The organism is Bacillus sp. ES1-5, from assembly GCF_022487605.1.
GTDB lineage: Bacteria > Bacillota > Bacilli > Bacillales > Bacillaceae_G > Bacillus_A > Bacillus_A wiedmannii.
On record NZ_JAKVPU010000013.1, the window covers coordinates 57,672 to 115,342 of the forward strand.

The 57,671-nt window shown below is 36.4% G+C and carries 58 protein-coding genes, 10 tRNA genes and 2 riboswitches (2 of these 70 cut by a window edge); of the genes, 12 read left to right on the top strand and 56 right to left on the bottom strand.

Annotation, left to right across the window (positions count from 1 at the left end):
• Positions 1–627, top strand: partial view of a peptide ABC transporter substrate-binding protein gene (locus tag MKO96_RS27130; protein ID WP_240589222.1) — the end only. 1,014 nt of this gene lie to the left of the window's left edge; only the last 627 of its 1,641 coding nucleotides appear in the window; its start codon lies beyond the left edge, outside the window; the stop codon is at positions 625–627.
• 40 nt (positions 628–667) lie between these two features.
• On the opposite strand, the gene MKO96_RS27135 is transcribed toward MKO96_RS27130, so the two are convergent.
• From MKO96_RS27135 to MKO96_RS27145, 3 genes are read right to left on the bottom strand one after another with little or no spacing between them, the layout of a single operon-like run.
• Complete coding sequence (locus MKO96_RS27135; RefSeq protein WP_240589223.1) at positions 668–1,015, bottom strand: ABC-2 transporter permease; 348 nt, start codon at positions 1,013–1,015, stop codon at positions 668–670.
• Positions 1,012–1,203, bottom strand: coding sequence for a hypothetical protein (locus tag MKO96_RS27140; RefSeq protein WP_240589224.1), 192 nt, complete (start codon positions 1,201–1,203; stop codon positions 1,012–1,014). Before MKO96_RS27140 ends, MKO96_RS27135 begins: the two co-directional genes overlap by 4 nt.
• Before the next feature lie 18 nt (positions 1,204–1,221).
• The gene (locus tag MKO96_RS27145) at positions 1,222–2,121 is read right to left on the bottom strand and encodes a helix-turn-helix transcriptional regulator (RefSeq protein ID WP_240589225.1); all 900 of its coding nucleotides are present in this window, start codon (positions 2,119–2,121) and stop codon (positions 1,222–1,224) included.
• A 172-nt stretch (positions 2,122–2,293) separates the two neighbouring features.
• Between MKO96_RS27145 and MKO96_RS27150 the strand changes: the two genes are divergently transcribed.
• Positions 2,294–2,761, top strand: coding sequence for a YusW family protein (locus tag MKO96_RS27150; RefSeq protein WP_240589226.1), 468 nt, complete (start codon positions 2,294–2,296; stop codon positions 2,759–2,761).
• Positions 2,762–2,777: 16 nt separating this feature from the next.
• Here the strand turns inward: MKO96_RS27150 and MKO96_RS27155 are convergent, their stop codons facing one another.
• From MKO96_RS27155 to MKO96_RS27175, 5 genes are read right to left on the bottom strand one after another with little or no spacing between them, the layout of a single operon-like run.
• Positions 2,778–4,388, bottom strand: a complete 1,611-nt coding sequence (locus MKO96_RS27155) for a peptide ABC transporter substrate-binding protein (protein ID WP_240589227.1) — start codon at positions 4,386–4,388, stop codon at positions 2,778–2,780.
• 13 nt (positions 4,389–4,401) lie between these two features.
• On the bottom strand, positions 4,402–5,175 hold the full coding sequence (locus MKO96_RS27160; RefSeq protein WP_240589228.1) for an ABC transporter ATP-binding protein: 774 nt from the start codon (positions 5,173–5,175) through the stop codon (positions 4,402–4,404).
• On the bottom strand, positions 5,172–6,182 hold the full coding sequence (locus MKO96_RS27165; RefSeq protein WP_240589229.1) for an ABC transporter ATP-binding protein: 1,011 nt from the start codon (positions 6,180–6,182) through the stop codon (positions 5,172–5,174). The genes MKO96_RS27160 and MKO96_RS27165 overlap by 4 nt, the downstream gene beginning before the upstream one ends.
• On the bottom strand, positions 6,139–7,143 hold the full coding sequence (locus MKO96_RS27170; protein ID WP_240589230.1) for an ABC transporter permease: 1,005 nt from the start codon (positions 7,141–7,143) through the stop codon (positions 6,139–6,141). The genes MKO96_RS27165 and MKO96_RS27170 overlap by 44 nt, the downstream gene beginning before the upstream one ends.
• Positions 7,144–7,160: 17 nt before the next feature.
• On the bottom strand, positions 7,161–8,078 hold the full coding sequence (locus tag MKO96_RS27175) for an ABC transporter permease (RefSeq protein WP_240589231.1): 918 nt from the start codon (positions 8,076–8,078) through the stop codon (positions 7,161–7,163).
• Positions 8,079–8,214: 136 nt separating this feature from the next.
• Positions 8,215–8,320, bottom strand: a riboswitch (SAM riboswitch).
• 173 nt (positions 8,321–8,493) lie between these two features.
• Between MKO96_RS27175 and MKO96_RS27180 the strand changes: the two genes are divergently transcribed.
• A complete protein-coding gene (locus MKO96_RS27180; protein WP_240589232.1) occupies positions 8,494–8,709 on the top strand; it encodes a DUF3951 domain-containing protein in 216 nt (71 codons plus the stop codon).
• Between the two features lie 18 nt (positions 8,710–8,727).
• Here the strand turns inward: MKO96_RS27180 and MKO96_RS27185 are convergent, their stop codons facing one another.
• The 6 genes from MKO96_RS27185 to MKO96_RS27210 form a co-directional block, all read right to left on the bottom strand.
• Positions 8,728–9,231: a hypothetical protein gene (locus MKO96_RS27185; RefSeq protein ID WP_240589233.1), complete on the bottom strand. Its 504-nt coding sequence runs from the start codon at positions 9,229–9,231 to the stop codon at positions 8,728–8,730.
• A gap of 249 nt (positions 9,232–9,480) precedes the next feature.
• On the bottom strand, positions 9,481–10,731 hold the full coding sequence (locus tag MKO96_RS27190; RefSeq protein WP_098123247.1) for a multidrug effflux MFS transporter: 1,251 nt from the start codon (positions 10,729–10,731) through the stop codon (positions 9,481–9,483).
• Positions 10,732–10,858: 127 nt separating this feature from the next.
• A complete protein-coding gene (locus MKO96_RS27195; RefSeq protein ID WP_240589247.1) occupies positions 10,859–12,577 on the bottom strand; it encodes a DUF3981 domain-containing protein in 1,719 nt (572 codons plus the stop codon).
• Positions 12,578–12,655: 78 nt separating this feature from the next.
• Entirely contained in the window at positions 12,656–13,189 is a 534-nt protein-coding gene (locus MKO96_RS27200) for an MFS transporter (protein ID WP_240589234.1), read from the bottom strand.
• Complete coding sequence (locus MKO96_RS27205) at positions 13,186–14,622, bottom strand: FAD-binding protein (RefSeq protein ID WP_240589235.1); 1,437 nt, start codon at positions 14,620–14,622, stop codon at positions 13,186–13,188. The genes MKO96_RS27200 and MKO96_RS27205 overlap by 4 nt, the downstream gene beginning before the upstream one ends.
• Before the next feature lie 115 nt (positions 14,623–14,737).
• The gene (locus MKO96_RS27210) at positions 14,738–15,502 is read right to left on the bottom strand and encodes a hypothetical protein (RefSeq protein WP_088048214.1); all 765 of its coding nucleotides are present in this window, start codon (positions 15,500–15,502) and stop codon (positions 14,738–14,740) included.
• A gap of 145 nt (positions 15,503–15,647) precedes the next feature.
• Between MKO96_RS27210 and MKO96_RS27215 the strand changes: the two genes are divergently transcribed.
• From MKO96_RS27215 to MKO96_RS27230, 4 genes are all read left to right on the top strand, one after another.
• On the top strand, positions 15,648–16,556 hold the full coding sequence (locus MKO96_RS27215) for an NAD(P)-dependent alcohol dehydrogenase (RefSeq protein ID WP_240589236.1): 909 nt from the start codon (positions 15,648–15,650) through the stop codon (positions 16,554–16,556).
• 80 nt (positions 16,557–16,636) lie between these two features.
• Positions 16,637–16,751: riboswitch (SAM riboswitch) on the top strand.
• An 85-nt stretch (positions 16,752–16,836) separates the two neighbouring features.
• The gene (locus MKO96_RS27220; RefSeq protein ID WP_240589237.1) at positions 16,837–17,649 is read left to right on the top strand and encodes a MetQ/NlpA family ABC transporter substrate-binding protein; all 813 of its coding nucleotides are present in this window, start codon (positions 16,837–16,839) and stop codon (positions 17,647–17,649) included.
• A gap of 12 nt (positions 17,650–17,661) precedes the next feature.
• Positions 17,662–18,702 carry a methionine ABC transporter ATP-binding protein gene (locus MKO96_RS27225; RefSeq protein ID WP_240589238.1) on the top strand — a complete coding sequence of 347 codons (1,041 nt, stop codon included), beginning with the start codon at positions 17,662–17,664 and terminating at the stop codon, positions 18,700–18,702.
• A complete protein-coding gene (locus MKO96_RS27230) occupies positions 18,677–19,345 on the top strand; it encodes a methionine ABC transporter permease (RefSeq protein WP_000527137.1) in 669 nt (222 codons plus the stop codon). Before MKO96_RS27225 ends, MKO96_RS27230 begins: the two co-directional genes overlap by 26 nt.
• Before the next feature lie 37 nt (positions 19,346–19,382).
• On the opposite strand, the gene MKO96_RS27235 is transcribed toward MKO96_RS27230, so the two are convergent.
• Complete coding sequence (locus MKO96_RS27235; RefSeq protein ID WP_240589239.1) at positions 19,383–20,159, bottom strand: SDR family oxidoreductase; 777 nt, start codon at positions 20,157–20,159, stop codon at positions 19,383–19,385.
• Between the two features lie 461 nt (positions 20,160–20,620).
• On the opposite strand from MKO96_RS27235, the gene MKO96_RS27240 reads away from it, so the two are divergent.
• A complete protein-coding gene (locus MKO96_RS27240; protein ID WP_240589240.1) occupies positions 20,621–21,907 on the top strand; it encodes a DUF5068 domain-containing protein in 1,287 nt (428 codons plus the stop codon).
• A gap of 159 nt (positions 21,908–22,066) precedes the next feature.
• On the top strand, positions 22,067–22,573 hold the full coding sequence (locus tag MKO96_RS27245; protein ID WP_240589241.1) for a DoxX family membrane protein: 507 nt from the start codon (positions 22,067–22,069) through the stop codon (positions 22,571–22,573).
• Between the two features lie 73 nt (positions 22,574–22,646).
• On the opposite strand, the gene MKO96_RS27250 is transcribed toward MKO96_RS27245, so the two are convergent.
• The 20 genes from MKO96_RS27250 to MKO96_RS27345 all read right to left on the bottom strand — a co-directional run bounded on the left by MKO96_RS27250 (position 22,647) and on the right by MKO96_RS27345 (position 35,648).
• Complete coding sequence (locus MKO96_RS27250) at positions 22,647–23,213, bottom strand: DUF4256 domain-containing protein (protein WP_240589242.1); 567 nt, start codon at positions 23,211–23,213, stop codon at positions 22,647–22,649.
• Positions 23,214–23,363: 150 nt separating this feature from the next.
• Positions 23,364–25,328, bottom strand: coding sequence for a S9 family peptidase (locus MKO96_RS27255; protein ID WP_240589243.1), 1,965 nt, complete (start codon positions 25,326–25,328; stop codon positions 23,364–23,366).
• Between the two features lie 286 nt (positions 25,329–25,614).
• Entirely contained in the window at positions 25,615–27,417 is a 1,803-nt protein-coding gene (gene glmS / locus MKO96_RS27260; RefSeq protein ID WP_087979134.1) for a glutamine--fructose-6-phosphate transaminase (isomerizing), read from the bottom strand.
• A 12-nt stretch (positions 27,418–27,429) separates the two neighbouring features.
• Positions 27,430–27,615 (bottom strand): hypothetical protein, encoded by a 186-nt coding sequence (locus MKO96_RS27265; RefSeq protein WP_240589248.1) that lies wholly within the window; start codon positions 27,613–27,615, stop codon positions 27,430–27,432.
• 286 nt (positions 27,616–27,901) lie between these two features.
• A complete protein-coding gene (glmM, locus tag MKO96_RS27270) occupies positions 27,902–29,248 on the bottom strand; it encodes a phosphoglucosamine mutase (protein ID WP_000521484.1) in 1,347 nt (448 codons plus the stop codon).
• Positions 29,241–30,728: a CdaR family protein gene (locus MKO96_RS27275; protein ID WP_240589244.1), complete on the bottom strand. Its 1,488-nt coding sequence runs from the start codon at positions 30,726–30,728 to the stop codon at positions 29,241–29,243. The genes glmM and MKO96_RS27275 overlap by 8 nt, the downstream gene beginning before the upstream one ends.
• Complete coding sequence (gene cdaA / locus MKO96_RS27280; RefSeq protein ID WP_240589245.1) at positions 30,721–31,542, bottom strand: diadenylate cyclase CdaA; 822 nt, start codon at positions 31,540–31,542, stop codon at positions 30,721–30,723. The genes MKO96_RS27275 and cdaA overlap by 8 nt, the downstream gene beginning before the upstream one ends.
• Positions 31,543–31,791: 249 nt before the next feature.
• The gene (gene rocF, locus MKO96_RS27285) at positions 31,792–32,685 is read right to left on the bottom strand and encodes an arginase (RefSeq protein WP_087979131.1); all 894 of its coding nucleotides are present in this window, start codon (positions 32,683–32,685) and stop codon (positions 31,792–31,794) included.
• A gap of 210 nt (positions 32,686–32,895) precedes the next feature.
• The gene (locus MKO96_RS27290; RefSeq protein WP_140386634.1) at positions 32,896–34,041 is read right to left on the bottom strand and encodes a glycerate kinase; all 1,146 of its coding nucleotides are present in this window, start codon (positions 34,039–34,041) and stop codon (positions 32,896–32,898) included.
• 114 nt (positions 34,042–34,155) lie between these two features.
• Positions 34,156–34,228: transfer RNA gene (locus tag MKO96_RS27295), tRNA-Ala, on the bottom strand.
• A gap of 10 nt (positions 34,229–34,238) precedes the next feature.
• Positions 34,239–34,310, bottom strand: a tRNA-Gly gene (locus MKO96_RS27300).
• A gap of 5 nt (positions 34,311–34,315) precedes the next feature.
• Positions 34,316–34,390: transfer RNA gene (locus tag MKO96_RS27305), tRNA-Lys, on the bottom strand.
• Between the two features lie 5 nt (positions 34,391–34,395).
• Positions 34,396–34,470: transfer RNA gene (locus MKO96_RS27310), tRNA-Gln, on the bottom strand.
• Positions 34,471–34,557: 87 nt separating this feature from the next.
• Positions 34,558–34,633 (bottom strand) — tRNA-Asp (locus MKO96_RS27315).
• A 3-nt stretch (positions 34,634–34,636) separates the two neighbouring features.
• Positions 34,637–34,713, bottom strand: a tRNA-Met gene (locus MKO96_RS27320).
• A 24-nt stretch (positions 34,714–34,737) separates the two neighbouring features.
• Positions 34,738–34,813, bottom strand: a tRNA-Val gene (locus tag MKO96_RS27325).
• 4 nt (positions 34,814–34,817) lie between these two features.
• Positions 34,818–34,892, bottom strand: a tRNA-Glu gene (locus MKO96_RS27330).
• An 8-nt stretch (positions 34,893–34,900) separates the two neighbouring features.
• A tRNA-Ser gene (locus MKO96_RS27335) sits at positions 34,901–34,991 on the bottom strand.
• A 3-nt stretch (positions 34,992–34,994) separates the two neighbouring features.
• A tRNA-Asn gene (locus MKO96_RS27340) sits at positions 34,995–35,069 on the bottom strand.
• 114 nt (positions 35,070–35,183) lie between these two features.
• Positions 35,184–35,648: a SprT family protein gene (locus tag MKO96_RS27345; RefSeq protein WP_240589200.1), complete on the bottom strand. Its 465-nt coding sequence runs from the start codon at positions 35,646–35,648 to the stop codon at positions 35,184–35,186.
• Positions 35,649–35,837: 189 nt separating this feature from the next.
• On the opposite strand from MKO96_RS27345, the gene cmpA reads away from it, so the two are divergent.
• The gene (gene cmpA, locus MKO96_RS27350; RefSeq protein WP_001143642.1) at positions 35,838–35,954 is read left to right on the top strand and encodes a cortex morphogenetic protein CmpA; all 117 of its coding nucleotides are present in this window, start codon (positions 35,838–35,840) and stop codon (positions 35,952–35,954) included.
• A gap of 59 nt (positions 35,955–36,013) precedes the next feature.
• Here cmpA and MKO96_RS27355 read toward each other — a convergent pair whose 3' ends face one another.
• The 6 genes from MKO96_RS27355 to acpS all read right to left on the bottom strand — a co-directional run bounded on the left by MKO96_RS27355 (position 36,014) and on the right by acpS (position 41,957).
• Positions 36,014–38,182 (bottom strand): Tex family protein, encoded by a 2,169-nt coding sequence (locus MKO96_RS27355; protein WP_240589201.1) that lies wholly within the window; start codon positions 38,180–38,182, stop codon positions 36,014–36,016.
• 68 nt (positions 38,183–38,250) lie between these two features.
• Positions 38,251–38,601: a type II toxin-antitoxin system endoribonuclease NdoA gene (gene ndoA / locus MKO96_RS27360; RefSeq protein WP_000635963.1), complete on the bottom strand. Its 351-nt coding sequence runs from the start codon at positions 38,599–38,601 to the stop codon at positions 38,251–38,253.
• Between the two features lie 4 nt (positions 38,602–38,605).
• Entirely contained in the window at positions 38,606–38,893 is a 288-nt protein-coding gene (locus MKO96_RS27365) for an antitoxin EndoAI (protein WP_000004570.1), read from the bottom strand.
• Positions 38,894–39,202: 309 nt separating this feature from the next.
• A complete protein-coding gene (gene alr / locus MKO96_RS27370) occupies positions 39,203–40,372 on the bottom strand; it encodes an alanine racemase (protein WP_000390587.1) in 1,170 nt (389 codons plus the stop codon).
• A gap of 118 nt (positions 40,373–40,490) precedes the next feature.
• Positions 40,491–41,441, bottom strand: a complete 951-nt coding sequence (locus MKO96_RS27375; protein ID WP_140386643.1) for a LolA family protein — start codon at positions 41,439–41,441, stop codon at positions 40,491–40,493.
• Between the two features lie 156 nt (positions 41,442–41,597).
• Positions 41,598–41,957, bottom strand: coding sequence for a holo-ACP synthase (acpS, locus tag MKO96_RS27380; protein ID WP_000635044.1), 360 nt, complete (start codon positions 41,955–41,957; stop codon positions 41,598–41,600).
• 92 nt (positions 41,958–42,049) lie between these two features.
• On the opposite strand from acpS, the gene MKO96_RS27385 reads away from it, so the two are divergent.
• The gene (locus MKO96_RS27385) at positions 42,050–42,622 is read left to right on the top strand and encodes a rhomboid family intramembrane serine protease (protein ID WP_087979187.1); all 573 of its coding nucleotides are present in this window, start codon (positions 42,050–42,052) and stop codon (positions 42,620–42,622) included.
• Here MKO96_RS27385 and uvsE read toward each other — a convergent pair.
• From uvsE to MKO96_RS27455, 14 genes are all read right to left on the bottom strand, one after another.
• Complete coding sequence (gene uvsE / locus MKO96_RS27390; RefSeq protein WP_087979186.1) at positions 42,615–43,577, bottom strand: UV DNA damage repair endonuclease UvsE; 963 nt, start codon at positions 43,575–43,577, stop codon at positions 42,615–42,617. The two genes, MKO96_RS27385 and uvsE, sit on opposite strands and share 8 nt — an antisense overlap.
• Positions 43,578–43,670: 93 nt before the next feature.
• Positions 43,671–45,257, bottom strand: a complete 1,587-nt coding sequence (gene cshA / locus MKO96_RS27395) for a degradosome RNA helicase CshA (protein ID WP_000206596.1) — start codon at positions 45,255–45,257, stop codon at positions 43,671–43,673.
• Positions 45,258–45,562: 305 nt separating this feature from the next.
• Positions 45,563–46,939, bottom strand: a complete 1,377-nt coding sequence (murF, locus tag MKO96_RS27400) for a UDP-N-acetylmuramoyl-tripeptide--D-alanyl-D-alanine ligase (protein ID WP_087979185.1) — start codon at positions 46,937–46,939, stop codon at positions 45,563–45,565.
• Between the two features lie 60 nt (positions 46,940–46,999).
• Positions 47,000–48,085 (bottom strand): D-alanine--D-alanine ligase, encoded by a 1,086-nt coding sequence (locus tag MKO96_RS27405; protein ID WP_087979184.1) that lies wholly within the window; start codon positions 48,083–48,085, stop codon positions 47,000–47,002.
• 369 nt (positions 48,086–48,454) lie between these two features.
• Positions 48,455–49,726: an MDR family MFS transporter gene (locus MKO96_RS27410; protein ID WP_046956658.1), complete on the bottom strand. Its 1,272-nt coding sequence runs from the start codon at positions 49,724–49,726 to the stop codon at positions 48,455–48,457.
• A gap of 109 nt (positions 49,727–49,835) precedes the next feature.
• Positions 49,836–51,251 (bottom strand): branched-chain amino acid transporter BcaP, encoded by a 1,416-nt coding sequence (bcaP, locus tag MKO96_RS27415; RefSeq protein ID WP_000809356.1) that lies wholly within the window; start codon positions 51,249–51,251, stop codon positions 49,836–49,838.
• 231 nt (positions 51,252–51,482) lie between these two features.
• A complete protein-coding gene (locus MKO96_RS27420; RefSeq protein ID WP_240589202.1) occupies positions 51,483–52,655 on the bottom strand; it encodes a homogentisate 1,2-dioxygenase in 1,173 nt (390 codons plus the stop codon).
• Complete coding sequence (locus MKO96_RS27425; RefSeq protein ID WP_000674024.1) at positions 52,621–53,577, bottom strand: fumarylacetoacetate hydrolase family protein; 957 nt, start codon at positions 53,575–53,577, stop codon at positions 52,621–52,623. The genes MKO96_RS27420 and MKO96_RS27425 overlap by 35 nt, the downstream gene beginning before the upstream one ends.
• A gap of 66 nt (positions 53,578–53,643) precedes the next feature.
• Positions 53,644–54,762 (bottom strand): 4-hydroxyphenylpyruvate dioxygenase, encoded by a 1,119-nt coding sequence (gene hppD, locus MKO96_RS27430; protein WP_000810916.1) that lies wholly within the window; start codon positions 54,760–54,762, stop codon positions 53,644–53,646.
• A gap of 310 nt (positions 54,763–55,072) precedes the next feature.
• Positions 55,073–55,183, bottom strand: a complete 111-nt coding sequence (locus MKO96_RS27435) for a DUF3948 family protein (protein ID WP_001083700.1) — start codon at positions 55,181–55,183, stop codon at positions 55,073–55,075.
• A 42-nt stretch (positions 55,184–55,225) separates the two neighbouring features.
• The gene (locus MKO96_RS27440; protein ID WP_000664237.1) at positions 55,226–55,333 is read right to left on the bottom strand and encodes a DUF3948 family protein; all 108 of its coding nucleotides are present in this window, start codon (positions 55,331–55,333) and stop codon (positions 55,226–55,228) included.
• Positions 55,334–55,377: 44 nt separating this feature from the next.
• The gene (locus tag MKO96_RS27445; protein ID WP_000654250.1) at positions 55,378–55,494 is read right to left on the bottom strand and encodes a DUF3948 family protein; all 117 of its coding nucleotides are present in this window, start codon (positions 55,492–55,494) and stop codon (positions 55,378–55,380) included.
• 35 nt (positions 55,495–55,529) lie between these two features.
• Positions 55,530–55,646, bottom strand: coding sequence for a DUF3948 family protein (locus MKO96_RS27450; protein ID WP_000654250.1), 117 nt, complete (start codon positions 55,644–55,646; stop codon positions 55,530–55,532).
• A gap of 35 nt (positions 55,647–55,681) precedes the next feature.
• Positions 55,682–55,789 (bottom strand): DUF3948 family protein, encoded by a 108-nt coding sequence (locus MKO96_RS27455; RefSeq protein WP_000664237.1) that lies wholly within the window; start codon positions 55,787–55,789, stop codon positions 55,682–55,684.
• A gap of 450 nt (positions 55,790–56,239) precedes the next feature.
• Here MKO96_RS27455 and MKO96_RS27460 point away from each other — a divergent pair, with 450 nt between their 5' ends.
• A complete protein-coding gene (locus MKO96_RS27460) occupies positions 56,240–57,112 on the top strand; it encodes a Cof-type HAD-IIB family hydrolase (RefSeq protein WP_240589203.1) in 873 nt (290 codons plus the stop codon).
• Positions 57,113–57,149: 37 nt separating this feature from the next.
• Here the strand turns inward: MKO96_RS27460 and MKO96_RS27465 are convergent, their stop codons facing one another.
• Positions 57,150–57,671: the 3' portion of an ABC transporter ATP-binding protein gene (locus MKO96_RS27465; RefSeq protein ID WP_001294493.1), read on the bottom strand. It continues 444 nt past the right edge of the window; the window shows 522 of its 966 coding nt (coding positions 445–966); its start codon lies beyond the right edge, outside the window; it ends in the stop codon at positions 57,150–57,152.

The following is a 57,671-nucleotide window of genomic DNA, read 5'->3' on the forward strand; positions in this document are numbered from 1 at the left end:
GAAGGAATGGTTCCTGCAAAATTCGCGAAAAGCCCAGAAGGCACTGACTTCCGTAAAGAAAATGGAAACCTAGTCAAAGATGATGTGAAAACAGCAAAAGAAAACTGGAAAAAGGCGAAACAAGAACTTGGTACTGATAAAGTAACAATCGAACTATTAACAAGTGATAATGCTTTAGCTAAAAAGACTGGTGAATATTTAAAAGGTGAACTAGAAAAAAATCTAGATGGATTAACAGTGACGTTAAAACCACAACCACGTAAACAACAGTTAAAACTACTATTAAGTGGTGACTATGAAATCGGTATTGATGGCTGGGGCCCTGACTTCGCTGATCCAATTACATTCTTAGATTTATTTACAACAGATAGTGCTTATAACTTCGATAAATACTCTAACAAAGAGTACGATGAACTAATCCATAAAGTGAAAACAGATTTAGCTGGCGATGAAAAGGCGCGCTTTGAAGCAATGAAGCAAGCTGAAAAAATCTTATTACAAGACGGTGCTGTCGCTCCTTTATACCAACAAGGTCGCTCTTACTTACAACGCTCTTTCATTAAAGGACTTGTAACAACTGACTTCGGTGGGGAATTTAACTACAAGTGGACAGAAGTTGCGAAATAATAAAGTAAAAATGTATCCCAAGAAGGATACATTTTTTACTTTATACTTCTTTAACGACAGGATTTCTTTCCTTTACCATTCCTTTTATAACTACAGTGACCCCTGCTACTAATTGTGTAACTAGTATAATAAGCAATAATGAAATAATATTATTCTCTAAATTAGTTCCACCAAATATTATTGTATAATAGCCATTCGCTGCATATGTTGCGGGAAATAATTTGCCGATTGTTTGATATGTTTTAGAAAGCATCTCATGTGGTACGATTACACCCGAACTCACAAGTTGTAGCGATAGTGAAATGATATTAAAAATCATACCTGCATTTCCGAAAACAGTTATGAACATTTGTGTTAATGAAAGAAAGGCGAAGAAGACTATTGTCAATAATCCTCTTCCCCTTCTTGTTGCATTGAACTAAAACTCATTATAAATGTAATCATAAACATCAAATATGTTCTCCACGTCAAAGAAGGTATATGCCCCGACCAAAGATAGCTAATTAAATAGTTAATTCCCATAATACAAGACGATATTACTAAACTAATACTTATTAGTTTTACATATTTGAGCATGTCTTTTCTCCTTATTTTTTACTTTTCTATCTCTTCAAATTGCAGATTTACCGGCTCTTCTAGAAGTGTTTCATAAAAATTTTCAGCCAAATCTGTTGAAGGAATTTTTTCATCCACTTCATCAAATCGAATACTATCTAGCCAGACACAACCTTCTCCCGATAATAAAACACCAAATGCAATACCAAGCGCTTCTTCTTTTATATCTAATACAACCGAGTACGATTGCCAGTTATTCGTATTTTTAATGGGGCGATTTTGCATGTTATCCATAGCGAGCGGTTCTGTATCTTTTCCGTCTACTCGCATCCACAATCCTGCCCAATCTCTTACGTTTTCACTCTTAATGAATGCTGTTAAACGTAATCTTTTACCTACATATTTATCTGCTCGGAACATTTGCATTAATGTCGCAAACCCTCCGTGCGTAACATTCTCTTTTGCTTTTATATATGCAGCTACTTTTCCTTGATGGGCAACTTCATAATCTAAACCCATCTCATATTCAGCAGGATGACTTCCACTTAAGATCCATCCTTTCGGTATACCTTTTTGCATTGAAACACCCTCTCTTTCTATATAAAATGACTGGAAGTACTTTCGATATTTCTTTGGTGGTAATTGAAACATTCTTTTAAAAGCTCTAGTAAATGCCTCTTGTGAGGAAAAACCGTATTGCACTGCAATATCAATAACAGTTCTCTCAGTTGACACTAAAACTTGCGCAGCATAAGTTAACCTTCTCTTTCGAATATAATCCGTTACACTCATCCCAACATAACTTTGAAAAATACGATGAAAATGGTACATCGATACGGCACTGTGAGATGCCACTTTTTCTGTTGTAAGCTCCTCATCTAAATGATCCTCTATATATTTAATCGCTTTTTTTATCATCTCTTTATATTCTTCATGCATTTTAGTACCTCCTCACAACTTCAATTTACCATATACATACAAATTGTTTTTGATTTAAATTGCGGATTAGCCCATGTGGCTACAGGATAATAATTTATTTTCAGCACATACATAATTACATGATTTTGGGAAAAACTTGTATAGAACGAATTTACATAAGGAGGAATTTATAATGAGAATTTTACTATCAGTTTTATTAGCTCTTATGCTAGTACCTGCATTAACAGGATGTAAAGCTCCTGCAAAAGAAGACACAACTTCTAATAAAAAGACTACAGAAGAGGCAAAAAATGAAGCTCCTGCTGATTTAAAATTAAACTTCAATGAATTTGATTTAAAAGCAGACTACCAAGATACAAAGAAAGACTACGAAGCAGACTATAAAAATGTAGTAGCTGATAAGAAAATGGAAGCAAAAATTGAAGATCATAAAGCAGATGTAAAATTAACAGGAGACGAGGCTATCACAAAATTAAGCCCTCTTCTACAAGAATTAAAATTTGATAAAGATACTCCTGATCAAGAAGTAATCGATCAAGTAGTGAACGTGTTCAAACTTGATAAAGACTACCAAAAATTTGATTTAGAAGTTGTCTTCTCTGATGGAACGAAAAAAGAATATAAAAGAGAAATAAAATAAAGAAGTAGGCGGTTGCCTACTTCTTTATTTTTGCATATCTTAAATCTGGTTTAGATCCAACATAATATTGAAGTCCAGATACTGATTCTTTTTGTAAATAAGAATCAGAAGGGAATATAACCGGAATTAATGGTGAATCTGTAAACATAATATCTTCTGCTTTATGCAATAAGTCAAAGCGCTTATCTTCATCTTGTTCAACTTCCGCTTCTTTTACTAAAGCATCAAATTCTTTATTATGCCATTTTGCATAGTTATTCGGACCATCACCTGCATATAAATCTAGTTTAGTAATTGGATCTAATAAAGAGCCGCCCCATCCCATATAAGCTAATTGGAAATCACTTTGCTTGTATGTGTCGATGTAACTCTTCCACTCTTTATTTTCTAATTTAATATCTACACCAAGATTTTTCTTAAACATTTCTTGCAACGCTTCTGCTACTTTTTTATGTTGTGTATCTGTAGTGAATTTTAATGTTACTTCAGGTAATGTAGACCAGCCTTGTTCTTTCATACCTTCTTCTAATAATTTTTTCGCTTCTGCTGGATCAAATTTAACGTAACCACCTTTTTCTTTACGGAAATCACGGCCACTTTGTGTTTTTGCTCCTTCTGGAACGAATGCATTTGCTTCTTGTGCATTATTCTTATACAGTTTTTCGACGATGAACTTACGATCAACTGCTAATGAGAATGCTTTACGCACTTTCGCATTTGTGAATGGCTCTTTTTCTACGTTAAACGAATAAATATAAGATGAGAATCCTGCAACACGCTTATATTCTTTATTTCCTTTTTCTTTCTCAATCATTTCTTGTGGTAAACCACTTAGTAAATCTAATTCTTTTGATTTATATAATTGGTACGCTGTTTTAGAATCTGGAATAATACGAAACTCAATTTCTTTTAATGTTACTTTTTTATCATAGTATTCTTTATTTTTTTGTACTGTAATAGCCTGATTATGCTTCCATTCTTTTAACGTGAATGGTCCGTTCGTAATTAACTCTTTTGGATCTGTTTTTAACTTATTATTATCATCAATTGATTTTTTAGATAATGGAATGAATAATGAGCTTGCTAATTTTTGTTTAATAGAAGACACCGGGTGCTCAAGTGTTACCTTTAATGTTTGAGGATCAACAACTTGAATACCAACCTGTCCCTCTTCACCTTTTCCTGTATTGTATGCCTCTGCCCCTTTAATAAAATACATTTCTGTCGCATTCATAGAACCCGTTTTCGGATTTAATAATCGCTTCCATGCAAATTCAAAATCATTTGCTGTAATAGCAGAACCATCTGACCATTTAATATCTTTCTTTAAATGAATTGTATATTCTGTTCCATCAGCATTTACTTCTTCTTTCTCTGCTAATTCATTTTGATATTTCCCATCACTATCTTGCGTATATAAACTTGAGAATAAATGTCCAATTACATAACCTGACGTGCTATCTGTTGCAATAGCGGAATCAAGTGTATATGGATCGCTACCAATATTCGTTACTAATCGATTTCCTTCTTCCTTACCAGCACTTGCCTTTTGCGTCTCTTTCTTACCGCAAGCGACAGAAGTAATTGCTAATATGGTCATAATGACAAACAGTAAAAACTTCTTCATCTTACATTCCCCTTTACCTTGAAATTTTTGGTGTTGATGCTAATAATGTTTTTGTATAAGAATGTTGTGGATTACGAAATACTTCGTCCGTATTTCCAAATTCAACAAGTTCTCCTTTATATAAGACAGCCACTTTTTCACATAAATAGTGAACCATCGGTAAATCGTGCGCGATAAATAAATATGTATAACCTTGTTCTTTTTGAATCTTTTGCAGCAGATGTACAATTTGAATTTGCAATGAAACATCTAATGCTGAAATTGGTTCATCAAGAATCAATACTTCTGGCTCACATAATAAGGCTCTTGCAATAGCGATACGTTGACGTTGCCCTCCACTAAATTCATGCGGGTAACGATCAATATATCGTCTATCTAATCCAACACGCTCTAGCGCATCACCTGCGACTTTATCTTTCAACCTCTTATCACCTAAACCGAATGAAATATAGCCTTCTGTTACAATATCGCGTACTTTCCAGCGCGGATTTAATGCAGCTGTTGAATCTTGAAAAATGAACTGTACTTTCTGTAAGAAATCACGCTTATGAGCTGCCTTCAACTTATGGACAACTTGACCGTTATAATCAATTTCACCAGACGTTGGTTTCTCAATCCCAGCTATGAGCTTACCAAGTGTTGTCTTTCCTGAACCACTTTCTCCAATAATGCCAAGCGTTGTTCCTTTCGGAATAGAAAGTGTTATATCTTTTAACGCTGCGATTTCTTTATCTTTACTTCCATATGTTTTCCTTACTTGCTTTACAGTAATTAAATCTGTCGTCATGAGGCGTTCACCTTCTCTTTTGATTTCGCTTGGTTATGCTCGAGAACATGTTGCCAGCAATGTGAACTATGCTCCTCAGAATATGTTGTTCTCTCTGGGAAGCGATGAATGCATTCCTTGATCGCTACTGGGCAACGATTCACAAAAGGACAACCAAAGCTATTTAATGTTTCAATAGAGGGTGTCGTTCCTTCTATTGCACGTAATATTTTTTCGGAATCATCCATATTCGGAATTGCTTGTAATAAGCTTTTCGTATATGGATGTTTAGGAGAACCTATTACTTCCTGTATCGTTCCTTTTTCAACGACACGCCCCCCGTACATAACAACTACTCGGTCAGCTACTTCACGTACAAGTGCCAAATCATGTGTAATTAATAAAATACTCGTATTTTGTTTTTCTTTCCGCTCTTTTAATAATCCCATAATTTGCTTTTGAATCGTTACATCTAACGCTGTTGTTGGCTCGTCTGCAATAACAAGCCTTGGATGACAAGCAAACGCAATTGCTAAACAAATACGCTGCCTCATGCCTCCGCTTAATTGATGTGGGTACTGTTCAAAGCGTTTCTCTGCTTCATGTATCCCTAAATCATTTAATAAGTTAATTGCAATTTCTTTTGCTTCTTTTTTCGATTTTTTCTCATGTTGCAAAATTACTTCTGTAATTTGTCTTCCTACTTTCATCGTTGGGTTTAAAGATGAAAGTGGATCTTGAAAGATAAAGGAAATATCTTTCCCGCGAATTTGATTCCATTCTGATTCTTGTAAATTCGTTAACCCTTGAGATTGGAAAGAGATACTTCCATCATCGATACGAATAGACTCTTGATTTAGTCCGATAATAGATTGTGCTGTAACGCTTTTTCCTGAACCACTTTCTCCTACGAGTGCAACTATTTCACCTTCGTTAATAGAAAAGGAAACATGCTTCACAATCGCTTGCTTACTAGTCTCTTTTTCAACGGCTAACGTTACGTTTTCTAAAGATAAGATTTGTGCCATGTTTTTTCTCCTTTCGATTCCGTTTCACGATTTTTGGATCAATTGCATCTTGCAAACCATCACCAATCGCATTAAATGCGAACATGATAAGTGCAATCATGATTGCCGGGAAGAATAATTGCCACCACTCTCCGCTCAATAATGTCCCAAGTGCATCATTCGTCATCGTCCCCCAGCTCGCTGCTGGTGATTGTACTCCGAGTCCGATAAAGCTTAAAAATGATTCTGAGAAAATAGCTGCTGGAATTGTAAATGATAAATTTACGATAATAATGCCTGTTAAATTCGGAATGATGTGTCCGTATATAATCCTCATATGTGATGTACCTAATCGCTCTGCTGCAATAACAAATTCTCTTTGCTTCAAGGATAATACTTGTGCCCTAACGAGACGTGCCATGCCAATCCACCCTGTTAATGCAAGGGCAATAATAATTGTAAAAAGCCCCGGTTTCATAACGATTAGTAATAAAATAACAATTAATAAATATGGAATACCGTATAACACTTCAATCCCTCGTACAATCCACTCATCAATTAACGTTCCAAGACGACTACGCCCTCTCACATATCCACTAAAGCCACCGATTAGTACACCTATTCCTATATCAAGAGCCGCTGCTACCAATCCAACCGTCAGTGAAATTTTTCCACCAGCCCATGTACGTGCCCATATGTCTCTACCTAAATCATCTGTTCCAAACCAATGCTCACTACTAGGCGGTAAGTTTGTTGCCTCTTTTACTTGCTCACTCGCAGTAAATGGCGTTAAACTTTCACCAATAAGAGAGAATACAATAATTAGTAATAACGTCACTAATCCTAAAACTGCGATTGGATTCGATATAAACTTACGAATCACTTCCTTTTTTCGGCTGATTGTTTGCTGCTCTTTATTTATCGTTAATTCTTTTTTCTCTTCATTCGTCAATAACTGTTTATTAATTTCATAAGCTCCCATTTAAATATCCCCCCTCCTTACGTAATAGAACGAATGCGTGGATCCACAATGCGATGAATAATATCTGTAATGAAAATACAAGAAATTAATAATGCACTATAGAAAATCGTTGTTCCCATAATGACCGGATAATCTCGATTGAAAATACTATCTACAAAATATTTTCCTAGACCAGGGATTGAAAAGATTTTTTCAATAACGAAAGTCCCTGTTAACAGTCCAGCCATTAATGGTCCAACAAATGTAAGTACTGGAACAATCGCATTTCGAAGAGCATGTCTTATAATGATTTTCTTAATTGGTATGCCTTTCGCTCTCGCTAGCTTAATATAATCACTCTGTAAAACTTCGATCATATTAGAACGAACAAACCTTGTAATAACCGCGATTGGCCCTAACGCTAATGCAAAAGATGGTAATACCGTATGTTCAAATGTTCCCCAAGAAGCTACTGGTAAGAGTTCAAATTGAATAGCGAATACTTGTATAAATAGCGGTGCTAAAATAAAACTTGGAATAGAAATACCGAAGATTGCTAGCAAACTCACACCATAATCAATTACTCTCCCATGATAGAGCGCTGCAAATGTACCTGCAGCAATTCCGACTAACAATGAAATAACAAGAGCTTGTAGACCAATAATCGCTGATGGACCAAATCCTGTCGTTATAATCTCTGATACACCTTGCCCTGTCGATTGAACAGATTCACCAAAATCAAAATGAACTACGCCGTCTAAATAAGCAACATATTGATTCCATAACGGTTCATCAAGATGATACTTCGCTCTCATGTTTTGTATCACTTCTTCAGGAAAGATTTTCGCATCTGATGAAAATGGATCCCCTGGAATAATATGCATAATTAGAAATGTCACTGTCGTAATAACCCATAGTGTGAACACCATAACCGATAATTTTTTAATTACATACACTTCAATAACCCCCTAAACACATGAATTTACTTTGTTTTATGGATGTACTTTTTCCATTACTCCCTTTTCTTTTTTTAGAATACAAAAAGCCTTGATCTTAAAAAATAAGATCAAGGCTTAATAAACAAAGGCCCATCACTTATCTTTCAAGACTTGCTTGCTGGAATTAGCACGGTGTTCATCTTACAGAACCCGCTGCTGAGGTGTCATAGGGCCAGTCCCTCTACCTCTCTGGATAAGTAAATTGCTATATTATTATTTAGTTCAAATTGTATATTTTGAATTATAATTCTGAAAAAATGAAAAGTCAATCAAATTTGGTATATTTAGAAAAATCAGTTTTCAATAGCGTCATTTATCTAAATTACAGTTTTTCGCTTATACTAAAAAGAAATGATATGAAAGGAGTTATATGATGGATCCCTTACTGCTTGCTACTATAGGATTACCATTAACAATCGTTATACTTGTCATCATCGGCTTCTATAAACTCTTTATTAAAAAGAAACATATCACTTCTTTTTATACCCCCTTTGATACTATTACCGGACAAACAATTTCCGAATTTCACGAAGAGCAGAAAGTATTAGTATCTGAAGATGAAGACGGAGATGGTAAGAAGAAAAAATAACCTTGCGCGTACGCAAGGTTATTTTTTCGTTTCTGCTTGAAAACGTTTATAGTATGTTGATGCTGTTGCAAAGTTAATTTCTATATCACGAATCAATGATGAGTCTTCTTCTTTAGCTAACTTCTGTAATTTTTTCATTGCTTGTTCCGATTCATTCAAGAAACCAGCGTATACCTCATGTTCTTGCTCTTTCGACTTTGGAACACGAATTTCTTTACGTATATTATCAATATCTTCTAACATACTAGTCGTTACCTTTTGTACATCTTCTTTATATGCAGTATTCGTTATTTCCTTACCGCCTTTTTCTTTTGCCACTTCAAATAACTGCAGTGCTTTATTAATTTCTTTATTCATTTTCATATCGTATTTTTCATGTACTGCACGGTATTCTTTCATCTCTTCTGTTTGCTCAGTAGATTGCTCTACCTTTTCTTCCGGTTCTTTCGTATCTTTATTTCCATTACATCCCGCTAGAAGGATCATACTTCCCATTACAGCAATACCCAAAACCTTCTTCATCGCTTCTTCTCCTTTTATCTACAGCTACTACTCATTATAGTTTCTTTTATCTCCACTTGTTATTATACCGAGAACATCCTACTTTTTACACTTAAGACGTTACCTTAATATACATGCCTACATTTTTGTCACAGTATCGTCACTTTATGCAAATAACTTTTGCATCACCTTACAAAGCTGTATGAGTTATTTCAAAGAAATGAAAAAAGAGCTGATTCAAAAACATTTGAATCAACTCTTTTTTATAATTTAAGCTTCTAAATTTTGTCTTTGTTGCAGTTCAAACTGCTTTTCACTTCTTCTGGCCATAAATAGATAACATAATACAGCACCAATTTCACAAAGAGCTATCACAACCCCCATCGGTAATGCGGTATTGCTTCCGCCAATACCTACTAATGGTGCAACAAGTGCTCCTGAAATGAACTGTAATAATCCTAATAAGGCCGATGCTGTTCCTGCAGCTTGTTTCTGATTTCTCATCGCTAACGAGAACCCAGTTGTTGAGACAACCCCCACACTTGATACAACAAGGAATAATGAACATAAAACACCAATTAAACCTATTCCTAGTACGATTGTCAGTAATAAAGATAGGCCACCAACAGCTGCGATAATAATACCAGCAACAAATAATGTCTTCTCATTCACTTTCCCTGCTAAACGGCCCGTTACCTGACTAGCAATAATAATACCGATACCGTTAATCGCAAAGAATAAACTAAATTGCTGTGGTGATGCTCCGTATATGTTCTGCAACACAAATGGTGAGCCTGAAATGTAAGCAAACATTGCCGCTGTTACTAGTCCTTGTGACAATGCATATCCCATAAACAAACGATCCTTTAACAGTTTTCCGTAAGTCGCCAATGTCCCTGACAAACCACCTGTTTCTCTTTCTTCAGGAGGTAATGTTTCACGTAATACGAAAGTAGCTGATATTAACATGAATACACTAATTGCTCCAAGAACGATGAAGACACCGCGCCATGTTGTAAACTGTAGCAATTGTCCTCCAATAATCGGTGCCAAAATAGGCGCCGCTCCGTTTACTAGCATAAGCAGTGAGAAAAACTTCGTCATTTCAGAACCTGAATACATGTCACGTACCATTGCACGTGATATAACAATCCCAGCCGATCCTGAAGCTCCTTGTAAGAAGCGTAATAACACTAAACTCCAAATAGATGGCGCAATAGCACAAAGTAAAGAAGAAGCAACATAAATAATAAGAGCAATAATAAGAGGTTTGCGCCTTCCGTAAATGTCACTAATTGAACCAACAAATAATTGTCCTACTGAAAGCCCAAGCAAACAAGCTGTCAATGTAAGCTGTGCAAGAGATGCGCCTGTTTGTAAATCATCCGTTAATTTTGGTAAAGAAGGCAAATACATATCAATAGATAATGGCCCAATCGCCGTAAGTGTCCCTAATACAAGAATCATCCATAACCTATTTGTCTTTACAGGTTTATATATTTCGTGATTAACTCCATTCACCTTTTCCGTTCACCCTTTCCGATAAATACTAAATCGTAACAATTATAGTTACAACATAAACATACGTCAAGTATAGTGCATTTTCCTGTTTCATACCGTAAAAAAAAGCGATAGAATTTCTATCGCTTTACTTTTTCAAATTGCTATTTGCAAATTTAGATACGGAAGACATCGCCTCTCCTGTATCTAAATATGTGATTTGAATTGGATCTCCCACTTCTGTAAACATAGCATATGGGAATTTCTTCACCGGTATCATAAATACTTTTTGTTCATTCTCTAACAGTACATACACAATTGTATTTTCACCTGATTTTTCTTTATATACACGTTGTACAACGCCTTCTTTTTGTGCCTCTTTACCATTTGAAGTCGGTCTAAATGAATCTCCACTTCCACTCAGCGCATTTTTATAATTCTCAAGCGCTTCTTTTTGCGTCGAACCTGTTGCAAATATTTTCGCATTAGAAGCATAGATAACCGTATGAGCACGTACTAATCCCCCGTCATCAATAACAGGTACAATCCAAGAAGGTTTACCGTACACGTTATAAATAACCGGCATCGTTCCGTGCCATTTCTCTCTCTTGAAGGAATTATCCACTACTTCCGATGCAGCTGAACCATCCATAATTCCCTTTACTTCTTTTCCGTTATAGTAATACAACTTACCTGTACGCGCATCGATAAGCGAGTAACCTAACGCAGAATCTACTCCTTCTTTCGGAGAGGTGAAATCAGTAAAGTAATATAGCGTTCCATCCTTACCGAAGATTGGTGTAACTCCTTCTTTCGTTCCCCACTCAGTCGGGATCTTCATATCAGTTTGCGAGAATTTCGTATTCCAAAACCCGTGAATATACTTACCGAAATACGTATTTAATGTAGATGCGGTCTCGTGATTTAATACGCCATCAACAAATTTAGGCGCCTTTCCTTTATCGTATCTTTTCACTTCACCTGTTTGTGCATCTACTACTACAACGCCCTCTACCTCAAATCCAGATCTTCCTGAAATAAATTCACCATACGTCATTGTATAATACGGTTTCCCTTTATCATCAACTTCGAATTTAGGTTTCCCTTTAAAAATCAAATCCGGTTCTGCTTTTCGAACGACACGTTCTAATTTATTACCAAAAAACATGCTCGGCACATATTTCATTTTATAACCAAGATGCAGTTTCGCTTCCGCATCAGGATTCGTACCTGACATCGTTACGTACCCTGGAATGGTCTCAGCTTTACGTGCTTTAAAAAAGCCTGAAACTTCAATCGGTGCTACATATAAAGCCTCACCATTTACCATTTGTGGCGTTAATTCCCCTAGCTCAAAATAAGCTACTTTCGGAATATCCCCAAATACTTTTTTCATTTTATTCTCCGCTGTCTTTGGCGGCACTGTAAATGGTTGATCATTTTCAGTAAACGGCTCTGAAATATCTTTCTCGATTTTCACAACAGAATCATATTTTTTTTGCGTGATTACTATATCGTGCAAATAACCAAAATAGCCGTAACTTGCGAGTAAAACAAACATTAGAAGTCCCTTTAACGTACCTTCTAATTTCCCTATTTGATTTTGTGAAAATAAAACAAGCCCAATTAAAACTGCTACTGCAACGGCATAATGAGTAAGAATCGAATCTGCTCGATCATCGATTAGCCAAAGATATTCATAGATTGCAATACCTATCCAAAATAATACAGGAATAACTAAAATGGATGATTTCTTACCCTTTATAACCTTCTCATCCCCTTTCTTATCCACTGCTCGAAGTTTACTACCGCTTCTTGTCCATGGAATCAAAAACAAAGTGAGAATAGCTAAAATTAAAAATTTCATCAAAGGCAATGTCCCCTTTTCTTTTATTTTCCCTTTTAGTATAACAAATAAAGGGTATTCAGGTAAAAATGGGGATGATTATATTTTTTTACTACTTAATACAATCCCACTCACTACATATAAGATAGATGCAATATAAAAAATGGTGCCAATCGTAAAGAAATCTACTAAATATCCCGTTGCAATAATTGCTACTGCTCCTCCAATCGATGTCCACACATGATATTTTCCAATCTCATAACCAGCATTTTCTTGCACAACCTTTCGTGCTAGCGACGTCTTCTCCGTATTACGCTGCACAGCACCTAAAACTCCCATTACAATTTGAAGAATATACACATGCCAGACTTCCGTGGCAATCGGGAAACAAAGCATTAATATTGCCATGGACCAAGCATATATAATTAATAATTTTTGATCGCCTACTCGATCAGACATCTTTCCTACTAATGGATATACAAGTGCTGAAGTTAAAGCAAATAAGCCATACGCCCAGCCAAACTGCGAGAAGCTATTCCCAACATTCCGAAGCAATAGAATGTAAAAAGGAAATACCATACTTCCCGCCATCATAATTATGCTTTGTGCCGCTACAAATCTTCTATATGTCATTTCGTATACTCCCTATAAAATAAATTCACAAATCTCTCTTTTGGATCCGCTTCTTTTTTCTTCTGAAGAAATTCTTCTATACGAGGATATGCCCTCTTTAACTGCTCCTTCGTTGGATACGAATAGTACGGTAAATAATAACTACCATTATGTTTTAAAGTAACATCAATCATTTTCTGAATGACATCTTCTGTTTTCTTTATTTCACCCTCTGAGCGTCCTTGGTTAATTAAAAGAACTAGCGCAAACATATCATCTTTCGCATAGGATAAAACTGCATTTTCATTCTTTTCCACATAACGAATCGTAATATTGAGCAAATTAAACTCTTCTTCATTTAATACGTTACGTAAATCATCTATGTATTCCGTGAAGAAATCTATAGGCACAAAGTATTCTTGTAACACTTCTATTCTATTCGGATTTTCATATTCCATAAAGGCACTATCTGACCTCATAACATTATTTCGCGTCTCATACGCCCCATCTGTACGCTCAAAATAACTTCTTTGTATATCCCAAAATGTATTCTTTCCCCAATCACTATAACGGGATAATCCGAGTAAAAATTTCGGTGCAGCTATAATAGTTTCCTCTTTTAATTCACTGTACTCTTCCCTCATATTTTGATTTTTCGCCAATGTATAATCTGTCACATACATCTCTTTTAAAAATGAATTGGGGGCAACAGAAATACGGGCTAAGTGCATACGAACATTTTCATCTCTTTTCACTTTATCTTTGAAATAAGACGTGTATTCTTTATAATCTATCATTCTCGTGTGCATTTCATATAATTCATCATCAGTTAGCTTTAATGTCACATCTAAAATGACACCGAATAACCCGTAACCACCTATGACATATGGAAATAACTCTGCATTTTCTTCTCTACTTACATTACGCACCGTACCATCTGCCATTAACAATCTAAACGACTCTACTGTATCAATCAATGCTTCATGACGAATATCACGCCCATGTACATTTACACTTAATGAACCACCAACAGTAAAAATATTTTGAGATTGCATTACTTGAACCGCAAGGCCATATGGATTGATTTTCTTTTGAATGTCATTCCATGTGACACCGCTTTGCACCCTAATCCTCTTCTTCTTCGGGTCAAATTCTAATATTTTATTATATCCCTTCATATCAAGCATCGTACCGTTCGGATAATACGTCTGTCCGCCTTGGCTATGTTGCATACCTGCAATGGAAATTTTCTCTCCAGAAATATTTGCATCTTTCACTACCTGTTTTAATGAACGTTCATCCTCAACATTTTCAACACGTTTAATTTTCGTTGGAAGCAACTTTCCTACATCGCTCATAATAGGATGTTCTAGTTGCTCTTTATATGTATTTATAGATGTCGCAAGCAACACTGTATAAGCTACAATGACCACCGCTATCTTTCTTTTTTTCAAATGACACTCTCCTCTTCCACAGTTTTCCCTCTTCATATTGTACCTATTTTCCTGAAAAGAAAGTATGAATAAAAAAAGAGAGCCCTTATTCTAGGTCCCTCTCTCATCAAAACTATCATTTTGCTGCTGGCAATTGTATTGGATCAAACTTTTCGTACGACGTATATTTTGCGTTCGTAATAATGTGTGCTTTATCCTTGCCGTTACTACTCATAATCATGTCTATCTTTGCTGATTCATATTTAAAATCTTTTGTAATGATATATTCTGCATCCACTTCTTCTATCTTCGCATTTTGTGCTTGTAGCATTTTCTTCTGCGTTTCATCCATGCTAGTTAACATACTTTCTGTTTCTTGCCCTTTTAATGTAAATTTCAGTTTATATTTATCTCCGCTTTTCTCCATCTTCATTTTATCTAAAACTACTGCTGGTACTTCTAAATTATCTATAATATCTTGAGTCGCCTTCATTCCACCAGCGTTTAACTGCTCCTCTGGTACGGTTATAACTTCTCCTGTATTAGGGTTTTTCACCTCACCAGCAACTTTGCCATCCACAGTATACACTACAACATCTGTACCAGAAATATTCATTTCAGAACGAGAATTCTTTGTCTTTGGCTCTAATTGCATCTTAGCCTTTAATATATCCATCTCTGTTCCTTCAGCCTTTATCGCTACATCATATGTCATCGTTACATGTTCTTCATTTTTAAAAGCGTCATTCGTTTTCTTGAAAACATCCTTCGCTGCTAATTCTTTTTCTTTTTGCATGGCTTCTTTTTTCGGTTCATCAGTTTTTGTTGTTTTCTCATTACTACACCCTACCCCTAGACTGATTGCAAGCACTAAACTTGAAATAAAAATAGTTTTTTTCATAATGTCGCCCCCTTTCCAAAAATGATATCATCTCTTTTCCTATGAAATCTATATAATTTTTAATCTTTATTCGCTATATAGCGACATGTTTAATGAAGATTTTAAATATGATGTAAATAACAACAACTCATTTCAGGAGGTCATTATGAAGGCGATCATTTGCACACAGTATGGACCACCTAACGTTCTCCAGCTTCAAAATATAGAGAAACCTACACCTAAAAAGAACGAAGTATTAATTAAAATTCACGCAACAAGTGTATCGACTGGAGATTGTAGAATACGCGGCTTTAATAGCCCCCTCTTATTTTGGATTCCTATGCGGATCATATTAGGTTTCAGAAAACCGAGAAAACCTATACTCGGCGTAGAGTTATCCGGTGAAATCGAAGAAATAGGAACAGATGTAACTCAATTTAAAAAAGGTGATCCAATTTTTGCATTAACAGAACTAAACCTCGGTGGTTATGCCGAGTACACATGCGTACATGAAAGTGGATTAATAACATTAAAACCTACCAATGTGACGTATGAAGAAGCGGCAGTTATTCCTTTTGGTGGAACTTCAGCATTGCATTTCCTGAGAAAGGGCCGTATAAAAAAAGGGCAACAAGTGCTCATATATGGGGCCTCCGGATCAGTAGGAACAGCTGCTGTACAACTTGCTAAATATTTCGGTGCGACCGTTACAGCTGTTTGTAGTAATTCAAATTTTGAACTCGTTCAATCTTTAGGAGCTGATACAGTAATTGATTATACGAAAGAAGATTTTACTAAGCGGCACGAGCGCTACGATATTATATTTGATGCAGTTGGGAAATATAAAAAATCCCTTTGCACAAATACATTAACACCCAATGGAAAATATGTATCTGTTAATGGAATGATGGCAAAGGTAAGTAAAGAGGATATGATTCTACTAAAAGAACTAACTGAAACCGAACATTTAAAACCTGTTATTGATAGAACTTACCGATTAGAAGAAATTGCTGAAGCCCATATGTATGTGGAAAAGGGACATAAGAAAGGTAATGTTTCGATTACCTTAAAATAAAATATATTCAGAAAATAACATTGACAATTCTTTTTGTAAGATTTACTATTAGTACCATATTAAAAAACTACATACACAAACTCTTATCAAGAGTGGCGGAGGGACTGGCCCGATGATGCCCGGCAACCGAGCTTATAACTTATAAGCTAAGGTGCTAATTCCTGCAAAACGAGTTTTCGTTTTGGAAGATAAGAGAGGAACCTATTTTGTCTATTCGGCACCTCTCTTATTTTTGAGAGGTGCTTTTTATTTTGGAACGCATATGAAGGGGGAATTATAGATGAAAAAAGTATTATTGAGCATTGTAAGTGGAGCGGTATTATTGCTAGGTGCATGTGGTGCTAATTCTGATAAAGAGGTAAAAGCATTAGATGAGAAAAAGATTACTGTCGGTGTAACTGGCGGACCGCATGAACAAATTTTTGAAAAGGTAAAAGAAGTGGCAGCAAAAGACGGACTCGAAATCGATGTAAAAGTATTTAATGATTATGTAGCACCAAACGTATCCTTAGATGAAAAAAGCCTCGATGTAAATAGCTATCAAACAAAATCATATTTAGACGTATTTAAAGCTGAGCGCAATATGAAATTAACGGAAGTATTTTCAACAGTAACATTCCCTATGGGCGTATATTCTAAAAGCTTAAAGGATGTAAAAGACTTAAAAGAGGGCGACGCAATCGCTGTCCCAAATGATCCAACGAATGAACTTCGAGCTTTAAAGCTATTTGAAAAAGCAGGAGTTTTAAAAGTAGATCCAAAGGCGACAGAAAAAGCGACTGCGAAAGATGTCATTGAAAATCCGAAAAATTTAAAGATTGTTGAATTAGAGGCATCTCAATTACCCACACAACTAAGTGAAGTGAAAGCAGCTGCAATTAATACAAACTTTGCATTAGGTGCAAAATTAAGCCCTGCGAAAGATTCTATTTTCCGTGAAGGAAAAGATTCACCATATGTGAACTGGGTCGTTGTTCGTACTGAAAATAAAGATGATGCTGTTATAAATAAATTAAAGAAAGCTTATCAATCTAAAGAAGTAAAAGAATTTATCGAGAACAAATTTGATGGTTCTGTTTTGCCGTCTTGGTAGGAGCTGATGATAATGATTGAATTAAAAAATGTATCCAAAGTATTTACAACAAAAAAAGGGAATGTAGAAGCTCTTAAGTCTACTTCCCTTCAAATAAAAAAGGGCGAAGTATTTGGAATCATTGGATATAGTGGCGCTGGTAAAAGTACATTAATTCGATGTGTAAATTTATTAGAAAAACCAACGACAGGAAATATCATTGTAAACGGCCAAGACTTAACAACTTTATCAGCAAAAGAACTAGCAAAATCGAGACAAAAAATCGGGATGATTTTTCAAGGATTCAACTTACTTAAAACCGTGACAGTTTATGAAAATATCGCATTACCGTTACGTCTATCTGGTCTTCCCAAAAATGAAATTGAAAAAAGGGTAGAAAAGTATTTACGTATTGTCGATCTTTTTAATCGAAAAGATGCCTATCCGAGTGAACTTTCTGGTGGCCAGAAGCAGCGTGTTGCCATTGCACGTGCACTATCACATGAACCGGAAGTATTATTAAGCGACGAAGCAACGAGTGCTTTAGACCCAGAAACAACAGATTCTATTCTTGACCTATTACTAAAGATTAATGAAGAAATCGGGATTACAATTTTATTAATTACACATGAAATGAATGTCATCCAGCGTATATGTGACCAAGTTGCTGTTATGGAACACGGGGCAGTAGTCGAAAGCGGGACTGTGAAGGATATCTTCACAAACCCACAACATACAACAACGAAAAAATTTGTAAACAGCGCCTTTGCAGCTAAAATTCCAGAAGAAGTACAAAAAGAACTACAAAGAACCGGAGAAATCGTAACACTTTCATTTATAGGAACTTCTTCTGGCGAACCAGCGTTAGCTATCGCTACAAAACGTTTTCAAGTGTATCCAAATATTTTATCTGGTAATATCACACAGTTAAAACATGAAGCATATGGGAAACTAGTCATTCATATGCAAGGTGAAAAAAATGAAGTAAACCGCGCTTTATCATTTTTACAAGCGCAAGGGATCATCGTAGAAGGAGGTAGAACAGACTATGGGAAACAAGTCCTTTTTGGATGAATGGGGTAAAGTCATATGGGAAGCAACCATTCAAACATTTCAAATGACATCTATTTCACTATTCATCTCTATCCTTATTGCATTACCACTTGGCGTTACACTTGTTTTAACGAGACCTGGTGGACAGCACGAAAATAAAATCATTTATCCAATTCTTAATACCATTATTAATATCATTCGCTCTCTTCCATTTATCATTCTACTATTCTTTATTTTACCTTTTACAAAGTTTCTAATGGGAACATCCATTGGTGTGCAAGGTGTCATCGTACCACTTGTCGTATTCACAGCTCCTTATATTGCACGATTAATGGAGACAGCTTTATTAGAAGTAGATCGTGGTGTTATTGAAGCTTACCAAGCAATGGGCGTTTCTACTATAAAAATCATTTGGCACGTTATGGTGAAAGAAGCTCGTCCCTCCCTTGTACTTGGCTTAACAATTGCAACGATTGGTTTAATCGGTGCAACAGCAATGGCTGGACTTGTAGGTGCTGGCGGTCTTGGTGATTTAGCATATCGATTCGGACATTTACGCTACGAACCTGAAGTAATGTATGCAACAGTCTTTATTTTAATTATCCTCGTTCAAGGACTACAGTCTTTAGGAAATGGTGTTGCACGAAGATTGAAGAAAGATTAAAAAAGAAGGTATCTCACCAGGGTGAGATACCTTCTTTTTATCTTTTAAATCCACCTTCAGAATGAATGACTTGTCCAGTAATCCATTCTGCTTCTTCACTTACTAAAAATGTAATGAGTCTTGCTGCATCCCTTGGCTCACCAATTCTACCAAAAGGAAACATCGGCTTTAATCCTTGCTTTATATCTTCAGTCATCCATCCTGTACTAGTTGGACCTGGGTTAATTGCATTCACTGTTATTCCTAAATGAGCTACCTCAGCTGACAACGTACTAGTAAGAGCATCAATAGCTCCCTTCGTTGTTGCATACGCTAGTTCTCCTGCCATAGGTCCTTTAAATTGTCCCGATGTCATATTCACAATTCTACCACCAGATTTCTTATCAAACCCTTGGGCAAATTGACTACTTAACAATGTAGTCGCACGGACATTTACCATGTAGTGCTTATCTAGTTCTTCAGCAGTCAAATTAGAGAAGTCATTATTCGTAGAATACGCTGCATTATTAATTAATATATGAGGGTAGCCTAGTTGCTCAGTAACTTTATTTATAAGCTCTTTCGGTGCATCATTCTGAGTTAAATCTAACTCCATACTCGATACTTTAACACCGCTTTTTAGTAACTCTTCTTTTAATTGTATTTGTTCACTTTGATCAACGCCCCAAGGCATCTCTTTATCGTACGCTGTCCAATACGTAAAAAATATATCGTATCCTGCTTCAGCTAATTCTTTACAAATCGCTGCACCTATACCATCTAGACGACTTACACCTGTAACAACTGCTATTTTATTTTTTAATTGATCCATCATATACTCCTCCAATTTTAAAGGACGCATATTTTATATAAGAGATATGAATTTCCCTATGCATTATCTTTACAAAAGGGATGTACAAGCCAAATATGCAGTCCTTGAATGATTTACAGGTAGCTAAATAAACCCTCACTTATGAGAGGAAAATTTATCTATCTAGTTTCTAATCATTACAAGCTCATCCACATATTGAGTCCTTGTCCCCTTTCCATATATCTCTATTTCTATCATACCAATATGATGTAATATTTCAAATGATAAAAAAATAAAAATCAATATTCCATGCCGACCTTCTACTAATTTTAGTATATTACAATAACTAAATAATTAAAATAATCAGAAAAACACTGGTAAATACTGGCTTTATTTTTTATAATAAAATGTGGGGCTAATGTGAGAGTTGTAAACGGTCTTATTATACAGACTCAACTAGTTTTAAACAAATAGGGGGAAGAAACATGTCAAAAAAATTACTTTCTTTATTTTCTACAGTAATCGTAGCAGCGTTTGTAATAACTGGCTGTGGTCAAAGCGATACGACAAATAAAGAACAAAAAGAGAATGCAACAAAAGAAAGCAAAACAGAAAAAACGGATACAACGAAAGAAAATAAACCTGAAGAGAAAAAATCTGAAGATAAAAAACCTGAAAATACAGCTACTAGCTCAAGTGATTACTCTAAGCTGATTTCCTATATGGAAAAAGAAACAGGTGGTAAAACAAAAGTCCTTTTTGAAAATAAGGAACCACAAGTGTATAAAGCTGAAGATGTTTCAGTATCAATGAATGGTTACACATTAGTTGAATTAAATGGATTCCATACAAACTTCGACATTCCGTTTAATCGTCAAACAGAGGGCGGAGTTATTCTTGTGAACTACAGCGTAAAAAATAGTTCAGCTAAAGATATTTATTATATGCCAGCATTGGACATGTCATTTACTGGTGCGCAGAAAGCGTATAGTAACTATAAAGATTTAATTCCAAAAGAAGATCAGCTACCAACTAAGCTTGCTCCAACGAATGATTACTTAGTAAAAGCAGGGGAAACTATTTCTGGTTATATCGCTTATCCATTCGGAAAAGACGATTTAGCGAAAATTTCAAGTCTCTCAACAGTCTCAGTCACAGTCCCAACTGCACAAGCGAATAAAGGAAAATTTGATGCTCCAATCGGAAGCCCTGGAAGCTTTTCATTAAGTTTAAACAAACAAGGTGCTGAAAAGGTTGCAACAAATAACACTTTCTACCAAGATAAAGCTACAGCTAATAACATGGGCGATAAAAAAATGTTAAAAGAGAAATCAAGTATTAATAACAGCCAAGAATTAGGCGCTGTTAACGTTACATTAGATGGATATCAATTTACTCAATTCACACCAAATTCCGTCGAAGCTCCACGCTTTGCAAATTTTAAAAACGGTCTCGTTCTATTAACAGTAAAATTCAAGCTTGATAACAAAGATACTCAAGACGTTTCACTGTCTCCTATAAGCTCTACATTGAGAGTGAATGATGGTACACAATATACGATTAATGAAGGTATGCTACTAAATTACGACTATAACGCTGCAGTTAAAACTGGAACATCTGGAGAGTTACTACAAGTATATATTTTAGATCAAGAGCAGTATGAAAAGATTTGGAAAGACAAAAGCTTTGAGATTGAGTTAGGACCTATGAGAAATAAAGAAGCAAAAGATATTTCACAAGGTAAAAAAGCTAAATTTACATTACCAAAATAAATCACTAAGTATATATTAGAAAAGGCATATAACATATGATTGTTATATGCCTTTTTCATTTTATAAAAACACCATTTTTGTTCACACTTTATCCATTGTGAATATATTCACAATGGATATATAATAAACATGTAAATACAATACATTGGAGGGATTTCAATGGTTATCAATTTTTTAAGAACTGATAAACGCGCTACTTTCTTATTATTATTTTTACGACTTTACATAGGATATGCATGGCTCGCTGCCGGAATAGGCAAAGTTTTCGGGCAATCTTTTGATGCAAGTGGTTTTCTAAAGGGCGCTATCGCTCAAGCATCAGGTGACCACCCTGCCGTACAAAGTTGGTGGGCAGATTTCCTTCAACACTTTGTTCTTCCAAACGCAGACCTATTTAGCTTTTTAGTTCAATGGGGAGAAATTTTAGTAGGTCTAGGTTTAATTTTAGGCGGATTAACAAAAACTGCTGCATTCTTTGGAATTATAATGAATCTTTCATTTTTACTAAGTGGAACTGTTAGTGTAAATCCAAATCTGCTTATTTTAACTATGTTCATTTTAGTTGCAGGTCATAACGCTGGACGTATTGGATTAGATGGCTATGTTTTCCCTAGACTTTTCCGTAAAAACAATCATGAAACATATAAATTAAGTAAAACTGCGTAGTAACAATTTACTTTTAAAATATAAGTAAGAAAAAGAGCCTACGTATAGGCTCTTTTTCTTACTTACTCCAAATTTAAACTCTTAACGAACCGCGAAATCCTCTAGCAGCATAATAGGAATCTGCTCCATTGTGGTACACAAAAACGTGTCCGAAGCGATAATCGCAAAATAGAGCACCACCGAGTTCTCGAATATCTGAAGGCGTTTGTACCCAACTTGATGATTTCATGTCGAAATCCCCAAGTTGTTGCAACTCTCGATATTGTTCTTCCGTTAATAATTCAATACCCATAGCAGTTGCCACATCAATAACGTTATTTTCTGGTTTATGTTTTTTTCTTGCCTCTAACGCTTCAAGATCATAACAAAAACTTCTGCGACCTTTAGGACTCTCCTTTGAACAATCATAGAAAGTATACTCGTCCTTCTCTTCATCATAACCAACAACATCCGGCTCACCGCCAGTTACTTCCATTTCATGAATTGACCATAATTTTTCATTATTAGTAGCTAGCTTTGCTTCAACTTTAGCCCATTCAAGACCTTCATGGCGGTTCATGTTTTTCTCAAAACGTGCTTGTAATACTTTTAATAGTTCTTCATGTTGTTCTACAGATAATGCATTTGTATTCTCTGTCATATTAGTCCTCCGAATTACGTTTACTTATAATCATTTAAATCTTTTCAATGATAGTTTGCATACAGTTTACAACAAATTATATAATTTGTTGCATCTCTTTTTCAACAATCTAACCCGATTGCACAACGAAAAATCCCTGTGCAGATTCCATTATATAGTACGAAAATCTTTCATACTTTCTCCAAGAATATAGTGTGAAAACCACATCAAATTTTGTTTCATAATAGCCACACCTATTCCTGGCCGATCAGGACTATATGCCATGCCTGTAAATATAATTAATTCTGTATCAACTTCCATATCTCTTAATCCTTCATATAGCTCATATGCATTTGTAGTTGGAATTCTTACATCCTTTTCCCCATGTTGAATTAACGTAGGCGTACAGGCTGATTTAATATATGTCATTGGTGATGTTTTCTTATATATCTCTGGATCATTCCATGGAGAATTTCCTAAATACATTCTAATAAAGTAAGGGATATCTGTATTTACATAATGGGTACCCCAGTTCGTGATTCCGCCCCCAACTGAGATAGCTTTAAATCTATCACTAAATGTAGAACAGAAAGCAGATATATATCCTCCGTTACTCCATCCCATAACTCCTACTCTATCTTTATCTACAATCCCTTTTTCAACTAGTGCATCTACTCCAGATATAACATCATCGTAGTCAGCAAGTCCTTGTTTTCTATAGTTTGCTTTTAAAAATTCATTACCATAACCAGAACTCCCTCTATAGTTTGGCTCTAAAACGATAAAGCCTTTTTCGATAAACTGTTCAATCGGATATTTCTCATTAAAGCAGTCTGAAAATATCGGAAAGGATGCCCAAGATGGACCACCATGGATTACTACTAATAAAGGATATTTTTTATTTGCCTCAAACTCTACTGGGGTTGATAAAACTCCTTCTATTTCCAGTCCATCACTACTTTTCCATGAGATGATTTCCCTATTACTTTTAAGCTTGCCTTCGAAAAAGCTATTTTCATTCGTTATTTTTTTATCATCCAAATAGATTTCAAATGTTTCATTTGTTATAGCCTTAGTATATGTTATATGATTTCCATCCCTTGTTATAGAGGCCTCCATTATAAACCCATCTACTGTTTCGCTTAACATTTCCACAGTGCCATCCTCACATAACAAACCAATACGGTAATTCGTTTTATCCTGCCATCTAATCAAAATCCCTTTAGCCGTCCACTGTAATGGCATAACCGTACTATCAAAATTTGCTAAAGGTTGAATTACTTCTCCCGTATTCATATCATATATCTCTACTGTACTATCTTGTATATGGTTTCTATAGTAATCCTTCTCTCTTATGCTTGCTGCGTAACATATTTTGCTACCCTCAGGAGAAAAGCAAATGCTCCCGCCTAACAACTTATCTATATTCATCTTTTGTAGTTCTCCGGCTTCAACATCTAATATATATAGATCACCATTCATATAATCGTTTAGGCTTGGTGTAGCCATACATACAATCTTTTTCCCATCATTTGAAATATCAAAGTTATGTATATAAAAATCCTTACCGTCCGTTAGTTGATAAACATCGCTAACCTTCCGTTTCTGTTTATCATTTTGTTTCACTTTTTCTATTTCACTGTAGTATAAACAATTATTCTGATGTTCCTTACCTACATGATGGAAATCTCCATATAGTTCCTTACGTTTCTTTATCTCCTCACATTCTTTTGACTGTGCAATATAATAAAAACCTTTACCAGTAGGCTCCCATTTGAATGTATTAACTCCTTCCTTCTCATTCGTAATTTGAACCTCACTACCACCGGCTATGGACTTAACAAAGATCTGATTTGTATTATCCCCGTCACCACCTGGGCTAAGATATGCAATAGTCTTAAAATCTGGAGACCATACTGGATGTGTACTATCTATATCCCCATTTGTTAGTGGGTAACTCTGCTCTTTATCTGTTTCATATATCCATACATGATTTCTATACGTATTGTCTTCCCAGTTAGCGCTCTTCTTAACAAATGCTACGTTTTTGCCATCATCACTTATGTTTGTACTTGATACGGCCGGTAATGAAATAATCTCTTCTATACTTAAATATGTTTTTGTTTTCACTTTCATATAATAAGCCCCCTTGTAATGTCCATGAATCTATCGGCTCTTCTCTTCATAATAAAGAAAATTGTTCACGCATACTTAAAATGATAGTTGAAAATTCAGATAAATAAAAGTATTTTTATTCCAAATCCGATAAAGTAAAACTTTCATTAGTAGGGTGCTATCCACTTAGCAATTTTAGATGTTCTTTTTCGGCACAAAAATACCCCTTTAGATAACATATCTAAAGGGGTACAAATTCGTAAATTTATTTCAAATCCACAACTATATTTATTAACCTACTAATCTCCTACTCAACAGTAACAGACTTAGCTAAGTTACGTGGCTTATCAACGTCACATTCGCGGTGAAGTGCCGCGTAGTATGAGATAAGTTGGAATGGAATAACTGCTACTAGCGGTGCTAGTGCTTCGTGTACAGCTGGTAATACGAAGCTGTCACCTTCCATTTCTAAGCCTTTCATTGAGATGATACATGGGTTAGCTCCGCGTGCTACTACTTCTTTCACGTTACCACGAATTCCAAGGTTTACGTGCTCTTGTGTAGCAAGTGCGATAACTGGTGTACCATTTTCGATTAAGGCGATTGTACCGTGTTTTAATTCTCCTCCAGCAAATCCTTCTGCTTGGATGTAAGAGATTTCTTTTAGCTTTAACGCACCTTCTAATCCTACGTAGAAGTCTACGCTACGTCCGATGAAGAAACAGTTACGAGTTGTTGCTAAAAATTGTTTTGCTAATGCATCCATTTCTTCTTTTTGATCACAAAGTTCTATCATTGCATTTGCTACAAGTCCTAATTCGTGTGTTAAATCGAAATCAAGAACTTCGCCTTTCGCTTTAGCAATGTCCGCAGCTAAAATTGAAAGTACTGCAAGTTGTGCTGTGTACGCTTTCGTTGATGCAACTGCGATTTCTGGTCCCGCGTATAACGGAAGTGTGTAATCAGCTTCACGAGAAAGCGTAGAACCAGGTACGTTTGTAATCGTTAATGCTTTATGACCCATTTCATTTGTTTGCACAAGTACTGCACGGCTATCAGCTGTTTCACCACTTTGTGAAATGTAAATGAAGAATGGTCTTTCTGTTAATAATGGCATGTTATAAGAGAATTCACTTGCTACATGCACTTCAACTGGCATTTTTGCAAACTTCTCGATAAATTGTTTTCCAACAAGACCTGCATGATAACTCGTTCCACATGCAATGATGTAAACACGATCGCTATCTAAAATCGCATTACGGATGTCTTGATCTAATTCAATCTCGCCATTTTCATCTTGATACTTTTGAATTATATTACGGATTACAAGTGGTTGCTCATCGATTTCTTTAAGCATGAAATGAGGGTATGTTCCTTTTTCAATATCACTTGCGTCTAATTCCGCTGTAAACGGTGCACGTTCAATCGTTTCACCTTGTAAGTTTTTAATTGTAATACTTTCTTTCGTTACGATTACGATTTCTTTATCCATTAACTCAATAAATTGATCTGTAACTTGTAACATCGCCATAGCGTCGCTCGCCACAACATTAAAGTTGTCACCAACACCTACTAATAGCGGGCTTTTGTTTTTAGCAACATAAATCATGTTTGGATTTTCAGCATCAAGTAATCCGATCGCATAAGAGCCATGTAAAAGGGATAGCGTATTACGGAACGCTTCTTCTACACTTAGTCCTGTGCTCACTTGTTGTTCCATAAGCTGTACGATAATCTCTGTATCAGTTTCACTTACGAACGTTACATCTTGTAAATATTCTTTTTTCACTAATTCATAGTTTTCAATTACACCGTTATGAACTAGTGTAAAGCGTTTTGATGTACTTTGATGCGGATGCGCGTTTACTTTGCTTGGAACACCATGTGTAGCCCAGCGTGTGTGACCGATCCCCACGCTTGCTGCTACGTTCTCATCTACGATTTCGCGAAGTTTTGCAATACGACCTTTTTCTTTGTATACAACAACACCGTTCCCTGTTTGTACTGCAATACCTGCTGAATCATATCCACGATATTCTAGCTTTTCTAAACCTTTTAATAAAATTTCCTTTGCATCTTGCTCTCCAATAAATCCTACGATTCCACACATGTTTAGTCGCCGTTACAAATGCTTACATTGCTCTGCGAACATGTAACGACATAGTCCGATACCATTTTTATTTATACTAAAAAACGGATTACATATTGCTAGCTCTGTAAGCTTGTAACGGCTTTCACCTTCCTCTCGATTGGGTTTAAGTCCGTATATACTTATACAGCTAGTTTGTATCCGTTCCTTTTCTCTCATCACACTTTCACCTTTGTCCACTAAGTCACCTTAATGATTTAAGTAAAAGCTTGCGGTTGTGATGAACAACCGGGAGTCATCCGCCGAAATCTCGATAAACTCCACCTCGTCAACTACACTACTTGTAGTTCTGGCGCTTCTATAATTTACAACATTTCCTTTGAGAAAAAGAACAAGACCATCTTATAACAAACATAGATAAACCGTCAATGAAATTTTTTTCATCGTCTATAAAACATATGAAAAAGGAGCACTTCTTGTGCTCCCTTTTCATAAATTTATTGAATTATTCAGCGCCAACTTCAGCTTTCACAACTTCTACAATACGATGTACATATGCGTCACAAACTTCTTGTGTTGGTGCTTCTGCCATTACACGAATAAGTGGCTCTGTTCCAGATGGACGAACAAGAATGCGGCCATCACCGTTCATTTCTTCCTCTACAACACGAATAATATCTTTAATTTTTTCATTTTCTAATGCTAGTTTTTTATCTGTTACACGAACGTTTACTAGTAATTGTGGGAATTTTGTCATCTCACCTGCAAGCTCAGATAATGGTTTTTTCGTCATTTTCATGATGTTCACCAATTGAAGTGCACTTAACATTCCATCACCAGTTGTAATGTAATCAAGTAAGATAATATGACCCGATTGTTCTCCACCTAAGTTGTAACCACCACGCTTCATCTCTTCCATTACGTAACGGTCACCAACTGCTGTTTTATCACTTGTGATATTGTTAGCTTCAAGTGCTTTGTAGAAACCTAAGTTACTCATAACAGTTGAAACGACTGTATTATGCTTTAATTGACCAGTTTCTTTCATGTACTTCGCACAAATAAACATAATTTGATCGCCATCAACGATGTTTCCTTTTTCATCTACAGCGATTAAACGGTCACCATCACCATCAAAGGCAAGACCGATATCAGCGCCTTTGTCTTTTACTAATTTAGCTAATACTTCTGGATGCGTAGAACCTACTCCATCGTTAATGTTCATGCCGTTTGGTGAAGTTCCCATCGTTGAAATATCAGCCTCTAAATCCGCGAATAAGTATGGAGCTAAAGAAGACGTAGCACCATGCGCGCAATCTAAAGCGATATGTAAACCAGAGAAATCTTCCTCTACAGTTTGTTTAATATATTGCAAATATTTTTGTCCGCCTTCAAAATAATCACTCACTTGTCCAAGGTTCGTACCTGTTGGACGTGGTAACTCATCAACTTCTTTGTCTAATAAAGCTTCGATTTCTGCTTCTTGCTCATCTGTTAATTTAAAACCGTCTGAACCGAAGAATTTGATTCCGTTATCCTGTACTGGATTATGAGATGCAGAAATCATAACACCTGCTTGTGCATCTAACGCTTTTGTTAAATAAGCAACACCTGGTGTAGAAATAACACCAAGGCGCATTACTTCTGCTCCAGTTGATAATAGACCTGCTACTAAAGCTCCTTCTAACATATGTCCTGATATACGTGTATCACGGCCGATAATTACTTTTGGACGATCTGTATCTTTTGTTAATACATAACCACCAAAACGCCCAATTTTGAACGCTAATTCAGGTGTTAACTCCTGGTTCGCAACCCCACGTACTCCATCTGTACCAAAATATTTACCCATTATGATTCGCTCCTTTTTCTGGCTCTTTTTGATTATCTACTGTTGGCTCTTGACTAGTTTCTTTTTCTTTATCTTTATCTTTTTCTTTATCTTTATTTTGTTCCTGTTCCGTGTCAGGCTTAGGTTCAGGTTCAGGATTTTTTGGTTTTTCAGTTTGATTATCTTGGTTATTATTTGAATCTGGTTTTTCACCGTTACCCTGTACTTCTTTATCTGGATTTTCTTTCTTCACAATTGTGACTTTAGCACTTTTTTGCCTTGGCTCTATTGAAATATTACCAGGACCGCTCACTTGAATAGAAACATCCTTCGTCCCCGGAGATACATTTTGCAGATTAATGGCTGCTGTTATTTGAGCAGCTGTTATTTTATCTACTATACTTGTTTCTCCTGAAATATCAACGCTTATCTTCCCATCTTGCGGCGAAAGTAGCTGGGCCGTAACATCTTTAGAAAGTCCATTTTTTTGAATTGATATACCATCAATCGTTCTTGTTTTCGTTTGTTTTGTTTTTTGCACTCCTACCGAAACCTTCACTTGATTCGGTTTTGCACTTGTTACACCCTTTGGCAATAAAACAGAGGTATCGAATGTTGTAGACTCTGTCAATTGACTAAGATCTACTTCGACCCCCTCTATCGATTGTATATTATCCAAGATATCTTTTGGACCTGCTATCGTTACTTCTCTCGGCTCAATACTAATATTTGTAACGGCCAATCCTTCTGGTAAACTCCCCTTTTTCGTATACGTTACAGGAACAGTTTTTTCAGTATTATTGGCCGTAGCTTGCGTCGCCACATTCAATGTTACACTAATTTTAGATGGACTCGTTCTTACATTTAAACGTTTTCCTTCTTTATTGTATAATGTAACTTCGGCTGTTTTTGTAACAGTTTTATTAACACCTTTTAAATCAATATACGCCTTAGCAGATGAAATACTTTCAATTTCTTCTTTCGTCCCAACTACCTCAACAGTATCAGGTTTAATGTTTGATTTTTCGAGAGTAGAACCCGCTGGCATTTGATCCTCATTTGATAATTTTAAGTCTACATGAACGTATTTTCTCGCTTTTTCATGTAGAGTAATTTTAATTGTTGATGGCTGAACTGTTCCTTTCACATCATCTGGAAGCCCGTTCGTTTTCAAAGAAACTTCATAAGTTCCTTTTTCGCTATCTCTCAAATCAACTGGTATATCAAATTGTTTTTTTGCTTTTGCTGTAGCAACTGCTGCTTTTGGGCCCTCTAACTTCACCTTAACGCCCTCTGACGGAATACCACTTACAATATATTTCTCTTCATCATACTTAAGGTTAATGGCATAATTAGTTAAGGTTTCTTTCGCATCATTTGCGAAAGGTATTATCCCCGATGTCGTATTTTTTTCAGTTAAAGTCGCTGACATAAAAAGCATACACGCCAATAGTAATGAGATCCCTTTTAGAAACCAATGATTCTCCATTAACTTATCCATGACGCTTTCTCCTCCAATTCCATAAAGACGAAGAAGTCGTTTTTTCGCTCGCACTAAATTCAGCTAACAACATATCTTTCAATTGTTCTGTCTTCAAATCACGATGCAACTTACCATTTTTCGTTAAAGAAATTTGGCCAGTTTCTTCCGACACAACTACTGTAATACTATCAGTAACTTCACTAACTCCCATTGCAGCGCGATGCCTAGTTCCTAGTTCCTTAGAGATAAACGGACTTTCCGATAACGGAAGATAACAAGCTGCTGCTTTAATGGTATTTCCTTGCATAATGACCGCTCCATCGTGAAGAGGTGTATTAGGAATGAAAATATTAATAAGTAATTCCGATGATACGTGTGCATTTAGCGGAATACCCGTTTCCACATAATCACCCATACCGGTCTCTTTTGACAGAGTAATTAATGCACCAATTCTACGTTTCCCCATATATTCCGTTGCTTTCGCTATCGCTGTTGCAACGATTTCAGGTTCATCATCCTCATGAGTTCCAACACGCGAAAATAAACTCCCGCGTCCTAGCTGCTCAAGTGCTCTTCGCAATTCTGGCTGGAAAATAATAATAACGGCTAAAAATCCCCACGTTAATACTTGCTCAGTTAGCCAATAAAGCGTATGCAATTCAAGGAAAATACTGATCATCCGAACGACAATAATAACTGTAATCCCTTTTAAAAGTTGAACAGCTTTCGTCCCTCGGATTATGAGAATTAGCTTATATATAATAAACCATACAACGGCAATATCTAATACCGTACTAAGATATTTCAAAATGGTCGTATCTTCAAAAGGCATGCTAACCCTTCCTCCTACTTACGAGCAATTCTATCCATATATTGAAATATTGTTTTATGCTCTATCTGTATGTATTTCCAACAACTAGTTAATTATACCATACATGAAACAAACGACAATTACAAACAACCCCCCTTTAGTCTAAATTGGTAAGATGTCAAACATTATTATCGTACAGTATAATATAAATCATTATTATACGCTTATTTTCAAATAAAAAAAGCAACTTCTCAGTTGCTTTTCTTACATTTATTTTAGTTTTTCACCGAATAAAGAACCCATTAAAGCAACTGCCGTTGTTGCCGTTCTGTTTCTCTCATCTAAAATTGTATTTACTTCAACAAACTCAGCAGATGTAACAATATCAGCCTCTGCTAGCATTTCCATCGCTAAGTGGCTTTCACGATAAGATAGGCCACCAATTACAGGCGTTCCAACTCCTGGTGCATCATGAGGATCAAGACCATCTAAATCTAATGATAAATGTACACCATCAGTATGAGATAAATAAGCGATTGTTTCTTCCATAACAGCCGTCATACCCATACGATCAATCTCGTGCATCGAGAATACTTTAATACCTTCCTCGCGAATAAAGTCTTTTTCTCCTTCATCTAATGCACGTGCACCGATAATTACAACATTCTCTTTTTTCACCTTTGGATATGCCCCGTATAAATCTACAAGCGTTTGATGTCCATACCCTAAACTTGCTGCAAGTGACATACCATGAATATTTCCAGATGGTGAAGTTTCTTCTGTATTTAAGTCACCATGTGCATCATACCAAATAACACCTAAATTTTTATAATGTTTCGCAACACCAGCTAATGTACCAATTGCGATACTATGGTCACCACCTAATACAAGTGGAAAACGTCCCTCTTCTATAATATGATCCACCTTACTTGCTAATTCGTTACATACAGTTGCAACCTGTGTAAGGTTTCGTAAGTTTGTATTTACATCTACTTCTTTTTCTCTCTCTATACATATATCTCCTATATCTTTAACGTCATATCCAATTTCTTCAATTCTTTCAATTACGCCTGCATAACGGATTGCACTCGGCCCCATATCTACCCCGCGACGCATCTGTCCTAAATCCATTGGAACTCCAATAACTGAGATTTCTTTTTTCATAGATAGTATCCCCCTTTTATGCCTTCACTAAATATTTTAAATCTTTTATATAGTCTGACTCAACTCGACATTTTTCTGTATGGATATACAAATTATTCACTTATATTCGCCTTAAAAACTAAATTTCAAGACTATTCTATGTATAAAGTTAACTTAATGAAACAACTACCATCATTATTATTAAATAATAATAAAAAAACACTCCTACATTTAGAAGTGTTTTTCTGATGCTATTTTCCATACTGCGGCAATATTCTTTGCTGTCATTTCGATATTCTCTTCCGCTACTTTATATGCCTCTTCTAATGTCATAGGACTCGCTGTAATACTAAATACTGCATCGATTCCTTTTTCATGAACAGCTAAATAATTCGGAGATACAGATCCTCCAATAGCAATGACAGGAATACGAAAATGCTTTGCACGCTCCGCAACACCTACAGGGGCCTTTCCATATGCTGTTTGTTCATCTATTCTCCCTTCGCCAGTTATAATTAAATCTGCACCTTCTATATGCTTATCAAAATTTGTATAGTCTAATACAATTTCAATTCCTCTCCGCAAACTTCCCTTTAACACTGCAATAACAGCTGCTCCCATTCCTCCTGCGGCTCCTGCGCCAGGTGTTTCAGATACGTCGCAAGATAAGTATTGTTTAAGGATATTCGCATAATGCTTTAAATTCTCATCCAACTCTTTCACCATCTCTGTATCCGCACCCTTTTGCCTCCCAAATACGAAAGATGCTCCCCTTATTCCAACTAACGGATTATCTACATCACATGCTGCTTCTATCTTTATATGCGTTAAGCGTGAATCCATTCGCGAAAAGTCAATGGCGACAATCGAATGTAACGTTCCTCCAGATGGATCTATTACTTCCCCTTTTCCATTTATAAACCTGACCCCTAAAGCTGACAACATACCTGCTCCGCCATCATTTGTAGCACTTCCTCCAAGTCCTAAAATAATGTGCTCAGCTCCTTCGTCTAGCGCATGTAGTATAAGTTCTCCTGTTCCTTTAGTCGTTGTAATAAGTGGATTTCGCTTTTTAACCGGAACATGTTGTAATCCTGATGCTGCTGCCATTTCAATAAACGCTGTCTTTTTATCTTTAGACATACCGTAAAAGGCTTGTATACGTTCTCTAAACGGTCCTGTCACATGAAGGGATATCATTCTTCCATCTGTAGCATCCACAAGTGAATCAACCGTTCCTTCACCTCCATCTCCAATTGGTATTTTTACGTACTCTGCTTTAGGAAAAATTGCTCCAAATCCTCTTTCAATAGCTTCACATACTTTTATAGCTTTTAAGCTTTCTTTATATGAATCAGATGCAATAACAACTTTCACAATTATCCCCATCCTTTATTTTCGCGTTTTCTCCATTTTAAATGACAAATATGAAAGTTGTCTTTTTAAACACAAAAAAAGCTTACATCATATGATGTAAGCTTTTCTATTAGATGGAGCCTAGCGGGATCGAACCGCTGACCTCCTGCGTGCAAGGCAGGCGCTCTCCCAGCTGAGCTAAGGCCCCTTAGTAATGAAGCGGAAGACGGGATTCGAACCCGCGACCCCAACCTTGGCAAGGTTGTATTCTACCACTGAACTACTTCCGCGAAAATGGTGAGCCATGAAGGATTCGAACCTTCGACCCTCTGATTAAAAGTCAGATGCTCTACCAACTGAGCTAATGCTCGTAAATGGCTGGGCTAGCTGGATTCGAACCAGCGCATGACGGAGTCAAAGTCCGTTGCCTTACCGCTTGGCTATAGCCCATCGAAATATTTATCTTCTTTTCAAAGACAAATGTTATTGTAACATAATGTCCAATAAAAAACAACTGCCAAATAGCAGAAGTTAAAATGGCGGTCCCGACCGGGGTCGAACCGGCGATCTCCTGCGTGACAGGCAGGCATGTTAACCACTACACCACGGGACCATTTGGTTGCGGGGACAGGATTTGAACCTGCGACCTTCGGGTTATGAGCCCGACGAGCTACCGTGCTGCTCCACCCCGCGATGATATTACTTATATATTTTATATGGTGGAGGATGACGGGATCGAACCGCCGACCCCCTGCTTGTAAGGCAGGTGCTCTCCCAGCTGAGCTAATCCTCCGAAGTGGTGACCCGTACGGGATTCGAACCCGTGTTACCGCCGTGAAAGGGCGGTGTCTTAACCACTTGACCAACGGGCCAGTATGTATGGCAGAGAAGAAGGGATTCGAACCCTCGCACCGCGTTAGCGATCTACTCCCTTAGCAGGGGAGCCCCTTGAGCCACTTGGGTACTTCTCTGTATGGCTCCGCAGGTAGGACTCGAACCTACGACCGATCGGTTAACAGCCGATAGCTCTACCACTGAGCTACTGCGGAATAATAAAGACAATTTGTATCTTATAAAATTTCTTATCGTAAGTCAAGATGTTTTTTCACAACATCTTGTACAAACGTGACATGTTTATAATATACTGGATTGCGTTTTCACTGTCAAGATGTTTTCTTTATCAGGTTCAGTTTCCCTTTACACTTTCCACAGACATATCTTTTTGTATTTATTTGACGTCTTCTTACATATTGAAGCGAACAGCCCATACATTCATACGTATAAACCTTTTTTTCCTTTTCTTCATTAATTATTCGTTTACAAAAGCGTGGCGCATCAACTTCTTTTAACAATTCACGAAAATCTCTATCCCGGTGCTTATAGCCCCTTCCTGTAATATGCAAGTGATAATGACAAAGCTCATGTTTAATGATTCCAACTAACTCTTCTTTCCCATACATTTCGTAATATCGATAATTCAGTTCAATATTGTGTGTATTCAATAGATAACGCCCACCAGTTGTACGCAACCTACTATTGAACATAGCTTTATGTAAAAATGGCATTCCGAAGTATTGTAGTGATACTTCTTCCACCAGACGCTGTATCTCTTGCTTATCCACTCTCATTCCTCCTAAACTAAAAAATATTTTTACACTTTTCTCCTCCCTTATACATATATTAAATAGTACATATACCCATCCTCATTCAAGAAGCGTGGTTTCTAAAAATATAGCATGAATAGAAATCCACTCACCAACCTCTCATCAATAGTACCTTAGATTGTTGAGAGTAGGATTAAACAAGGAGGGATTCCTATGCCTACGTGGCTAAAAAAACAAATGCAACGCGCATATTTTGAAAAAAACCGGTATCAAATTAAATTACTAAATGAATGCTGGTTTTATTATAGCAAAATACATCAAAGCTCATAATCCATTACACGTTTTATCCCATAAAAAAAGAGAGCAGTTTCATCCGCTCTCTTCTCTTACTATTCTATCGGCAACATAGATAGTGCAACGCGACCTTTTTTCGTATCAATATCATCTACCCATACCTTTACGATTTGTCCGACAGATACAATATCTAACGGATGCTTCACATACTGTTTGCTTAGTTTAGAAATATGTACTAAACCATCTTGTTTTACACCTACATCAACAAAAGCACCAAAATCAACAACGTTACGAACTGTTCCTTCCAGTTCCATACCACGTTTTAAATCTTCTAATTTCAAAATCCCTTTTTTCAGAAGCGGTTTAGGCAACTCATCCCTCATGTCTCGCTCTGGACTAATGAGCGCATCTATAATATCAACTAATGTTGGCTCCCCAACTCCCGTTTCTTGCGATAATTTAGAAATCTCCACTTCTTCTAAGCTCTTTTGTAATTGCAATTGCCCTACGTCATCTTTTGATAACCCTAGACTCTTCAATAACACTTCAACATTTTTATATTGTTCTGGATGAATACCCGTTCGATCTAACGGATTTGCCCCTTCTAATATACGTAAGAAACCTATGCATTGTTCATATGTCTTCGCACCTAGACGCGGTATTTTCTTTAAGTCTGTTCGTTTTGTAAATTTCCCTTCTTCTTCACGCTTTGCCACAATATTTTTCGCAACGGTTTTCGATAAACCCGAAACATATTGCAATAACGCAACTGAGGCTGTATTTACATTCACACCGACTTGGTTAACTGCCGTCTCTACTACAAATGTTAATGATTCATTCAACCTCTTTTGAGATACATCATGTTGGTATTGTCCAACCCCAACTGATTTAGGATCAATCTTCACAAGTTCAGCAAGTGGATCTTGCAGACGTCTCCCAATAGAAACAGCACTTCTTTCTTCAACCTGTAAATTCGGAAATTCCTCACGAGCTAAATCAGAGGCCGAATATACACTCGCACCAGCTTCGTTCACAATAATATAGAAGACTTCTTGTTTCACATTTTGTAATACATCAACTATAAATTCTTCCGATTCTCTAGAAGCTGTACCATTCCCAATCGCAATCATTTCAACTTGATATTTATCTATAATAGAAAGAACTTTCGTTTTTGCATCTTCATATTTACGAACAGGTGGATGCGGATAAATAACATCAATATATAGAACCTTCCCCGTATCATCTACAACAGCTAATTTACAACCCGTTCTATATGCAGGATCTACAGCTAACACAACCTTTCCTTTCATTGGAGGTTGTAATAACAAATTACGTAAGTTCTCAGAGAAAATATGTATCGCTTGTTCCTCAGCGGTTTCTGTTAATTCTTTTCGAATCTCTCTTTCAATGGAGGATTGAATTAATCGTTTATAACCATCCTCAATTGCTAACTTTACATAATGTGCACTTTTAGAATCGTTATCACGAATTACTCTCTTATATAAGAAAGTTACTATCTCATCTACTGGTGGAACAACAGAAACTCTCAATATAGCTTCTTTCTCACCGCGATTCATCGCTAATACACGATGCGGTACTACTTTCTGCAACGGTTCTTCATAACTGTAATACATTTCATATATATTCTTTTCATCTTTCTCTTCATCTTTTACGGACGAAGACATAACACCTTTTCTAAAAGTAACATTCCGAATCCAACTACGATAAGCTGCTTCATCTGAAATGATTTCTGCAATAATGTCTTGGGCACCTTGTAATGCTTCTTCTGCAGATTGCACTTCTTTCTCTGCGTTAATAAACTCCATTGCCTTCTGATTTGGATCTTCTTTCTTATATAACAATAACCATTCAGCTAACGGCTCTAGTCCTTTTTCTTTTGCAATCGTTGCTTTCGTTCTTCTTTTCTCTTTATATGGACGATATAAATCTTCTACTTCTTGCAACTTTACAGCTTTAACAATTTGCTGACGTAACTCTCCTGTCAGTTTCCCCTTCTCATCAATAAGACGAAGAACCTCTTCTTTCCTATCTTCAAGCTGCATCATATATTGCCATCTCTCTAAAATTGTACGAATTTGCACCTCATCTAAAGAGCCTGTCCATTCTTTTCGGTAACGAGCAATAAATGGAACTGTGTTACCTTCTTCTGTTAATTGAATAACATGACGAACTTGCTTTTCGGTAAAGCCTAATTCCTTCACTAACATTTTCATTAACGCTTGTCGATTATCTACCATTTCCATATACAACCGTAACCTCCTCTATAATAAAAAAAAGTTGCCCTGTAAAGAGAGCAACTTAAACTGCCGATTTAAAAATCTATTAGTCCTAAACTAATTTGTAGCGCTTCATCTACACGAATCATCATCACTTCATCTAAGTGAGTGATTTTGTCCGTTAAGCGCTGCTTATCGATTGTTCGAATCTGCTCAAGTAAAATAACAGAATCTCTCTCAAAACCATACTTTTTCGCATCAATTTCCACATGAGTGGGTAATTTAGCTTTTTGAATCTGTGCAGTAATAGCCGCTACAATCACCGTTGGACTAAAACGATTTCCGATGTCATTTTGAATGACAAGAACCGGACGAACGCCTCCTTGCTCAGAACCAACAACTGGGGAAAGGTCTGCAAAATACACGTCGCCGCGTTTTACAATCAAAATATTACCCCCCGCTAACTAAGCGTTCTACTGTATGAGCTGCTTCATACTCTGCTAAGAAAGCTTCCGATGCAATACCAAGATTAATTTTTCCCATTTCAATGTACCCACGTCGCATTGATTCATGTTGGTAGCGTTTCTTCGTCTTATGTTGACGCAATAACAGTTGTGTTGCCTGGCAAATTAGTTCATGGCGATTCTTATTCTCTTGTTTTCCAATTCCGTCCAATTCCGTTACCATTTGCTTTGGCAACCGAACCACGATTTCAGTAGTTACACTTGATTCGGACACAAAAATACACCTCCACCGTCAACTACACACCCAAATATATATATGACACCTATTGTAATAATACCATTGTATGGGGCCTGTTGCAAAGACTTCCTTATTCCTTGCTTATGTTTTCCAATTCACAAACAAAACATTCATATTCTTTTATTTTTATCTTATTACAAACAAGAAACGAAAGAGTTTCCCAGCAAAATTCACTTTAAATTATGTTAAAAGTAATGATAAGTAAAAAGCTTCTCATCAAAAATGAGCTTATTCTTAACCAATGAACAGTCCTCTCAAATGACAAGAAGCAAATCATACTACCTTCTATATATTGTTCAAATAATTGATTACTTCTACAACCTTGCCGTGCCGTATGAATATTCTCGGCACACGGAAGCTTATCGTTGCAATAATTTCATAATTAATAGTCCCAGAATATTCAGCAACCTCAGTAGCACTAATATACTCATCACCTTGTTTTCCAATGAGTGTAACTTTCGTACCAAGCGGTACTTCACAAGGAAGGTGTATCATGAATTGATCCATTGTTACTCGACCTACAATCGGTACCCTTTTACCATTTATAAGCACTTCGAACCCTTGTAATCTTCTAAGCCATCCATCTGCATATCCAATCGCAACAGTTGCAATCCATTCCTCCGTCTTCGTTCGGTAAGTGACGTTATAACTAATCCCATCCCCTTTAATCACCTGTTTAATATGAGCAACTTTCGTATGCAGTGATAGCGCTGGTTCTAATTTAAACGGTAAAAAAGGGCGTATTTCTACAGACGGGGATAACCCATACATCGCAATGCCAATTCGTACTGCATTAAATGTAATCCCTTGAAAACGTAGCGTTGCAGCACTATTAGCTGTATGGACAAATTTAGGATCCACTCCGAACTCTTTCAACCAACTTAACTGCTGCAAAAATGTGTTATATTGCTTATCAAAGTAAGAAGTCTCCACCTCATCCGCTGTTGCAAAATGTGTATAAACTCCTTCTAATTCTAAAAATGGCGCACCTTCTAAACTCTTTAAAAATCCTTTTAATTCTTTTCGTTCGCGTATTCCAATTCTTCCCATACCACTATCGAAATTAATATGGTATTTCATTGTAGATGAACCATCCCAAAGTTTGATCGCTTCATCCACCCATTCTTTTTGAAAAACAGTTAACGCTACATCATTTTCAGCAGCTACATTGACATCACGAGGCGGGGAAGGACCTAACACTAAAATCGGCACAGTAATACCAGCCCTTCGAAGCACTAGAGCTTCATCTAAAAAAGCAACCGCTAACCTTGTCGCCCCTGCTTCTAATGCCGTTTTAGCTACCGGTACATAATCGTGTCCATATGCATTCGCTTTGACTACAGCAAAAATCTCTACATCACTTGGAATGAAATCTTTAATGTGTGTAATATTGTTATAGATCGCATCTAAATCCACTTCCACCCAAGTGTCACGGTAAAATGGTGCTTCTTCCATAAATACACTTCCTTATACACGATATGCGAAGCTTATTCTTTTATATGCTTCTTTTATGAAATCCACCCTTCAAACTAAGAAAAGACGTGGTGCACATATATCACCACGTCTAAGAAGTTTACTTCACTTGCTTCTCTGTAACTGAACGAGCAACCATTAATAGCTCCTTCGGCTCTAAACCTTTAGACACGAGCATATATTCTACTCCGTTATGCGACCACGTTAAAGAATCTTTCGTCAATGCCCCAATTGTAAAGCCAAGATCAACCAATTCTCCGCTCACACTTATCGCTGACGAAGCCTCTGCAACTTTTGCCTTTTCTTGTATCAAAGTAAAGGATTTCTTACTTCCAGTGTATGTGAGTATCGCACGCTTGCCACTGTCTGTCTTCAACTCTTTTTCATCTTTCAAAACCATACCTTGCGGCGTATCACGCGGATACAAAATAGCAAATGGTTTGTCTTCTTTCGCTGCTGTTTGAACATCTACTTGCGCCCTAGACATATTTTGTTTCGTATCAAATGCACCTTTATCAAATTTCGCATCAAATTTCACTTTTGAGAAATCTACTTTCACAAGAACATTTTGATCATTATCCATTAACTTCACCGAAACTGGTGTTAAATCACTTTTCTTCAATGTAATCTCTTGTTTCGGCAACATGTTTTGATGTTGATAGTTTGTTTTTGTTTTAAAAATATAATACTTATCTGTTTTTTCAAAAGTAAGGTTTTTCTTATCCTGTAAAATATCTCTCACAAGGGATTCATATAAGTAAGCCTGGCTACTATTTTGCGGCCAATCACTTTGGAAACGGAAACTCTTATTAAGTGCTGGCGTTAATACAAATACCCCTTCTTCATTTCTTAAAATAATTTGGCTTTGATCTTTTTTCGCATTCTGCAAATTCACACGATAAAAAGAAGGTTCCTTATGCCATATTTCTACCTTGTACTCCTGAGGCTCATTCCCTGTTTTAATAGATAATTTTGCTTCAGCTTGATAACTTTTCATCCCTTTTACTTTCGCCTCTAAATCTCTCACAACATCATCTTGTTTCTTTTCCATACAACCCGCCAACACAAAAACGGTTAATAAACCGACAAGAACTAAAAACAGACGCCTTTTCATCACTTCAGCCCCTTTGCCCCTATAAATGAATGGAAGATGTACCTTCCTTATCGCTACATCAAATATATGAGACAAAGATATAAAATATGCAGACTAGCGTGACGAGCTTTCTAAAACAACTTGAGCAACAGCAAATTCCTTACTATGACTAATTGATAAATGAACAATATGCTCTGTACTTGTAACGAGAATCGGCTTACCTCTATCATCATTCCTTACTTCAATATCTAAAAAACTTACTTCTTTTCCAATACCAGTTCCTACCGCTTTTGAATACGCCTCTTTCGCTGCAAATCTTCCAGCTACAAACTCTGTAAGGCGACTTCCCTTCAGCTCCTTAGCAACATTACGTTCACTTTCAGTTAAAATACGCTCCATAAATTTAAGTTTTCCATCTAGCATTTTTTCAATTCGATTCAATTCAATAATATCGATTCCAATCCCTACAATCATTTCAAAATCCCCTTCTTCTATTTAGCTTTCTTTTTTCATATTGTAAGAATAACAGAGAATCTTTCTGATGCAAAAGGAGTGATACTCACAACATGCTAATACCTTCTGCCCGCATTTCCTTACAACCAATCGTCATCGCTTTACTTCTCATACAATTAGTCATGATTATGTCAAGCGACTTCCTTCTTTTTCCTATGGCATCCTACAATGAATATATCGCTAAAGGAGAATGGTGGCGTCTCATAACTTCCTTACTTGTACATGTAGACTTACAACATTTCCTTTCTAATAGTATTTGTTTATTTGTGCTTGGCTCTTCTATTGAAAAACAACTAGGACACTTTTCTTTCATCATTATTTTTTTCCTTTCTGGTATTCTTGGAAATATTTCTTCTTATCTCATTATGCCTCTTGAATATATTCATGCCGGGGCATCTGGTGGTATTTTCGGATTGCTAGGTGCACAATTATTTCTATTGTATAGTCGATATCGTTCTCCCAATCCAAGAGACATCGCTATTTTTTCAATCATGATATGTATATTACTACTATTCACTTTCTTCAATCCCTCTGCTAACCCTATAAGCCATTTAACAGGATTAATCATTGGCGGTATTTGCACCCCTTTATTAACAAAAAAATCCGATGGTGCAGAGCTTATTTAATATAAAAGCTCGCACCATCGACAATTTCTACATCTGTTTGTTTACTTAAATCTCTCATTAATTGAAATAAAGACTCATCCTTCTTCTTCGCCTCAATCATACAATCAATTTGCGAAACACTTCCCTTTATCTTTTTTAAAAAAGATAAAAAAGTATCTACATTAATAAAGTCCGCATGTGCTCTCGGGTCTTTTCCCTCTCTAGGACTAGAAATGTGCATTTTCACTGGTAACAAAGACGATTCCCACGTATGTACAACACGCGCCCAATCTTCATGCCAATCTTCTCGATCATTATTCATCATATGGTGATGCAAATCAAACACGACTGGAACATCTAATTTTTCACCTAAATACAATGTTTCTTCTAAAGAAAAAGTCGTATCATCATTTTCTAATATGATCATCTCTTGGATACTTCTTGGAACACTTGACCAATTTTCTATAAATCGTTCTAATGCGAGTTCCTTATCGTTATAACCTCCACCCACATGTAATACGCATCGTTGCTTATGTGCAATTCCCATACCTTTTAATAATTTTTTATGCATCTGCAATGTCTTTACAGATTGTTTAAAAATATTCTTCTCAGGTGAATTCAGCACAACAAAATGATCTGGATGAAAATCAATACGCATATTCATTCGAATAGCGTAATCACCTAGCACTTTTAAATTTTCTTTCAAGGGGCGAATATAGTTCCACTCTAACAACTCCTCATGATTCGCCAAAGGAACAAGTTTGGAACTAAGCCGAAAGAAAGATATATCATGCCCTTTATTATGCTTTAATAACCGTAAACAATTTTCTAAATTCGAATTAGCAATTCTTTCGAGTTTACGAATTGCAGCCTCCCGATCATCAATTCGTTGAAACTGCGCATATGTCATCGTTTGAGATGGAGATGCATTCTTTAAATGTACACTCATCGCAACATACCCAAGTCTTACAAGCATGTAACACCTCTTTTCTACACAAGTTATTATGTAGTATGTACAATTACAGAAATAAAAAAAGAGAATGCCAACAAAGGGCATTCTCTTTTTTTATTAAGCTTGTGGACGGCTATGATGTTTTCTTTCGCCACGTCCATTTGAAGATCCAGGGCGACCTTGACCTTCACCTTTACGACCACGGCTACCACCATCACGATTGCGATCACGGTTACGGCCATCGCCACCACGGCTACCACCATCACGATTGCGATCACGGTTACGACCATCGCCACCGCCGCGTCCGTCACGACTACGATTACGGTTACCATCACGGTATCCGCCTCCGTTACCGCCGCGTTTTTTAGAACCGCCACCTCTTGAAACAACTGGTGGTTCTGACGTTAAAGCGATTGGAGTTGTATCTGGCTCTTTTGTCATCATTTTTAAAGCAGCAGCTACTACTGTTACAGAATCATTCTCTTCTAACATTTCTTCTGCAATACGCTTGTAGTATGATAAATTATCATTTTCAATTGTGCTTTGAAGTTTTTCAGCGATTAAACGTTGTTGACCTTCTAATGCCTCGTCAAGTGTCGGTGCTTCCATACGATCAACTTTACGTTTTGTAGTGCGCTCGATATTTTTTAATTGTCCTGATTCACGTGGTGTTACAAATAACATTGCAATACCTTTTTTACCTGCACGGCCAGTACGACCGATACGGTGAACGTATGATTCTGGATCTTGTGGGATATCGAAGTTATATACATGTGTTACGCCTGAAATATCAAGACCACGTGCAGCAACGTCTGTTGCAACAAGAACTTCAATAGCACCTTCTTTAAATTTACGTAATACAGACATACGCTTCGCTTGTGTTAAGTCACCGTGAATACCTTCTGCTGCATAACCACGTAAGTTTAATGCTTCTGATAATTCATCAACACGACGCTTTGTACGACCGAATACGATTGCAAGCTCTGGAGATTGAATATCTAATAAGCGTGTTAACACGTCAAACTTTTTCTTTTCTTGCACTTCTAAATAGAACTGCTGAATGTTTGGCATTGTTACTTCTTTTGCTTTTACTTTAATGTGTTGAGGCTCAGTCATGAAACGCTCAGCAATACGACGGATTGGATCTGGCATTGTCGCTGAGAATAATAATGTTTGATGTGTATCTGGCACATCTGTTAAAATCGCTTCAATATCTTCAATGAAGCCCATGTTTAACATTTCATCCGCTTCGTCAAGAACAACTGTCTCTACGTTTTGTAAGCGAAGTGTTTTACGGTTAATATGATCTAAAATACGACCCGGCGTACCAACAATAATGTGTGGGTGTTTTTTTAGAGCACGAATTTGGCGGTTAATATCTTGACCACCATAGATTGGTAAAATACGAACGCGTTTATGTTTACCAATTTTGTACAGCTCTTCTCCAACTTGAATTGCTAATTCACGCGTTGGCGCGATAACAATACCTTGAACTGCTTCTTTATTTGTATCCACTTTATCTAATAGTGGTAATCCGAATGCTGCTGTTTTCCCTGTACCTGTTTGCGCTTGCCCAATAATATCCTTACCTTGCAATGCATGTGGAATTGTTTCAGCTTGAATCGGCGTAGCCTCTTCAAAGCCCATACTTTCAACAGATTGTAGTAAAGACTCACTTAATCCTAATTCTCGAAATGTTGTCAATGTTACTTCTCCTTTTCTATCCTATACTTATCATTTAAAAAAAGGCGTTTTCCGAATTTGCGGAAAAGCCCTTTTCCTGAATGCTCACGTATATAAACGGGCGTATATTCTTCGCGAAAATACTTCTAAACGTTATTACACTTTATCAATTATAAGTTTTGTATGTGCAAAAAGCAAACCCAACTGTTACCTTATTTTCATATTCAGAGTTTTTTTCTTCACTTTTATTTTTTTATATTTACTGTAAGCGCTTATTATAAGTTTCTTCTATTTTCGCATCTATCATCCCTATTTATATACACCAATTATTTCAACATCGTAATTACTTCTTCCAATTTCATGCCGCGAGATGCTTTTATTAATACAACATCTTTCACATCAACTACTGCTTGTAACTCTTTTACTAGCTCTTCTTTATTATCATACGCTTTTACACGCTCAATAGGGAAATTAATTTTCGCTCCTTCAGCAATTTGAGCCCCTAATTTACCATACGTGAACACATATGCAATTTTTGCTGGATCGATTAATTTACCGACTTCATAATGAAACTGTACTTCTTGATTTCCAAGCTCTAACATATCACCGAGTACAACGATCTTCTTAGCAAATCCATCTAAACCGTTCATTAAGTGGAATGCTGCTTCCATAGCTGTCGGACTTGCATTATAAGCATCATTAATAATTGTTAATCCACTATCCGTTTTTACAATTTCCATACGCATGCCCGTCATTTGAAGTGTTACTAAACCTTGTTTCATTTCTTCCCATGTTACACCAAAATGTTTCGCAATTGCCATTGAAGCAAGCGTATTATACACATTATGTTTCCCCAATACTGGTAAGTAGAATGAAATATTTTCATCTCTATTCATTTTAAAATGTGTCCCAGTCGCCTGTAATGCTACAGTAGTTGGATAATAATCATTTGCTCTAGCATCACCAAATGTAACTGTTTCAGCTATTAAATTCATTTCAGGAACACGATTTGTTAATAATGGCTCATCTCCGTTATATACGAATACTCCACCTTCTTGTAATCCTGTCACAATTTCTAATTTCGCTTCAGCAATTGCTTCACGAGAGCCTAAATCCATTAAATGTGCCTCACCGATGTTCGTAATGATAGCTGCATTTGGACGTGCTAACTTAGATAAGAATTCAATTTCTCCTCGGCTCGACATACCCATCTCTAATACAGCTACTTCTGTATTTTCTTCTAAGTTTAAAATAGTAAGAGGTAACCCAATATGGTTATTGAAGTTTCCTTCTGTTTTTTGAACTTTGAATTTAGTCGAAAGAAGACTTGTTACAATATCTTTTGTAGATGTTTTACCATTACTCCCTGTCACACCAATAACTTTCACATCCAATTGATCGCGATAGTTTTTCGCTAACATTTGTAATGCCGATAGCGTGTCTTCTACAAAAATAACGGGAAGATTCTCAGGTGGATTTGCTACATCTTTCATCCATAATGTCGCCACAGCTCCATTTTCAACGGCTTTATCTACAAAAGCGTGTCCATCGAAACGTTCACCTTGAATCGGAACATATAGGTTGCCTTTTTCGATTTTTCTCGTATCAATAGACACTCCTTGTATAGTAATTCCCTCATATTGCTCTGCTAATCCCGTACCATTTACCATCTGTTCTACTTGTTTTAACGTTCGATTTATCATGAGAACACTCCTTACATAGAGGAAGCACTATTCCTGCGAATAGTGCTTCCTCCTTTTTTGTTAGATTGTATATTTAATTTTTTGTTTTTCTTCGTGACGCTCAATCGCTAAACGAATTAGCTCTTCAATTAATTCCGGATACGGTAATCCAGTATGTTGCCATAGTAGAGGGAACATACTAAACGGCGTAAACCCTGGCATCGTATTCACTTCGTTAATATATACTTCTCCATCTTTCGTTAAGAAGAAATCAGCTCTTGTTAAGCCAGCACTATCTAACGATTGGAATGCAATAATCGCATCTCGCTTAATGACATTAGACTCTTCTTCTGTCATTTCAGCTGGAATAATTAACGCTGTATCACCATCGATATATTTCGACTTATAATCATAGAAGTCCTTTTTCGGTACGATTTCACCTACAACTGAACATTTCGGTTCATCATTACCTAGTACACCAACTTCTACTTCACGTCCAACGATATTTTCTTCTACAATAATTTTACGGTCAAATTGGAATGCCTCTTCAAATGCATTCTCAAGCTCTTCACGATTTTTACACTTATTAATACCAACACTTGAACCAAGGTTTGCTGGTTTTACGAAGCAAGGATATCCTAAAACTTCTTCTACTTTTTCATATGCTGTTTCACAATCTTTTTCCCATGCACTACGAATAAACGATGCATACTTCGCTTGTTTCAATCCAGCTTCTGCGAAGATGTTTTTCATAACAACTTTATCCATACCAGCAGCAGATGCTAGAACACCATTTCCTACATAAGGAATGTTCATTAATTCTAATAATCCTTGAACCGTTCCATCTTCACCATTTGGTCCATGTAATAATGGGAAAATAACGTCGATAGCATTTTCCTCAGAAGCTGCAGATGGAATGATTTCTGTGCTTAATGATAACGGAGAAATCGCATTTTCTGCGTCGCTCATTTTTAGAACTTCAACATCTGTTACTTCACCTTCAATACGCTCACCGCGCACCCATTGACCTTGTTCTGTAATATAAATTGGATGAATCTCGAATTTATCTTGATTTAATGCTTTAATAGCAGCAAGAGCCGTTTGTAGCGAAACTTGATGCTCAGCTGATTTTCCACCATATAATAAACCTAATTTAATTTTTGTCACTGAAATCACCCTAACCAATTGTTTTCATTTTTCTATTTTAGCACTTTTTATAAAAATAGGTAGTTCCTATTTGAAATAAAATGTAACTTCCACAAATAATTAAATGACACCACTTATTGGTTTTCTATACTTTTTCTACTTAACTTTCTTCATAAATATACAAAATTAAATTCTAAAATACAGTGAAACTTTAATTAACGAGGGGCCATCCCCACTAATTATCAGCCCGCACCAATCGGGCAGTTATCTCCCGCCGAATTTTGAGGTGGAAGTCTTACTGCCCACAAATAGCGGGATAAAATTGCAATCCAATCTAGTTATGTACCTAAAATATGTAGAAATCCCCTTTTTGTGTATGTCATCTACTCATTAAGAAGATTGTTTGGTCAGTGTGCCTTTTTGCCTTTGCTCAACGAGACGATCTAAAGAAACATATACAATACCTGCAACTACACATCCTACAGCTAAAATTGTAAATAGAAAGTGGCCAAGTAATCGATCCAATAAAAAACCGCCAAGAAGTGGACCAAATGCGCCTCCTGTAATCCACTGCAAACTGGCAGCTCCCATATAAGTCCCTCTCAAGTGCTCAGGGGCCAAATTCGCTACAAACGTCATCTGTACAGGCGACATAATCATCTCACCTAACGTATATATGGCATAAACGAACAGCAACGTTATTAAAATAATCGTAGCATTTGCATCAAATTCTCCAAACCACTTCGGTAACCATCCTATAAAGAACAAACCAACTCCGAACAAACATGCACCATATAACATCGTCTTTCCGACAGGTTTATCTGTGGCCCATTTTGAAATTTGAAATTGGAACAACACAACTAATAGTCCATTTAAAGCCATTAAATATGGATATGGATTGTTAGTTCCAAAAATGCCTTTCATTTCATTATCAAAGTGCAGCGGCAACATGCCTTCTGTTTGAGAAAATCCCATCGAAATAATGATACCTGCTAACAAATAAATCATTAGTGCCTTATCTCTCATTACAATTTTCCAAACCGCCCCTGATTCCTTTTCTTTATTCTCTTCTTTATTCGCACTCTTTGGCATTGTCTCTTGAATAAGAATGAATACAAGTAATGCATAAAATAACATCGTAGACGAGGCAATAATAAACACAAGGTTCTTTGACAACATAACTACTGAAGCACCCATTATCGGGCCAATTGCAGCACCTATATTGTGCCCCATTCGTAATAAACCATATGCTTCTGTTCTTTTTTCAGGTGCCGTTACATCCGCAACCATTGCTGATGCAGCGGGATGGAATAATGAATTACTGAGCCCTAAAAAAATAGATAAAATAGCATAAGGAATAAATCCTTCTATAAATAAAAAACCTAGCATGAACAAAGCATTACTCACCATTGAAAAAATCATTATTGGCTTTCTTCCATATATATCAGCAATCCTCCCACCAAGAAGAGAACCGAAACTTGCGGCAATCGGAGAAAGTGCCATAATAACCCCTACTTCCAATAACGAATCCACCTTATCTTTTAAATATAGGGCAAAAAAAGGCATCAACATCATCATTGCAATTCCATTTAACGTTTCGCCAATAAACCGAATCCATATGTTTCGGTCCATCTCCCTTAACTCACGCCACGTATTTTTCATACATTCCCCCCCTCAGTTCCCCAACAATTATATTATATACACAATCAGAAAAATGTAAATTTTCAGAATAAAAAATCCATCCTAACAGAATTAGAATGGATTTTTCAACTTATAAATTTGCTGCATCTTCTTCGTCTTTACTATTATTTAAAGCACTATGTTTTCGGCTATATAAGAAGTAAACCGCAATACCGATAACCATCCATACCCCAAAACTAATCCAAGCAGTACCGGATAACTGAAGCATTAAATATAAACAAAAAATCACCGTTAATGCTGGTAAAAATGGTACAAGCGGTGCCTTAAATGCTCTTGGTAAATCAGGGTGAGTTCTTCTCATTACAATAACAGCAACAGCTACAAGTGCAAAGGCTGATAAAGTCCCCATATTTACAAGATGCGCTAACACATTTAAATCTATTAATCCTGAAATAAGTGCTGCAATAATTCCTGTTGTCCATGTATTTAAAAATGGTGTTTTAAATTTTGGATGGACTTTAGCAAGGCGCTTCGGCAATAATCCATCTCTACTCATTGCATACGAAACACGTACTTGCCCATACATCATAACTAACATTACTGTTGTGATTCCTGTAATTGCTCCTACTGAAATTACTCCCGCTAAACTATCTTGTCCAATAAATTGAAGTGCAAAAGCAACTGGATCTGATATATTTAACTGTCCGTATGGAACAATTCCTGTCAAAATAAGTGAAACAACAATATAAAGAACTGTACAAATTAATAAAGATGCAATAATGCCAATTGGTAAATCACGTTGTGGACGTTTCACTTCTTCTGCTGCCGTTGAAACTGCATCAAACCCTATGAATGCAAAGAACACTGTAGCAGCTCCAGCCATGACACCATCTAAGCCAAACGGCATAAAAGGTGTCCAATTTTCAGGTTTTACATAATTAAAACCAGCAAAGATAAATATGAGAACAACCGCTAATTTAATAAACACCATAATGTTATTTATTCGTGCACTTTCACGAACACCTCTAGATAAAAGAACTGTCATCACTAAAATAATTAGAACCGCAGGCAAATCAATTATTCCACCCTTTCCTGTACCAGGGGCCGAGGAGAGAATGGTAGGAATATGGATCCCAAATCCCTTTAATAAAGATTGAAAATAAGCGGACCAACCGTTTGCTACAGCAGATGTAGCGAGTAAATACTCAAGCATTAAGTCCCATCCAATTAAAAATGCGAATACCTCTCCCATCGTCGCATATGTGTACGTATACACACTGCCTGAGACAGGAACTGAAGAAGCGAATTCAGCATAACAAAATGCAGCAAAGGCACAGGCTAAAGCGGCTATCGCAAATGATAATATAATAGCTGGTCCAGAATGTTTTGCTGCTACCACGCCCGTTAGAACAAAAATACCTGTTCCAACAATTGCCCCGATTCCAAGCATAGTTAAATCCAATGCACCCAATGTTCTTGCTAACGTCTTTTGCTTACTCTCTTGCATTAGCTTTGCAATAGGCTTCTTTTGAAAAATTTGCTTCATAGCATGCTCCTCCAAGTTTTAAATTTTCTGAAAATTTTTAATTCGCTTTTTTATTTTACTCATTGCACTTTCCCCAGTCAATACTTTTGTCGAAATAAGTAGAAATCTTTCGGAACATACAATATCCTTATCGTTGTTTCTATATATCTTTCCGTAATTTTTTTTGGTATTATTATACATGTCGATTCCACAAAAGAGGCATGCTCACTTATTGAGCATGCCTCTTTTCACCTATTTCACAGTATGTGAACCTTCTTCAATCCAGCTATACATATATTTTTCATCTTCTGTTTCATGTGCTTGCTTTACAATACGAAGCGGACGGAACGTGTCTATCATAACAGCTAGTTCAAGTGTTTCTTTCTTCCCTATACTTCCCTCTGTTTTCCCAGGATGCGGCCCATGAGGAATTCCGCTCGGATGAAGTGTAATAGAACCTTCTTCCACACCTTTCCGGCTCATAAAGTTTCCTTCTACATAGTACAGTACTTCATCACTATTCACGTTACTATGATAATATGGTGCCGGAATAGATTCTGGATGATAGTCGTATAAACGTGGTACGAAAGAACAAATAACGAAATTGTGACCTTCGAACGTTTGATGTACTGGAGGTGGCTGATGAATACGACCTGTGATTGGTTCAAAGTCCTCTACATTAAAGACCCACGGATATAAATAGCCATCCCATCCAACAACATCTAGCGGATGGTGCCCTAAAACATGCTTATGCATATATCCCCTCGACTTTGTCATTACGACAAACTCACCTTTGTCATCATATGTCTCTAATTTTTCAGGACCACGAATATCTCTCTCACAAAACGGACTATGCTCTAACAATTGTCCATATTCATTCCGATAGCGACGCGGCGTTGTAATTTGACTATTTGCCTCTACAACAAGAAACTTAGTCTCTCCTTCATCTGGAATAACACGATAGATCGTTCCAATTGGAATCGTTACATAATCACCTTTTCTATAGTGAATTGTTCCAAACATCGTTTCAATTTTCCCTGTTCCGTAATGAACAAATAACATTTCATCGCCATCACCATTACGGTAGAAATAGTCCATTTTTTCTGTTGGAGTCACCACTCCAATTAATAAATCCTCATTCCCAAGCATAAAGTTTCTTCCGCTTACTGCATCACCAGTTTTTTTATTTTCTTTCGTGCGAAAGTGACGATGAGCAAGAGCTACATCTTCTTCATACTGCAACTGACAAGAATGAGATAATGCCGCATGACCTACTTCCGTTGGCATATAATGATGGTACAAAATAGATTGCGTACCAGAAAAACCTTTTGTTCCCATTACCTGTTCGCGATAAAGCGACCCATCTTTTTTACGGAATTGTACATGTCGTTTATGAGGTAGCTCCCCCATGTGACGATAAAACATGCCCATCACCTGCTTCCATTTCTTTTTTGACCGTATTACGTAACGTACCTAAACCAGTAATTGTAAGTTCTACAACATCCCCATCTTGCAGCCACTCTTCCGTACCCAGTTCTAAAACACAACCTGTTCCTACTGTCCCAGAACCAATTACATCGCCTGGATATAACGTAACGTCTTCCGAAGCACGTTCAATCATTTCAGCAAATGTATAGTAAATATCTTGGAAGTTCCCCTTTGATAATAGCTTTCCATTTACATGAGCAGTCATCTCTAACTCATAACGGTCACCGTTACGATAAACATCCAATTCCTCTTTCGTAACAAGGTGCGCTCCTAATGAAGTTGCAAAATCTTTTCCTTTTGCTGGACCAAGTCCTACCTTCATTTCTGTTGCTTGTAAGTCCCTTGCACTCCAGTCGTTCATAATACAATAACCAAAAATGTATTCCTCTGCTTGTTCACGAGAAATATTTCTTCCTTCTTTCCCAATTACGCAAGCGATCTCTAACTCATAATCAAGCTTTTTAGATTTCTTCGGACCAATTACAAAATCATCCGGACCAATTACAGCACGATGGTTCGTAAAATAAAAAACCGGGATATCGTACCATTCAGGTACAACCTCTAGCCCTCTCCGGCCGCGGGCTGTTTTTACATGCTGTTCAAACGCGTAAAAATCCCGAATACTACTCGGATTAGGAATTGCCGCCGCTAATTGCACTTCCTCTAAGGAATATATACCCTTTTCCGGATTCTCCATATTACGCAATACTTCTACATACTCATCCGCTTTCTCTAAAAAGGCGAACATAGAAGAAGGTAATTTTCCATCACTAGCAAGATTCATATCAATTACTTTGTCACCTTCAAGCCATCCAGCTCGCATTTCTTTCGAAGGAAGACGAAATGTAACAAATTTCATCATGATTCCTCCCTATAAAAATGAAATTTCCACCAGCAAAGAGACTTTTGCTGGTGGATACAAATCTTATAAATTTCCGCGACGTTCCTGTTCTCTTTCAATTGATTCAAATAATGCTTTAAAGTTCCCTTCTCCAAATCCGCGAGAACCTTTACGTTGAATAATTTCAATAAATAAAGTTGGGCGATCTACAATTGGTTTCGTAAAGATTTGTAGTAAGTATCCTTCCTCATCGCGATCTACTAAAATCTTTAATTCTTTTAACCTATCAATTTCTTCATCAATTTTCCCAACTCGCGCACTTAACTCGTCATAATAAGTATCAGGTGTATCTAAAAACTCCACGCCATTTTCGCGAAGCGCTTCCACTGTTTTAACGATATCGCTTGTTAATAAAGCAAGATGTTGTACACCTGCTCCATTATAGAATTCTAGATATTCTTGAATTTGCGATTTTCTCTTTCCATCTGCTGGCTCGTTAATAGGGAACTTAATACGACTTCCATTTGTCATAACTTTCGACATTAATGCTGAATACTCTGTACTAATATCGTCATCATCAAAATGAATCATTTGTTTAAAGCCCATAACATTCTCATAATAGCTAACCCATTCTTCCATTTTCTCAACATTACCAACTACGTGGTCTACAGCAATTAAACCTGACTCTTCAAATGGAATATTAAACTCCACCTGTTGGAATCCTGGCATAAATGTTCCTTTATAATTTTTACGCTCTACAAGCGTGTGAATTGTATCACCATACGTACCAATAACTGCTTTTTTCAATGTACCGTTCTCGTCTGTTAATTCCACAGGTGGAGCAATCGCAACGGCACCACGTTTCACAGCTTCCGAGTATGCTTTGTCAACATCGTCAACAAGTAAAGCAACATCTTTTACACCATCACCATGTGTCTTTACAAATTCTGCGATACGATTATCGCTACTTAAAGCTCCAGACACAACAAAACGCATATTTTTTTGCACAAGAACATAAGATACCTTTTCACGGTTACCAGTTTCTAATCCAGAGTAAGCCACAATTTTGAAACCGAATGCTCTCGCAAGGTAATAACTTGATTGCTTTGCATTTCCTACATAAAATTCCAAATGATCTACATCACGTACCGGAAAAAAGTCCTCCATTTGTGCAGCTAGCGTATCCATAGATTTTTGTTTCATAAAATTCTCATCCCCCTGTAAATAGATTAAATGGTCCATACTTAAAGCCAACCGAAAACGCTTCCAACATCAATTAATAGAAATTAGTTAGCAAGCTAACAAATTCTGACCTTTAAAATTTTCTATCTTTTCTGTCAAATTCCTCTTTTTTTCTTACATATAAAATTCGACTTTTTTCTCTTTACATGAAGAAGGGAATATTAATACTTGAAGGTATATAGGAGAGGAAAACAAAAAAGACCCCAACATATTAACTACTTACTAATATGCTAGAGTCTTTATTTTTTTTGAATGATTGTATTTATATGTCTCATACTAATACATTTGCAAGGAATAAAATAAATGATGTTAATACTACCGCTCCACCTAATGATCCTAATAAATCTGTTTTTGTTACTTGTAACACTTGTTCGCTGTTCATATTCCTCATTCTCCTTTCATTTTGTATGATTTAAAACTTCTATTATACTAATACGCTTGATAGAAATACGATTAATGCCGTTAACACTACTGCTCCACTTGCCGATCCTACGAAATCACCTTTTGTTACTTGTAATACTTGCTCTTTCATATCTTTCATTCTCCCTTCTATTTTCTTTTGTTACAAAACTTCTATTATACTAATACGCTTGATAGAAATACGATTAATGCCGTTAATACTACCGCCCCACTTGCTGATCCTACGAAGTCACCTTTTGTTACTTGTAATACTTGCTCTTTCATATCTTTCATTCTCCTCTCTTTTTTCTTTTGTTACAAAACTTCTATTATACTAATACGCTTGATAGAAATACGATTAATGCCGTTAACACTACTGCTCCACTTGCCGATCCTACGAAATCACCTTTTGTTACTTGTAATACTTGCTCTTTCATATCTTTCATTCTCCCTTCTATTTTCTTTTGTTACAAAACTTCTATTATACTAATACGCTTGATAGAAATACGATTAACGCTGTTAATACTACTGCTCCACTTGCTGATCCTACGAAGTCACCTTTTGTTACTTGTAATACTTGCTCTTTCATTTTATGTATCCTCCTTTTTAATAAGTTATCTATATGTAATTTCTAAGAAATGTTTATTTCATAGTTTTTATGTTAGCGTTACATTAAAGTTATTAACGTAACGTTTGTAACATTAATGTAACATAACTATTGTTACGTTGCAATATAATTACGTAAATTTTATTACACTTTTTTTACCTTTTTTATAAACACCCTTAAAAACCCTGTTTTAATGCACTTTCTACTAAGTTGACGTTTGTAATGTTATTGTAATATTACAGTCATATAACGAAACACCCTCATACCTACCTCTATTTTTATTACAAATTAAAGTGCATATTCAAAGTAATAAGATGGCGCCTATCAAATTTTTACTGACGGTTCACGCGAGATAAAATACGATCTTTCCAAGATAAGTTTATATGTTTCCTCTATATAACTATGTATAATAAAAGCAAAGAGGTGGTCATTTTGAAATTAATCGCATTAGATATGGATGGTACGCTACTATCATCTAATCTTGAAATCTCCAAAGAGAACTTACAAGCTATCCAAACTGCAAAAGAGGCTGGTCATATAGTCATGATTTGTTCTGGTCGTGCAAAAGAGGATGCTTTAAAATTATTGGAAGAATATAAACTATCTCTTCCAGTTGGAGCGAGCAATGGGGCAATTGTTTATGCGGATGGAAAAGTAATTAACTCGCGTTGTTTACAAAATGATAAAGTATACAAGCTTGCAAAATTACTAGAATCTGAAGGTTTTCCTTATAAGCTATATACGAATAAAGGAGTTTATTCTCCATATACATGGCAAGATCAAGTCATGCAAGCGTTCGAAGAAAACAAGCATGCACTAGATGTTACACTTGAAGAACTTGAAAGAATTACAGAAAAACAAAAGAAATCAAACTTAATTACTGATTTCCAAAAAATCGAAGATGTTGTAAATAATCCAGAATTAGAGATATCTAAATTCTTCATTTTGACATTTAATGCAGCGCATCGTGAACAGCTATTAAGCATGTTACAAGAAGACACTGATATTTCAGTTACGGCATCAGCTCCTACTAATGTAGAAATTATGGATAAGCATGGTCATAAAGGGAACGGTCTACAAGAAATGGCTGCTTATTTCAATATACCAATTGAAGATACTATTGCGATCGGGGACAACTTTAATGATGTGCCAATGTTACAAGTAGCTGGCTTATCAGTTGCAATGGGAAATGCTGAAGAAGATGTAAAAAAACTATGTGATGTCGTAACATTAACAAATAATGAGCATGGTGTTGCTCACGCAATCGAGAAATTTGTATTGAAACAAACTTCATCTAGTAAATAAAAAAAGGACTCTTTCAATTTGAAAGGGTCCTTTTCTTTTATACATGATGACAAGCAACAAAATGCTCTTCACCAACATTACGGAATTCTGGTACCGTTTGTTTACAAATATCTGTTGCAAACGGGCAACGTGTATGAAAGCGACAACCCGAAGGTGGATTTGCTGGACTTGGAATATCACCCTCTAGTATAATCCGCTCTCGCTTCACCGTTGGATCTGGTATTGGCACAGCTGATAACAACGCTTTTGTATACGGATGCAGTGGGTTCGTAAATAACTCATCACGCGGCGCTGTTTCCACAATCGTTCCTAAATACATAATTCCAATTTTCGTACATAAGTGCTCTACTACGCTTAAATCATGTGAAATGAACAAATAAGATAGTCCCTTTTTCTCCTGTAACTCACTAAATAAATTAATGATCTGTGCTTGAATAGATACATCTAGTGCTGCCACAGGTTCGTCAGCTACTATAAATTCCGGATTTAATACCATAGCTCTTGCGATAACGATACGCTGACGTTGTCCACCAGAAAACTCATGAGGATACCGGTCAAT

Bases quoted from the DNA above. Each gene is read 5' to 3' on its own strand.
- MKO96_RS27140 (WP_240589224.1), bottom strand. From the start codon at position 1,203: ATGCTCAAATATGTAAAACTAATAAGTATTAGTTTAGTAATATCGTCT.
- MKO96_RS27145 (WP_240589225.1), bottom strand. From the start codon at position 2,121: ATGCATGAAGAATATAAAGAGATGATAAAAAAAGCGATTAAATATATA.
- MKO96_RS27150 (WP_240589226.1), top strand. From the start codon at position 2,294: ATGAGAATTTTACTATCAGTTTTATTAGCTCTTATGCTAGTACCTGCA.
- MKO96_RS27155 (WP_240589227.1), bottom strand. From the start codon at position 4,388: ATGAAGAAGTTTTTACTGTTTGTCATTATGACCATATTAGCAATTACT.
- MKO96_RS27160 (WP_240589228.1), bottom strand. From the start codon at position 5,175: ATGACGACAGATTTAATTACTGTAAAGCAAGTAAGGAAAACATATGGA.
- MKO96_RS27165 (WP_240589229.1), bottom strand. From the start codon at position 6,182: ATGGCACAAATCTTATCTTTAGAAAACGTAACGTTAGCCGTTGAAAAA.
- MKO96_RS27170 (WP_240589230.1), bottom strand. From the start codon at position 7,143: ATGGGAGCTTATGAAATTAATAAACAGTTATTGACGAATGAAGAGAAA.
- MKO96_RS27180 (WP_240589232.1), top strand. From the start codon at position 8,494: ATGGATCCCTTACTGCTTGCTACTATAGGATTACCATTAACAATCGTT.
- MKO96_RS27185 (WP_240589233.1), bottom strand. From the start codon at position 9,231: ATGAAGAAGGTTTTGGGTATTGCTGTAATGGGAAGTATGATCCTTCTA.
- MKO96_RS27195 (WP_240589247.1), bottom strand. From the start codon at position 12,577: ATGAAATTTTTAATTTTAGCTATTCTCACTTTGTTTTTGATTCCATGG.
- MKO96_RS27200 (WP_240589234.1), bottom strand. From the start codon at position 13,189: ATGACATATAGAAGATTTGTAGCGGCACAAAGCATAATTATGATGGCG.
- MKO96_RS27210 (WP_088048214.1), bottom strand. From the start codon at position 15,502: ATGAAAAAAACTATTTTTATTTCAAGTTTAGTGCTTGCAATCAGTCTA.
- MKO96_RS27215 (WP_240589236.1), top strand. From the start codon at position 15,648: ATGAAGGCGATCATTTGCACACAGTATGGACCACCTAACGTTCTCCAG.
- MKO96_RS27220 (WP_240589237.1), top strand. From the start codon at position 16,837: ATGAAAAAAGTATTATTGAGCATTGTAAGTGGAGCGGTATTATTGCTA.
- MKO96_RS27225 (WP_240589238.1), top strand. From the start codon at position 17,662: ATGATTGAATTAAAAAATGTATCCAAAGTATTTACAACAAAAAAAGGG.
- MKO96_RS27230 (WP_000527137.1), top strand. From the start codon at position 18,677: ATGGGAAACAAGTCCTTTTTGGATGAATGGGGTAAAGTCATATGGGAA.
- MKO96_RS27235 (WP_240589239.1), bottom strand. From the start codon at position 20,159: ATGATGGATCAATTAAAAAATAAAATAGCAGTTGTTACAGGTGTAAGT.
- MKO96_RS27240 (WP_240589240.1), top strand. From the start codon at position 20,621: ATGTCAAAAAAATTACTTTCTTTATTTTCTACAGTAATCGTAGCAGCG.
- MKO96_RS27245 (WP_240589241.1), top strand. From the start codon at position 22,067: ATGGTTATCAATTTTTTAAGAACTGATAAACGCGCTACTTTCTTATTA.
- MKO96_RS27250 (WP_240589242.1), bottom strand. From the start codon at position 23,213: ATGACAGAGAATACAAATGCATTATCTGTAGAACAACATGAAGAACTA.
- MKO96_RS27255 (WP_240589243.1), bottom strand. From the start codon at position 25,328: ATGAAAGTGAAAACAAAAACATATTTAAGTATAGAAGAGATTATTTCA.
- glmS (WP_087979134.1), bottom strand. From the start codon at position 27,417: ATGTGTGGAATCGTAGGATTTATTGGAGAGCAAGATGCAAAGGAAATT.
- MKO96_RS27265 (WP_240589248.1), bottom strand. From the start codon at position 27,615: ATGAGAGAAAAGGAACGGATACAAACTAGCTGTATAAGTATATACGGA.
- glmM (WP_000521484.1), bottom strand. From the start codon at position 29,248: ATGGGTAAATATTTTGGTACAGATGGAGTACGTGGGGTTGCGAACCAG.
- MKO96_RS27275 (WP_240589244.1), bottom strand. From the start codon at position 30,728: ATGGATAAGTTAATGGAGAATCATTGGTTTCTAAAAGGGATCTCATTA.
- cdaA (WP_240589245.1), bottom strand. From the start codon at position 31,542: ATGCCTTTTGAAGATACGACCATTTTGAAATATCTTAGTACGGTATTA.
- rocF (WP_087979131.1), bottom strand. From the start codon at position 32,685: ATGAAAAAAGAAATCTCAGTTATTGGAGTTCCAATGGATTTAGGACAG.
- MKO96_RS27345 (WP_240589200.1), bottom strand. From the start codon at position 35,648: ATGAGAGTGGATAAGCAAGAGATACAGCGTCTGGTGGAAGAAGTATCA.
- cmpA (WP_001143642.1), top strand. From the start codon at position 35,838: ATGCCTACGTGGCTAAAAAAACAAATGCAACGCGCATATTTTGAAAAA.
- MKO96_RS27355 (WP_240589201.1), bottom strand. From the start codon at position 38,182: ATGGAAATGGTAGATAATCGACAAGCGTTAATGAAAATGTTAGTGAAG.
- alr (WP_000390587.1), bottom strand. From the start codon at position 40,372: ATGGAAGAAGCACCATTTTACCGTGACACTTGGGTGGAAGTGGATTTA.
- MKO96_RS27375 (WP_140386643.1), bottom strand. From the start codon at position 41,441: ATGGAAAAGAAACAAGATGATGTTGTGAGAGATTTAGAGGCGAAAGTA.
- acpS (WP_000635044.1), bottom strand. From the start codon at position 41,957: ATGATTGTAGGGATTGGAATCGATATTATTGAATTGAATCGAATTGAA.
- MKO96_RS27385 (WP_087979187.1), top strand. From the start codon at position 42,050: ATGCTAATACCTTCTGCCCGCATTTCCTTACAACCAATCGTCATCGCT.
- uvsE (WP_087979186.1), bottom strand. From the start codon at position 43,577: ATGCTTGTAAGACTTGGGTATGTTGCGATGAGTGTACATTTAAAGAAT.
- murF (WP_087979185.1), bottom strand. From the start codon at position 46,939: ATGATAAATCGAACGTTAAAACAAGTAGAACAGATGGTAAATGGTACG.
- MKO96_RS27410 (WP_046956658.1), bottom strand. From the start codon at position 49,726: ATGAAAAATACGTGGCGTGAGTTAAGGGAGATGGACCGAAACATATGG.
- bcaP (WP_000809356.1), bottom strand. From the start codon at position 51,251: ATGAAGCAAATTTTTCAAAAGAAGCCTATTGCAAAGCTAATGCAAGAG.
- MKO96_RS27420 (WP_240589202.1), bottom strand. From the start codon at position 52,655: ATGTTTTATCGTCACATGGGGGAGCTACCTCATAAACGACATGTACAA.
- MKO96_RS27425 (WP_000674024.1), bottom strand. From the start codon at position 53,577: ATGAAATTTGTTACATTTCGTCTTCCTTCGAAAGAAATGCGAGCTGGA.
- hppD (WP_000810916.1), bottom strand. From the start codon at position 54,762: ATGAAACAAAAATCTATGGATACGCTAGCTGCACAAATGGAGGACTTT.
- MKO96_RS27435 (WP_001083700.1), bottom strand. From the start codon at position 55,183: ATGAACAGCGAACAAGTGTTACAAGTAACAAAAACAGATTTATTAGGA.
- MKO96_RS27440 (WP_000664237.1), bottom strand. From the start codon at position 55,333: ATGAAAGAGCAAGTATTACAAGTAACAAAAGGTGATTTCGTAGGATCG.
- MKO96_RS27445 (WP_000654250.1), bottom strand. From the start codon at position 55,494: ATGAAAGATATGAAAGAGCAAGTATTACAAGTAACAAAAGGTGACTTC.
- MKO96_RS27450 (WP_000654250.1), bottom strand. From the start codon at position 55,646: ATGAAAGATATGAAAGAGCAAGTATTACAAGTAACAAAAGGTGATTTC.
- MKO96_RS27455 (WP_000664237.1), bottom strand. From the start codon at position 55,789: ATGAAAGAGCAAGTATTACAAGTAACAAAAGGTGACTTCGTAGGATCA.